38 protein-coding genes are annotated in these 46331 nt (G+C 62.0%); 19 read left to right on the top strand and 19 right to left on the bottom strand.

Features of this window, described 5'->3' with window-relative positions; all coding sequences use genetic code 11:
* Positions 1 to 215 precede the first annotated feature (215 nt).
* The 4 genes from J5M56_RS21170 to gap (J5M56_RS21155) form a co-directional block, all read right to left on the bottom strand.
* On the bottom strand, positions 216 to 2801 hold the full coding sequence (locus J5M56_RS21170) for a TonB-dependent receptor (protein ID WP_207937704.1): 2586 nt from the start codon (positions 2799 to 2801) through the stop codon (positions 216 to 218).
* Positions 2802 to 2924: 123 nt separating this feature from the next.
* Positions 2925 to 3887 carry a FecR domain-containing protein gene (locus tag J5M56_RS21165; protein WP_186477724.1) on the bottom strand — a complete coding sequence of 321 codons (963 nt, stop codon included), beginning with the start codon at positions 3885 to 3887 and terminating at the stop codon, positions 2925 to 2927.
* Positions 3888 to 3956: 69 nt separating this feature from the next.
* Complete coding sequence (locus J5M56_RS21160) at positions 3957 to 4469, bottom strand: RNA polymerase sigma factor (protein ID WP_060480168.1); 513 nt, start codon at positions 4467 to 4469, stop codon at positions 3957 to 3959.
* 153 nt (positions 4470 to 4622) lie between these two features.
* Positions 4623 to 5624 carry a type I glyceraldehyde-3-phosphate dehydrogenase gene (gene gap, locus J5M56_RS21155; protein WP_060480167.1) on the bottom strand — a complete coding sequence of 334 codons (1002 nt, stop codon included), beginning with the start codon at positions 5622 to 5624 and terminating at the stop codon, positions 4623 to 4625.
* A gap of 261 nt (positions 5625 to 5885) precedes the next feature.
* Here gap (J5M56_RS21155) and edd (J5M56_RS21150) point away from each other — a divergent pair, with 261 nt between their 5' ends.
* From edd (J5M56_RS21150) to J5M56_RS21100, 11 genes are all read left to right on the top strand, one after another.
* Positions 5886 to 7712, top strand: a complete 1827-nt coding sequence (gene edd / locus J5M56_RS21150) for a phosphogluconate dehydratase (RefSeq protein WP_060480166.1) — start codon at positions 5886 to 5888, stop codon at positions 7710 to 7712.
* Positions 7709 to 8668, top strand: coding sequence for a glucokinase (locus tag J5M56_RS21145; RefSeq protein ID WP_186477726.1), 960 nt, complete (start codon positions 7709 to 7711; stop codon positions 8666 to 8668). Before edd (J5M56_RS21150) ends, J5M56_RS21145 begins: the two co-directional genes overlap by 4 nt.
* Before the next feature lie 63 nt (positions 8669 to 8731).
* Positions 8732 to 9457, top strand: coding sequence for a two-component system response regulator GltR (gene gltR, locus J5M56_RS21140; protein ID WP_060480164.1), 726 nt, complete (start codon positions 8732 to 8734; stop codon positions 9455 to 9457).
* A complete protein-coding gene (locus tag J5M56_RS21135) occupies positions 9438 to 10892 on the top strand; it encodes an ATP-binding protein (protein WP_243430855.1) in 1455 nt (484 codons plus the stop codon). Before gltR (J5M56_RS21140) ends, J5M56_RS21135 begins: the two co-directional genes overlap by 20 nt.
* 102 nt (positions 10893 to 10994) lie before the next feature.
* Positions 10995 to 12242 (top strand): AGE family epimerase/isomerase, encoded by a 1248-nt coding sequence (locus tag J5M56_RS21130; protein WP_243430856.1) that lies wholly within the window; start codon positions 10995 to 10997, stop codon positions 12240 to 12242.
* Positions 12243 to 12346: 104 nt separating this feature from the next.
* Entirely contained in the window at positions 12347 to 13633 is a 1287-nt protein-coding gene (locus J5M56_RS21125) for an ABC transporter substrate-binding protein (protein WP_207937706.1), read from the top strand.
* Positions 13634 to 13773: 140 nt separating this feature from the next.
* Positions 13774 to 14682 carry a sugar ABC transporter permease gene (locus tag J5M56_RS21120; protein ID WP_060480160.1) on the top strand — a complete coding sequence of 303 codons (909 nt, stop codon included), beginning with the start codon at positions 13774 to 13776 and terminating at the stop codon, positions 14680 to 14682.
* The gene (locus tag J5M56_RS21115; protein ID WP_207937707.1) at positions 14675 to 15520 is read left to right on the top strand and encodes a carbohydrate ABC transporter permease; all 846 of its coding nucleotides are present in this window, start codon (positions 14675 to 14677) and stop codon (positions 15518 to 15520) included. The genes J5M56_RS21120 and J5M56_RS21115 overlap by 8 nt, the downstream gene beginning before the upstream one ends.
* A gap of 3 nt (positions 15521 to 15523) precedes the next feature.
* On the top strand, positions 15524 to 16678 hold the full coding sequence (gene ugpC / locus J5M56_RS21110; RefSeq protein ID WP_207937708.1) for a sn-glycerol-3-phosphate ABC transporter ATP-binding protein UgpC: 1155 nt from the start codon (positions 15524 to 15526) through the stop codon (positions 16676 to 16678).
* A gap of 41 nt (positions 16679 to 16719) precedes the next feature.
* Positions 16720 to 18063, top strand: a complete 1344-nt coding sequence (locus J5M56_RS21105; RefSeq protein WP_207937709.1) for a carbohydrate porin — start codon at positions 16720 to 16722, stop codon at positions 18061 to 18063.
* A gap of 117 nt (positions 18064 to 18180) precedes the next feature.
* Positions 18181 to 19035, top strand: coding sequence for a D-hexose-6-phosphate mutarotase (locus J5M56_RS21100; RefSeq protein WP_060480156.1), 855 nt, complete (start codon positions 18181 to 18183; stop codon positions 19033 to 19035).
* Here the strand turns inward: J5M56_RS21100 and hexR (J5M56_RS21095) are convergent.
* Positions 19028 to 19891, bottom strand: a complete 864-nt coding sequence (gene hexR / locus J5M56_RS21095; protein WP_186477796.1) for a DNA-binding transcriptional regulator HexR — start codon at positions 19889 to 19891, stop codon at positions 19028 to 19030. The two genes, J5M56_RS21100 and hexR (J5M56_RS21095), sit on opposite strands and share 8 nt — an antisense overlap.
* Positions 19892 to 20102: 211 nt before the next feature.
* Here hexR (J5M56_RS21095) and zwf (J5M56_RS21090) point away from each other — a divergent pair, with 211 nt between their 5' ends.
* The 3 genes from zwf (J5M56_RS21090) to J5M56_RS21080 are packed head-to-tail and all read left to right on the top strand — an operon-like array spanning position 20103 to position 22970.
* Entirely contained in the window at positions 20103 to 21572 is a 1470-nt protein-coding gene (zwf, locus tag J5M56_RS21090) for a glucose-6-phosphate dehydrogenase (protein ID WP_186477733.1), read from the top strand.
* Positions 21559 to 22272: a 6-phosphogluconolactonase gene (gene pgl, locus J5M56_RS21085; protein ID WP_060480153.1), complete on the top strand. Its 714-nt coding sequence runs from the start codon at positions 21559 to 21561 to the stop codon at positions 22270 to 22272. Before zwf (J5M56_RS21090) ends, pgl (J5M56_RS21085) begins: the two co-directional genes overlap by 14 nt.
* 17 nt (positions 22273 to 22289) lie before the next feature.
* Complete coding sequence (locus J5M56_RS21080; protein ID WP_060480152.1) at positions 22290 to 22970, top strand: bifunctional 4-hydroxy-2-oxoglutarate aldolase/2-dehydro-3-deoxy-phosphogluconate aldolase; 681 nt, start codon at positions 22290 to 22292, stop codon at positions 22968 to 22970.
* Between the two features lie 391 nt (positions 22971 to 23361).
* Here the strand turns inward: J5M56_RS21080 and J5M56_RS21075 are convergent, their stop codons facing one another.
* From J5M56_RS21075 to zwf (J5M56_RS21065), 3 genes are read right to left on the bottom strand one after another with little or no spacing between them, the layout of a single operon-like run.
* Positions 23362 to 24042, bottom strand: coding sequence for a bifunctional 4-hydroxy-2-oxoglutarate aldolase/2-dehydro-3-deoxy-phosphogluconate aldolase (locus J5M56_RS21075; RefSeq protein WP_207937711.1), 681 nt, complete (start codon positions 24040 to 24042; stop codon positions 23362 to 23364).
* 17 nt (positions 24043 to 24059) lie between these two features.
* Complete coding sequence (pgl, locus tag J5M56_RS21070) at positions 24060 to 24773, bottom strand: 6-phosphogluconolactonase (RefSeq protein WP_207937710.1); 714 nt, start codon at positions 24771 to 24773, stop codon at positions 24060 to 24062.
* Complete coding sequence (gene zwf, locus J5M56_RS21065) at positions 24760 to 26229, bottom strand: glucose-6-phosphate dehydrogenase (protein ID WP_186477733.1); 1470 nt, start codon at positions 26227 to 26229, stop codon at positions 24760 to 24762. Before zwf (J5M56_RS21065) ends, pgl (J5M56_RS21070) begins: the two co-directional genes overlap by 14 nt.
* A 202-nt stretch (positions 26230 to 26431) precedes the next feature.
* Here zwf (J5M56_RS21065) and hexR (J5M56_RS21060) point away from each other — a divergent pair, with 202 nt between their 5' ends.
* Positions 26432 to 27304: a DNA-binding transcriptional regulator HexR gene (gene hexR, locus J5M56_RS21060; RefSeq protein WP_060480155.1), complete on the top strand. Its 873-nt coding sequence runs from the start codon at positions 26432 to 26434 to the stop codon at positions 27302 to 27304.
* Here hexR (J5M56_RS21060) and J5M56_RS21055 read toward each other — a convergent pair.
* The 11 genes from J5M56_RS21055 to edd (J5M56_RS21005) all read right to left on the bottom strand — a co-directional run bounded on the left by J5M56_RS21055 (position 27297) and on the right by edd (J5M56_RS21005) (position 40446).
* The gene (locus J5M56_RS21055; protein WP_060480156.1) at positions 27297 to 28151 is read right to left on the bottom strand and encodes a D-hexose-6-phosphate mutarotase; all 855 of its coding nucleotides are present in this window, start codon (positions 28149 to 28151) and stop codon (positions 27297 to 27299) included. The two genes, hexR (J5M56_RS21060) and J5M56_RS21055, sit on opposite strands and share 8 nt — an antisense overlap.
* A gap of 117 nt (positions 28152 to 28268) precedes the next feature.
* On the bottom strand, positions 28269 to 29612 hold the full coding sequence (locus tag J5M56_RS21050) for a carbohydrate porin (RefSeq protein ID WP_207937709.1): 1344 nt from the start codon (positions 29610 to 29612) through the stop codon (positions 28269 to 28271).
* 41 nt (positions 29613 to 29653) lie between these two features.
* Entirely contained in the window at positions 29654 to 30808 is a 1155-nt protein-coding gene (ugpC, locus tag J5M56_RS21045) for a sn-glycerol-3-phosphate ABC transporter ATP-binding protein UgpC (protein WP_207937708.1), read from the bottom strand.
* Between the two features lie 3 nt (positions 30809 to 30811).
* Positions 30812 to 31657, bottom strand: coding sequence for a carbohydrate ABC transporter permease (locus J5M56_RS21040; protein WP_207937707.1), 846 nt, complete (start codon positions 31655 to 31657; stop codon positions 30812 to 30814).
* Positions 31650 to 32558, bottom strand: a complete 909-nt coding sequence (locus J5M56_RS21035) for a sugar ABC transporter permease (RefSeq protein ID WP_060480160.1) — start codon at positions 32556 to 32558, stop codon at positions 31650 to 31652. Before J5M56_RS21035 ends, J5M56_RS21040 begins: the two co-directional genes overlap by 8 nt.
* A gap of 140 nt (positions 32559 to 32698) precedes the next feature.
* Positions 32699 to 33985 (bottom strand): ABC transporter substrate-binding protein, encoded by a 1287-nt coding sequence (locus tag J5M56_RS21030; protein ID WP_207937706.1) that lies wholly within the window; start codon positions 33983 to 33985, stop codon positions 32699 to 32701.
* 104 nt (positions 33986 to 34089) lie between these two features.
* Positions 34090 to 35337 carry an AGE family epimerase/isomerase gene (locus J5M56_RS21025; RefSeq protein WP_243430856.1) on the bottom strand — a complete coding sequence of 416 codons (1248 nt, stop codon included), beginning with the start codon at positions 35335 to 35337 and terminating at the stop codon, positions 34090 to 34092.
* A 102-nt stretch (positions 35338 to 35439) separates the two neighbouring features.
* A complete protein-coding gene (locus J5M56_RS21020; RefSeq protein ID WP_243430855.1) occupies positions 35440 to 36894 on the bottom strand; it encodes an ATP-binding protein in 1455 nt (484 codons plus the stop codon).
* Positions 36875 to 37600, bottom strand: coding sequence for a two-component system response regulator GltR (gene gltR / locus J5M56_RS21015; protein ID WP_060480164.1), 726 nt, complete (start codon positions 37598 to 37600; stop codon positions 36875 to 36877). Before gltR (J5M56_RS21015) ends, J5M56_RS21020 begins: the two co-directional genes overlap by 20 nt.
* A 63-nt stretch (positions 37601 to 37663) precedes the next feature.
* The gene (locus J5M56_RS21010) at positions 37664 to 38623 is read right to left on the bottom strand and encodes a glucokinase (RefSeq protein ID WP_186477726.1); all 960 of its coding nucleotides are present in this window, start codon (positions 38621 to 38623) and stop codon (positions 37664 to 37666) included.
* Positions 38620 to 40446 carry a phosphogluconate dehydratase gene (gene edd, locus J5M56_RS21005; RefSeq protein ID WP_060480166.1) on the bottom strand — a complete coding sequence of 609 codons (1827 nt, stop codon included), beginning with the start codon at positions 40444 to 40446 and terminating at the stop codon, positions 38620 to 38622. The genes J5M56_RS21010 and edd (J5M56_RS21005) overlap by 4 nt, the downstream gene beginning before the upstream one ends.
* Positions 40447 to 40707: 261 nt before the next feature.
* Between edd (J5M56_RS21005) and gap (J5M56_RS21000) the strand changes: the two genes are divergently transcribed.
* From gap (J5M56_RS21000) to J5M56_RS20985, 4 genes are all read left to right on the top strand, one after another.
* Positions 40708 to 41709, top strand: coding sequence for a type I glyceraldehyde-3-phosphate dehydrogenase (gap, locus tag J5M56_RS21000; RefSeq protein WP_060480167.1), 1002 nt, complete (start codon positions 40708 to 40710; stop codon positions 41707 to 41709).
* A gap of 153 nt (positions 41710 to 41862) precedes the next feature.
* On the top strand, positions 41863 to 42375 hold the full coding sequence (locus tag J5M56_RS20995) for an RNA polymerase sigma factor (protein ID WP_060480168.1): 513 nt from the start codon (positions 41863 to 41865) through the stop codon (positions 42373 to 42375).
* A 69-nt stretch (positions 42376 to 42444) separates the two neighbouring features.
* Positions 42445 to 43407, top strand: a complete 963-nt coding sequence (locus J5M56_RS20990) for a FecR domain-containing protein (protein ID WP_186477724.1) — start codon at positions 42445 to 42447, stop codon at positions 43405 to 43407.
* A 123-nt stretch (positions 43408 to 43530) separates the two neighbouring features.
* A complete protein-coding gene (locus J5M56_RS20985) occupies positions 43531 to 46116 on the top strand; it encodes a TonB-dependent receptor (RefSeq protein WP_207937704.1) in 2586 nt (861 codons plus the stop codon).
* The last annotated feature ends 215 nt before the right edge of the window (positions 46117 to 46331 follow it).

The following is a 46331-nucleotide window of genomic DNA, read 5'->3' as shown; positions in this document are numbered from 1 at the left end:
GCGGCGCTCGATCTGCGCTCCACCGAAGAGCTCAAGCCGAGCCTCTAGGCGTAAGTGAACAGCATTAGGATGTTTGCGAGATTTCAATGCCCTGCTCTTGATGGGTGGGCCTGCGTCGCGAAAGGGCCGCAAAGCGGCCCCCGGAATTCAGCATTGCTGAGTCGATTCCTGGGGCTGCTGGGCAATCTGTTCGCAACGCAAGGCCGCTTCTTGAGTCAGATATCCCACACCACGTTGATGGCGAAGTTGCGCCCTGGCATGGTCAGGCGGTCGAGGTTGGCCGGTTGGGTCACGCCAGCTTCACCCTGGCCGTCGTAGCCGCGCACCGAGTCCCACTGCCAGTATTTCTTGTCGGTCAGGTTGTACAGCCCGGCGTTGACGGTGACATCGTCGGTGACTTTGTAGAAGCCGCTCAGGTCCAGGACACCGTAGCCAGGTGTGCGGAACTGCGAGCTCTGGCCATCTGGCGCGAAGAAGGTGGTGTCGTCGACGCGGGTCTTGCGCTTGACCAGGGTCCAGCTCAGCAGGCCGCCGTAGTTCGCCTGTTCGTAACCCAGGCCGAACACGCCGGTCAGCGGGTTGACGCTGTTCAGCGGCTGGCCGTTGTCGTCGTTGCGACCATGGGCGTAGGCGATCGATCCCTGGGTATACAGACCTTGCGGTGCACCGAAGTGGTCCAGGTTCACCCGGCCCTTGACCTCGGCGCCCTTGATGGTGGCGCGCTTGATGTTGTTGGCCTGGAAGGTGGTTTCCAAGTTGGCCGACTGCACGGCATCTTCGTCGATGAAGTCGCGGTACTTGTTGTAGAACACCGCCACGTCGAAGTTGCCGGCGTCGAAGTTGCCGCGCAGGCCGGTTTCGTAGCTTTTGCTCTTTTCCGGTTCTAGGCCGGGATTGCCCTGCACGCTGTAACCCAGTGTCGGGTTTTCAAAGCGCCCGTACATCGATTTGGCCGTCGGGGTGCGGAAGCCTTCGGCGTACTGGCCATACCAGGTGTAATGGTCGTTGAAAGCGTAGGTCATGCCGAACTTGGGCGACACGCGGTGCCACTTCTTGTCAGCGTCGTCGAGGCTGGCAGGGGCGGTGCCCGAGCCTTGGATGCCCCTCAGGAACTGTTCGGTGAACTTGGGCTGCATGCGCGTGTAGTCGTAGCGTGCGCCGGGCAGGAAGGTCCAGTCGTTCCAGCGGATCTCATCCTGTACGAACAGGCTGTAGGTGTTAACGGTGGGGTCCGGGAAGTCACTGACCAGCGCCTGGGCATCGCTGGTGCTGACCTGGCCGATGCTGCGGCAGGCGCCGCCGACCGCCAGGCAGGTGCCGGTACCGCTGCGCGCGCCAGTGACCTGCTCGTGCTTGAGGGTGGTGCCGTAGGTCAGCAGGTGATCGCTGGCGCCGATACTGAAAGCCTTGTCCACCTGGGCATCGAACACCCACTGGCGGTCCTTGTAGGTGGTATCGCGGGTTCGCAGCACCGTGCGGCTGAACGGGAAGTACACCTCCTCGGTGCGCTGGTCGGTTTTGGCGACTTGGTAGTTCAGGCTCCACTTGAGGTGGTCGGCGAGCACGGAATCGAGGCTGAACGCGTGGTTGATACCAAAGCGTTCGCGGGTGATGGTGTCGTTGCCTTGGCGGCTTTTGTACATGCCAAGGCCAGTACCGTTGGTGAATGGGCCGCCGACGGCGCTAAGAATGTTCTGGTCGCGATCGTCCTTGTAGCGTTCATAAGTCAAGCCCAGGCGGGCATCGTCGGCATAGTTCCAGCCCAGTTTGGCCAGTACGTTGGTAGTGCGCACATCCTCCGGGTTCGCCTGGGTGCGGCCCAACCCGGTGCCGCCATGGCTGCCGTAGGATTCGCTTTCGTGGCCGTTGCGCTGGCTCAGGTGCAGCAGGCCGTCGAAATCCCCCGAGCGGCCAGCCACGGTGGCCGAGGTCAGCCAACTGTCATCGGTCGAGCTATAGCCGGTTTTCAGTCGCGCGCCGAGGTCCTTGCCGGGCTTGATGATGTCTTGCGGGTCGAGGGTGAAGTAGCTGACCGCACCACCGATGGCGTTGCTGCCATACAGCACCGAAGCTGGTCCACGAAGGATTTCCACGCGCTTGACGATCTCGGGGTCGACGTAGTTGCGCTGGGTCTGGGCGTAGGGGCCATAGAAGAAGCTGTCGGGGATCGATACACCGTCGACCTGGGTGAGGATGCGCTCGCCGTCGATACCTCGGATGTTGTAGCCGTTCAGGCCGCTGCGCTGTCCGGTGCCGGCCACCGACACACCCGGTTCATAGCGGACCAGCTCCTGGATGGTGTTGACGTTCTGCCGGTCCAATTGCTCGCGGCTCTGGACGGTGACAGTGCTCGGTACTCGGGTCACGTCCTGGGCGCTTCGGGTGGCGCTGACAGTCATCTGCTGCAAAGCGATCACGTTGTTCCCTGGCAGGCGTTCGAGTACCACATTGCCTTGGCCAATGCTGCGAAAGCTCAACCCGGTGCCTTGGAGTAGGCGCTGTAGCGCCGCTTGGGCTGGCAGCGACCCCTGTACACCCGGCGAGGCAACGCCTTGGGCCAGGTCAGCGCTGAAGCCGATCTGCCACCCGGTGACTTGGGTGAATGCGTTTATGGCTTCGACCAGCGGCTGCTGGGCAATGTTGAAGCGGTAGTCGCCCATGCGCGAGCTGCTGGCCTGGGCCGGTTCTACAGCCAGCGCCGGCAGGCTACAGGCACCGCTTGCAAGCAGTGCCAGCGTCAGCAGCGACAGTTGGCCGGTACGGCGGGGACGGGTGGACGGGCGGTTTGGACCTGTGGACATCGAAAGCGCTCCCAGACGCGCGAGTTGTTATAGGGACGACTGTTCTCTTTGTTGAACAAGAATCAGTTGCATTGGCTATAACGAGACGGGCCAGCGGGGAAATCGCGTAAAAATGTTTTTTACTCAGTTGATGATGACCACCGCAGGGAATTCGTGCAGCTGCGCGGAGGTGATGTGAGCCAGCGCGCGCAAGGTTTCGAGCGGCTGGTCGAGGCGGTAATTGCCGGTCACTGTCAGCGTGTCGAGGTGGCTATTGCGGTTGATGATCCAGCCTGGGTAATAACGTCGCACTTCTGCCAGCACCTGGCTAAGAGGGCAGTTTTCGAATATCAAACGGCCGTCGACCCAAGCCAGGTCTTTGCGCATGTCTGGGCGTTGCCGCTGGCCGAAGCCGTTGGGGCCGACACTGATACTGTCGCCAGCACGCAGGCGGATGCGCTGATCGCTGCGACCCTGCAGGTCGACATCGCCGCGCTGAACGCGTACCTGGGCCTCGCCATCGAGGTAGCGCACTGCAAAATCGGTGTCGTGCACCTGGGCGCGCAGAGGCCCGGCCTGAACGTCCAGGGGCGCCTGAGTACCACCGGGCACTTGGAAGTACGCCTCACCTTGCAACAGCCGCGCTACCTCGTGGCCGCCCCGCAGGTCGCTGGCGAATGCGGAGTCGGTGTTGAGCAGCACCTTGGTGCCGTCGACCAGCTCCAGACGCTGACGCTCACCCACTACGGTCAGGTGATCGGCTTGTAGGCGCACTGGCAGGTTGCCAAAGGTGAAGAGCCCGACCAGCAGCACTGCGGCACTGGCCAGAGGCTTGTAGTGCGCGCGCAGGCGGCCGCGTAGCGAGCGGCGTTGACGCTGATTCAACTGCATCGCGGCTTGGCGCATTGGCGTGCCGTTCCACAAGGCTTCGGCTTCGACATAGGCTTGCGCGTTCAGCGGACCCGCGCTGAGCCACTGCTCGAAAGCGGCGGTGTCTTCGGCGCTGGCGCATTGCAGGCGCACGAGCCAGTCCAGCGCCTCGTCCTGCGCACGGGCGCGGGCTTCGGGCCCGTTGGCTGGTGGGCGAGTGGCGGGGCTGTCGGTCACGGTGGGTCCTTGCTGAGGGTTTTGCGGATGATCAAGGCTTGGGCCAGGCATGGCAAGGGCACGGCACGTTCATTTGTGGCGCTCGGCCACGCCCATGCAGATGGCCATGATCAGCTTCAGCTCTTTCTGAACTGTGCTGGCCGAGATCTGCAGTTGCTCGGCAATTTCCAGATAACTGGCCCCTTGCAGGCGGCTGAGGATGAAAATGCGCTGCTGGCGTTGGCTCAACTGATTGAGGCTGACGCTCAGATGCTCAAGCAGTTGGGCTGCATGGGCGGCATCTTCGCTGCTACTCACTGGCGAGGCGACATTGTGCAGCACCTGCTCGGGTACATCGTCGACCAGCATGCGCGACTGCACGCGACGTGCTCGCAGATGGTCCAGCGCCAGGTTGCGGGCAGTCTGGAACACGAACGGTTCGAGGTGCGCGATGGGGCGCTCACCCAGCGCGCGGGAAACTCGCAGGTAAGTTTCCTGCAACAGATCTTCGGCGGTGCTGGGGTTACCTACCATGCGTTGCAACGTGCGCAACAGGGAGAGGCGCTGGATGAGGAAGACGGAGTGGAACCGAGACTGACTCACAGGGGGACCTGGTCGACCAAAAGATAATGATAATGCTTATCATGTAGTCTTCAGGTCAAGACCGGGATTGTCAGCGCATGTCCAGCCCGCGCTCTACCGAGCGTCGCAGGCGCGGCGCTCGGTCTGCAAACTACCCATGTTGCCCAATCGCCCTTAGCGGGCGTTGGCCAATGCCAGGCAGTTGTCCAGCATACGGTTGGAGAACCCCCACTCATTGTCGTACCAGGCCAGCACCTTGAGCATGCGCCCGTTGGCGCGGGTATGGTTGGCATCGAAAATCGACGAAAGCGGATTGTGATTGAAGTCGCACGATACCAATGGCAAGGCGTTGTAGCCGAGCACCTTGGAATGGCGGCTGGCTTCGAGGAACAGCTGGTTGACCTGCTCGGCTGTGGCCTCGCGCTTGAGGTTGACGGTCAGGTCGACCAGCGACACGTTGATCACCGGTACCCGCACGGCCATGCCGGTGAGTTTGCCGGCCAGCTCCGGTAGCACCAGGCCGACGGCCTCGGCAGCGCCGGTCTTGCTCGGGATCATCGACTGGGTAGCCGAGCGAGCGCGGTAGGGGTCGCTGTGATAGACGTCAGTCAGCACCTGATCGTTGGTGTAGGCGTGGATGGTGGTCATGAGCCCTTGTTCGATGCCGAACTCGCGGTGCAGCACCTGGGCGATGGGGGCCAGGCAATTGGTGGTGCACGAGGCATTGGAGATCACCTGGTGCGAAGCGCGCAGGATATCGTGGTTAACCCCGTATACCACGGTGGCATCCACCCCCTTTCCTGGGGCCGAGACGATCACTTTGCCTGCGCCTGCCGTGAGGTGCGCAGCCGCCTTGGCGCGGTCGGTGAACAGCCCGGTGCACTCGAACACCACATCGATCGCCTCGGCCTTCCACGGCAGCTCCGCCGGGTTGCGGATGGCGCTGACCGCGATGCGATCGCCGTTGACCGTGATGCTCTCATGGTCAGCCTGCACGTGTGCATCGAACGCACCATGCACGCTGTCATACTTGAGCAGGTGGGCATTCATGGCGCTGTCACCCAAATCGTTGATGGCGACGACCTGCAGGTCCTGGCGGTAGCCTTGGGTATACAGTGCGCGCAGCACATTGCGCCCGATGCGGCCGAATCCATTGATGGCGATACGTAAAGTCATGGCAGTACCTCTGGCGGTTCGAGTGGAAGCTATGGCAAAAATGACGCTTCACTGAAACGGTTTTGTTGTTGGAATTACAAGATTATTCACTCCGAGATAGAAAACAAGCCTTTTTGATGGCAGTATTTTGGTTAAACCTACAACGAGTGGTTGGGCATGTGCCTCACCGATGCTGCGGGCCGCTCTACCTTGAGCCTAGGCCGTAATCGTCGCCAGCACTGCCCGGTAAACCGCCCTTACAATTAGCCTGGAGTCCAGTACATGCATCCGCGCATCCTTGAGGTCACCCAACGGCTGATCGAACGCAGCCGTGCCACCCGCGAACGCTACCTTGAGCTGATTCGTGGTGCGGCCAGTGACGGCCCCATGCGCGCCAGCCTGCAATGCGCCAACTTCGCCCACGGCGTGGCCGGTTGCGGCGCCGATGACAAGCAGACCCTGCGCTTGATGAATGCCGCCAACGTCGCCATCGTTTCGGCCTACAACGATATGCTTTCGGCGCACCAGCCCTATCTGCATTTTCCCGAGCAGATCAAACAGGCGCTGCGTGAGGTGGGTTCGGTAGGCCAGTTTGCCGGAGGCGTGCCGGCCATGTGCGATGGTGTGACCCAGGGCGAACCGGGCATGGAGTTGGCCATCGCCAGCCGCGAAGTGATCGCCATGTCCACGGCGGTGGCGTTGTCGCACAACATGTTCGATGCCGCCCTGATGCTCGGCATCTGCGACAAGATCGTCCCCGGTCTGATGATGGGGGCCTTGCGCTTTGGCCACTTGCCGACCATTTTCGTCCCAGGCGGGCCGATGGTTTCCGGCATTTCCAACAAGCAGAAGGCCGATGTGCGCCAGCGCTATGCCGAGGGCAAAGCCACCCGTGAAGAGCTGCTGGAGTCGGAGATGAACTCCTACCACAGCCCCGGTACCTGCACCTTCTACGGCACCGCCAACACCAATCAGCTGGTGATGGAAGTCATGGGCCTGCACCTGCCAGGCGCCTCGTTCGTGAACCCGTACACGCCGCTGCGCGATGCCTTGACCGCCGAAGCCGCGCAGCAGGTGACGCGCATGACCAAGGCCAGCGGCAGCTTCATGCCACTGGGCGAAATCGTCGACGAGAAGGCGCTGGTCAATGCCATCGTGGCCTTGCACGCCACGGGAGGTTCGACCAACCATACCCTGCACATCCCGGCGATCGCCCAGGCAGCAGGGATCCAGCTGACCTGGCAAGACATGGCCGACCTGTCCGAGGTAGTGCCGACCCTGTCCCACGTGTACCCGAACGGCAAGGCTGACATCAATCATTTCCAGGCCGCTGGCGGCATGGCCTTCCTGATCCGCGAACTGCTCGATGCCGGCTTGATGCACGAGGACGTCAACACCGTGGCCGGCCATGGCCTGCGCCGCTACACCCAGGAGCCGTTCCTGGACGACGGTAAACTGGTGTGGCGCGAAGGGCCCGCGCAAAGCCTTGACGAAAGTATCCTGCGCCCGGTGGCCAGGCCATTCTCCGCAGAGGGCGGCCTGCGGGTGATGGAAGGCAACCTGGGCCGCGGCGTGATGAAGGTTTCGGCAGTGGCCCTAGAGCATCAGGTCGTCGAGGCGCCAGCCAAGGTGTTCCATGACCAGCAGTCGCTGGCCGAGGCGTTCAAGGCTGGCGAGCTGGAGCGCGATTTCGTGGCCGTGGTGCGCTTCCAGGGGCCGCGCTGCAATGGCATGCCCGAGCTGCACAAGCTGACGCCGTTTTTGGGGGTGCTGCAAGACCGTGGCTACAAAGTGGCGCTGGTGACCGACGGGCGCATGTCAGGTGCCTCGGGCAAAATCCCGGCAGCCATTCATGTTTGCCCTGAGGCATTCGATGGTGGCCCGCTGGCACGGGTGCAAGATGGTGATATCGTGCGGGTCGATGGCGTCGAAGGCACGCTGCGGGTGATGGTGTCGGCCGAGGAACTGGCCAGCCGTGATCTGCCGCCGGCACCCCAAGGCAACGACCTGGGCTGCGGCCGTGAGTTGTTCGGCTTCATGCGTATGGCGTTCAGCCCGGCAGAGCAGGGCGCGAGCGCCTTCACTTCGGCTCTGGAGAACCTCAAATGAAGGACCTGCTGGTTGGCGACATCGGTGGCACCAATGCCCGTTTTGCGTTGTGGCGTGACAACCAGCTGTACCAGGTCCAGGTGTTCGCGACGGCGGATTACACCAGCCCTGAGCAAGCCATCCAGGCCTACCTGAACAGCCACGGCATTGCCCGTGGCGGTTTGGCGGCGGTGTGCCTGGCGGTAGCCGGGCCAGTGGATGGCGATGAATTTCGCTTTACCAACAACCACTGGCGGCTCAGCCGCAAGGCGTTCTGCCAGACCTTGCAGGTCGAGCGGCTACTGTTGACCAACGATTTTTCGGCCCAGGCCCTGGGCATGACCCGCTTACAACCCGGTGAGTATCGTGAAGTATGCCCAGGCCAGGCGGACCCAGCACGGCCGGCATTGGTGATCGGCCCGGGCACTGGCCTTGGCGTCGGCAGCCTGCTGCGCCATGGCGAGCAGCGCTGGCAGGCGCTGCCGGGGGAGGGCGGGCATGTCGACCTGCCGGTGGGCAATGCCCGCGAAGCTGCGATCCATCAGCAGATCCAAAGCCAGATCGGCCACGTCAGCGCCGAGACGGTGCTGAGCGGCGGCGGCCTGGTGCGGTTGTATCAGGCCATGTGCGCGCTGGACGGCGATATGCCCCGCCATACATCCCCGGCTCAGATCACCGATGCAGCGCTGGGCGGCGAGCCACGGGCGCTGGCGGTGATCGAGCAGTTCTGCCGTTTTCTCGGGCGCGTGGCGGGCAACAATGTACTGACCCTGGGGGCCCGCGGCGGGGTTTATATTGTCGGCGGCGTGATCCCGCGTTTTGCCGACCTGTTCCTGCGCAGCGGGTTTGCCGAGAGTTTCGCCGACAAAGGCTGCATGAGCGGCTATTTCGCCGGGGTGCCGGTATGGCTGGTGACGGCGGAATTCTCTGGACTGTTGGGGGCAGGGGTGGCATTACAGCAAGCATTGGATCACTGACGGGCGCTAAGCGCCCCCAACAGCAGGCGACGAAGACCTGCGATGAAAAGAGGGCGGGATACCTTGAGCACTGCCGGAAAATCGATCCTGATGGTCGACGACGATCAGGAAATACGCGAGTTGTTGCAAACCTACCTGAGCCGCGCCGGCTTCCAGGTGCATGCCGAAGCCGATGGCCAGGGTTTTCGCCGCGCGCTGGAAACCACCCCATGTGAGTTGGTGATCCTCGACGTCATGCTGCCCGACGAAGATGGCTTCAGCCTGTGCCGCTGGGTGCGTCAGCACCCACGCCTGTCGCGGGTGCCGATCATCATGCTGACGGCCAGCTCCGATGAGGCAGACCGGGTCATCGGCCTGGAGTTGGGGGCCGACGATTACTTGGGCAAACCGTTCAGCCCGCGTGAACTGCAGGCGCGCATCAAGGCCCTGCTGCGGCGCAGCGAATTCGGGCAGGCAGCGCCTGGCAACACCGTACTGGCCTTCGATGACTGGCGCCTGGATACCATCAGCCACCGCCTGTTCCACCGCGATGGTGAAGAGGTGATCCTGTCCGGGGCCGACTTCGCCCTGCTGAAGCTGTTTCTCGACCACCCTCAACAGATTCTCGACCGCGACACCATCGGCAACGCCACCCGTGGCCGCGAGCCGATGCCGCTGGACCGCATCGTCGACATGGCGGTCAGCCGCCTGCGTCAGCGCCTGCGCGATACCGACAAGCCGCCACGGCTGATCCGCACCGTGCGTGGCAGTGGCTACCTGCTGGCTGCCCATGTCTGCTGCGCGTCCTGAGCGGCGCTGGCGCCTGCTGCCGCGCTCATTGCTGGGGCGCATGCTGCTGCTGACCTTGTTGGTGGTGCTACTGGCCCAGGGCTTGTCGAGCGTGATCTGGGTTGCGCAGTTGCGCGCGAGCCAATTGCAAGGTCTGCGCGCCAGCGCTGGCAGCCTGGCTCACTCGATGAGCGCCAGCGTCAGTTACTTTCGCTCACTGCCGGTGGCCTATCGGCCGATGGTTCTTGATCAATTGCGCAGCATGGGCGGTACGCGCTTTTTCGTGTCACTCAACGACAAGCCGCTGGACATGCCGGTGTTGCCCAACACCCCGCGCAAGCAGGCGGTGATCGAGGTGTTTGAACAAGTACTGCATGAGCGTCTGGGCGAGGGCATGCAAATCTCCGTGGAGTTCGTCAGCCCTGATGACCTGCGCATTTTCAACAGCGGCCTGAAACTCGACGAGCTGCCGCGTTCGTGGGCGCATTACTCTTTGACCCTGGAGCCACTCAACCCACCGGTGTTGGTCACCCAAATTCGTCTTGGCGAAGGGGAGTGGCTGTATATCGCCTCGTTGTTGCCCGAGCCTTACACGGGCCTTGAAGCCGAACGTCTGCCCCGCCAGCAGATCGGCTTCATCGTGCTGACCACGGCTTTGCTGTTGCTGTTCATCGGCTTGCTGGTGCACTGGCAGAGCTGGCCGCTCAAGCGCTTGGCGCGTGCCGCCCGTGAGCTTTCCCTCGGCGCCGATGTGGCCCCGGTGGCCGAAGGCGGTGGCAGCGAGGTGGTGGAAGTGGGGCGGGCGTTCAACAGCATGCGTGAGCGTATCAGCCGTTACCTGACCGAACGCTCCCAGTTGTTCAGTGCCATTTCCCACGACCTGCGTACCCCGATCACCCGCTTGCGCCTGCGTGTGGAGCTACTTGAAGACGAGCGCTTGCAGGCCAAGTTCAGCCAGGACCTCGATGAGCTGGAGCTACTGGTCAAAGGGGCGCTGCAATGCGTGAAGGACACCGATATCCACGAGAACATCGAGCCGGTCGACCTCAATCAGGTGCTGGAAATTCTGGCCGAGCCATATCTGCAGGATGGGCGGGTCACCGTCGAAGGTCGGGCTTTGGCCCCGTATCCGGGCAAACCTCTGGCCCTGCGCCGTTGCATCGGCAACCTGATCGACAACGCCATCAAGTACGGCGAGCGAGCCCACCTGCGCATCATCGATAGCCCCCAGGGGTTCGTGCTGCAGGTGGAAGACCAAGGCCCAGGCGTGCCGCAACAGCAGATGGAACAGGTGTTCGAGCCGCACTTTCGTCTGGTCGCCAGCCAGCAGGGCTACGGCCTGGGCTTGGGCATCGCGCGCAACATCGCTCACAGCCACGGCGGTGAGGTCAGCCTGCTCAATTTGCGCGAGGGCGGCCTGCGCGTCACGCTGCACTTGCCCCGAAGCGCGGAGTGACGAATGTCACGGCTTGGTGACATAACCGCAGTCCTTCGTGACATGCCGGCCGGGTCGGCTGGTTAGACTTCGCAGCACCACTGGCAAGGAATGCGCCGGCTCATGAATCTTGATTTCCCTGTTGGCAGCTGCCTGGATTCGCCTGCCCATGCAGCCTGGCTGCGGCAAGAAGGGCGGCGGCTGCTCGACTTCGCCAAGGCCTCCCGGTTGCCCGAGGGCTTTGGTAGCCTCGATGCCGAAGGGCGTCTTGCCCCAGGCGCCAGCGCTCAAACCCTGAACACAGCGCGCATGACCCATTGTTTCGCGATCGCTCACATGCAGGGCGAGCCGGGCTGCCTTGCCTATGCCGAGCACGGTGTCGCGGCCCTGCTGGGGCCACTGCGCGATCATGAACATGATGGCTGGTTCGGCCATCCTTATGGCCACAACGATGATGCCAAGCTTGCCTACCTGCATGCATTCGTGGCGCTGGCAGCCAGCTCTGCGGCAGTGGCTGGGGTTGCCGGGGCCATGCAGTTGTTAGGGGATGTGGTGCGGGTGATCGAAGGGCATTTCTGGTGCGAGGCGCAGGGTGCCCTGGATGAGAGCTTCTCCCGTACCTGGCAATTGCCTGAGCCCTACCGTGGCGCCAACAGCAACATGCACGCCACCGAAGCATTCCTGGCCCTGGCCGATGCCACTGGCGACCCGCTGTGGTTGCAGCGTGCCTTGCGCATTGCCGAGCGCATCATTCACGTCCATGCCACTGCCAGTGGCTACCGGGTCATCGAGCACTTCGACGCCAGCTGGCAGCCACTGCTGCACTATAACCAGGCTCAGCAAGCCGATCTGTTCCGGCCCTATGGCACAACGCCTGGGCATGCCTTGGAGTGGGCGCGGCTGCTGCTGCATCTGGAGGCCAGCTTGCGCCTGGCCGGGCAGGGCGCACCGGATTGGCTGCTGGAATGCGCCTGCGGCTTGTTCGACAGCGCCTGTCGCCAGGCCTGGGGCGTCGATGGTGAGCCAGGCTTTGTCTACACGCTGGACTGGGACAACCGCCCAGTGGTCAGGCAACGCCTGCACTGGGTCCACGCCGAAGCTTGCGCCACGGCGGCCGCCTTGTGGCGCAGAACCGCAGAAGCACGCTATCAGCAGTGGTACCAGTGTTTCTGGGCGTTCATCGACAAGCATTTCATAGACCGCGATCGCGGTAGCTGGCATCACGAACTCGATGCCAGCAACAACCCAGCCGGTACGCTATGGCCAGGCAAGCCTGACCTCTACCACGCCTATCAAGCACTACTGCTGCCCAACCTGCCATTGGCCCCGAGCCTGGCAACTGCCGTTTCGCACTATGTAACCAAACGATGACATTCGCGCATCGCTTCGTTACCTGGCGAAGCGGGCGCGCTGATTAGACTCCATGCAATGCAAGCGATCGACTTGCCCTGCATAACAACAAGAAAGGTATTGCGATGAATTCTACCCTCCGCCTCGCCGCCGCGATCTCCCTTGCCTCGCTCCTGCCCCTCAGTGTGTCGGCTGCCGATTCCAAAGGCACTGTCGAAGTGGTGCACTGGTGGACCTCCGGTGGTGAAAAAGCTGCTGTCGATGTGCTCAAATCGAACGTCGAGAAAGATGGCTTCGTCTGGAAGGACGGCGCTGTTGCCGGTGGTGGCGGTGCCACTGCCATGACGGTGCTCAAAAGCCGCGCCGTCGCAGGCAATCCGCCTGGAGTCGCCCAGATCAAAGGCCCGGACATCCAGGAATGGGCGACCACCGGGCTGCTGGACCCAGAGGTACTCGAAAGCGTCGCCAAAGAAGAAAAATGGGATGCTTTGCTCGATCAAAAGGTCGCCAACACCGTGAAATACGAAGGCGCCTACGTTGCGGTGCCGGTCAACATCCACCGCATCAACTGGCTGTGGATCAACCCGGACGTCTTCAAGAAGGCCGGCATCGACAAGGCGCCAACCACACTCGATGAATTCTACGCCGCTGCCGACAAGCTCAAGGCGGCTGGTTTCATCCCGCTCGCCCATGGCGGCCAACCTTGGCAGGACAGCACCGTATTCGAAAGCGTGGTGCTGGCGGTGATGGGAGCAGATGGCTACAAGAAGGCTCTGGTCGACCTGGATCCGGCGGCGCTGACTGGCCCGCAGATGGTCCAGGCATTGACCGATCTGAAGAAAATCGCCACCTACATGGACCCTGATGGCAAAGGCCAGGATTGGAACCTGGAAGCGGCCAAGGTCATCAATGGCAAGGCCGGCATGCAGATCATGGGCGATTGGGCCAAGAGCGAGTGGACCCTTGCCAAGAAGACCGCTGGCAAGGACTACCAGTGCGTACCGTTCCCTGGCACCGACAAAGCATTCCTCTACAACATCGACTCGCTGGTCGTGTTCAAGCAGAACGACAAAGGTACCGCTGCCGGTCAGGAGGACATCGCCCGCAACGTCATGGGTCAGGACTTCCAAAAGGTCTTCAGCATCAACAAGGGCTCGATCCCGGTGCGTAACGACATGCTCGCCGACATGGGCAAGTACGGCTTCGACGAGTGTGCCCAGACCTCGGCCAAGGACTTCCTCGCCGACGCCAAGACTGGCGGCCTGCAGCCGAGCATGGCGCACAACATGGCCACTTCGCTGGCTGTCCAGGGTGCCTTCTTCGATGTGGTGACCAACTACATCAACGACCCCAAGGCCGACCCGGCCGATGCGGCGAAGAAGCTGGCTGCGGCGGTCAAGGCTGCCAAATAGCCCGTTCGAGCTTGGCCAAATCCCTGCTGGAGCGGGTTAAACCGCGAACACCTGCGTAGCCACCGCCTGGCACCGCAGTGTCTTGTTCGCGGGCAGCCCACTCCTGCAGGTGATCTGTTGACCTTACCCTGGTGGCTAACATGACGACACTGACCGCCCAACTGCGGGCTTCCCCCCTGGACGCGCTGCAGCGCTGGCTGCCGAAACTGGTGCTGGCGCCGAGTATGTTCATCGTTCTGGTGGGCTTTTACGGCTACATCCTGTGGACCTTCGTGCTGTCCTTCACCACTTCGACTTTTCTGCCGACCTACAAATGGGCGGGCCTGGCGCAGTACGCCCGTTTGTTCGACAACGACCGCTGGTGGGTAGCGAGCAAGAACCTTGCGCTCTTCGGTGGGCTGTTCATCGCCATTAGCCTGGCTATTGGTGTGCTGCTGGCGGTGTTGCTGGACCAGCGTATCCGCCGCGAGGGTTTCATCCGCACGATCTACCTGTACCCCATGGCGCTGTCGATGATCGTCACCGGTACCGCCTGGAAGTGGCTGCTCAACCCCGGGATGGGGCTGGACAAGCTGCTGCGCGATTGGGGCTGGGAGGGTTTTCGCCTGGACTGGCTGATCGACCCTGACCGGGTGGTGTACTGCTTGGTGATCGCCGCCGTATGGCAGGCCTCGGGCTTCATCATGGCGATGTTCCTTGCCGGCTTGCGCGGGGTCGACCAGTCGATCATTCGCGCTGCGCAAATCGACGGTGCCAGCCTGCCACGTATCTATTGGACCGTGGTACTGCCTAGCCTGCGCCCGGTGTTTTTCAGCTCGCTGATGATCCTCTCGCATATCGCGATCAAAAGTTTCGACCTGGTAGCGGCAATGACGGCCGGTGGGCCTGGTTATTCCTCTGACCTGCCGGCGATGTTCATGTACTCCTTCACCTTCAGCCGTGGCCAGATGGGCATGGGTTCGGCCAGCGCCATCCTGATGCTCGGGGCGATCCTGGCGATCCTCGTGCCGTACCTGTATTCGGAACTCAGGAGCAAGCGCCATGCGTGACGCGTCGATCAAATCGCCGGTCAGCCTCAGCCGTATCGCCATCCATGCGGTACTGCTGATCGCCGTGCTGCTGTACCTGGTGCCGCTGGTGGTGATGCTGTTGACCAGCTTCAAGTCCCCGGAAGACATCAGTACCGGCAACCTGCTGAGCTGGCCTGCGGTAATTACCGGCATCGGCTGGGTCAAGGCCTGGGAAACGGTCAGTGGCTACTTCTGGAACTCGATCATGATCACCGTGCCGGCGGTACTGATCTCTACAGCCATCGGCGCACTGAATGGCTATGTGCTGGCGATGTGGCGCTTTCGCGGCTCGCAGCTGTTCTTCGGGCTATTGCTGTTCGGCTGCTTCCTGCCGTTCCAGACAGTGCTGCTGCCGGCTTCGTTCACCCTCGGCAAGCTGGGGCTGGCCAGCACCACCAGCGGCCTGGTGTTGGTGCACGTGGTCTACGGCCTGGCCTTTACCACGCTGTTCTTTCGCAACTTCTACGTGAGCATCCCCGATGCCCTGGTCAAGGCTGCACGCCTGGACGGCGCGGGTTTCTTCACCATTTTCCGCCGCATCATCCTGCCGATGTCGACGCCGATCATCATGGTCTGCCTGATCTGGCAGTTCACCCAGATCTGGAACGACTTCCTGTTCGGCGTGGTGTTTTCCAGCGGTGATTCGCAGCCGATCACCGTGGCTCTGAATAACCTGGTCAACACCAGCACTGGGGCCAAGGAATACAACGTCGACATGGCGGCGGCAATGATCGCCGGTCTGCCAACCCTGCTGGTTTATGTGGTGGCAGGCAAATATTTCGTCCGCGGGCTCACCGCCGGCGCGGTCAAGGGGTAAGTCATGGCAACACTCGAACTTCGCAATGTGAACAAGACCTACGGTACCGGCCTCCCGGACACCCTCAAGGACATCCAGTTGGCGATCAAGGATGGCGAGTTCCTGATCCTGGTGGGCCCTTCCGGCTGTGGCAAGTCGACCTTGATGAACTGCATCGCCGGCCTTGAGCAAATCACCGGTGGCGCAATCCTCATCGACGGGCAGGATGTCAGCGGCATGAGCCCCAAGGATCGCGATATCGCCATGGTGTTCCAGAGCTACGCGCTGTACCCGACCATGAGCGTGCGCGAAAACATCGAGTTCGGCCTGAAGATCCGCAAGATGCCCCAGGCTGCCATCGATGAGGAGGTGGCGCGGGTGGCCAAGCTGTTGCAGATCGAGCACCTGCTGGCGCGCAAGCCGGCACAGCTTTCCGGTGGCCAGCAGCAGCGTGTGGCCATGGGCCGGGCGCTGGCGCGGCGGCCGAAGATCTACCTGTTCGACGAGCCGCTGTCCAACCTGGACGCCAAGTTGCGGGTGGAGATGCGCACGGAAATGAAACTGATGCACCAGCGCCTGAAAACCACCACGGTGTATGTCACCCACGACCAGATCGAGGCCATGACCCTGGGCGACAAAGTGGCGGTGATGAAGGATGGCATCATTCAGCAGTTCGGCACGCCCCAGCAGATCTACAACGACCCGGCCAACCAATTCGTTGCCAGCTTCATCGGCTCGCCGCCGATGAACTTCATTGCGGTACGCCTGGCCAATCAGGATGGGCGCCTGATGGCAGTGCTCGACAGTGGGCAAGCCCGCTGCGAACTGCCACTGGGGCAGTCCAAAGATGACCTCGACGGCCGCCAGGTCATTCTCGGTATCCGCCCTGAGCAGATCAGCTTGGGTGCAAACCAGGGCAATGGCCTGCCGGGGATTCGCGCCGAAGTGCAGGTGACCGAGCCCACCGGGCCGGACCTTTTGGTGTTCGTCACCCTCAACCAGACCAAGGTCTGCTGCCGCTTGGCGCCCGATATCGACTGCCGGGTCGGCGACAGCCTGAACCTGCAATTCGACCCGGCCAAGGTGCTGCTGTTCGACGCTGACAGCGGCGAACGCCTGCACCTGGCCAGCAGTGAAACTGTCGTAAAGGACAACGTGGCTCAGATCAAGAGCCGTTAAACCGTCTACATCACCAATAAGAAAAAAGAGGACGCAAAGGGATGGAACAGCGCAAACGCATCACAACCCTGGGTTCATTGGCCCTGCTCGCCGTGGTCGGCAGCAGTGGCGCGCAAGCTGCCGAGGCATTTTCCAGCGAGTCGAAATGGATGACCGGCGATTGGGGCGGTACCCGCACCGAGCTGCTGAACAAGGGTTACGACTTCACCCTGGACTACGTGGGCGAGGTAGCCGGGAATTTGCACGGCGGGTACAACCACGACAAAACCGCGCGCTACAGCGACCAGTTTGCCTTGGGCGCGCACCTGGATCTGCAAAAGATCCTCGGTTGGCACGACGCCGAGTTCAAGCTGGCGATCACCGAGCGCAGCGGTCGCAACCTGTCCAACGATCGTATCAGCGACCCGCGTGCCGGCCAGTTCAGTTCGGTGCAGGAGGTGTGGGGCCGTGGCCAGACTTGGCGTCTGACGCAGATGTGGGTCAAGCAGAAATATTTCGATGGCGCGCTGGATGTGAAGGTAGGCCGCTTCGGTGAGGGCGAAGACTTCAACAGCTTCCCCTGCGACTTCCAGAACCTGGCCTTCTGCGGATCGCAAGTGGGCAACTGGGTGGGCGGCATCTGGTACAACTGGCCGGTCAGCCAGTGGGCGTTGCGGGTCAAGTACAACATCACGCCGGAGTTCTTCGTTCAGGTCGGCGCCTATGAACAAAACCCGTCGAACCTGGAGACTGGCAACGGCTTCAAACTCAGTGGCAGTGGCACCAAGGGTGCGATCTTGCCGGTAGAGATGGTCTGGCAGCCCAAGCTCAATGACCTGCCGGGGGAATACCGCCTGGGTTATTACTACAGCACCGCCAAAGCCGATGACGTGTACGACGACATTAATGGCAACCCGCAGGCCCTCACTGGCGAGGCCTTCAAGTCGCACTCGAGCAAGCATGGCTGGTGGGTGGTGGCGCAGCAGCAGGTCACCGCCCATGGCGGCGATGCCAACCGAGGCCTGAGCCTGTTCGCCAACTTCACCGTGCATGACAAAGCCACCAACGTGGTCGACAACTACCAACAGGTGGGCCTGGTCTATAAAGGCGCCTTCGACGCCCGGCCCAAGGACGACATAGGCTTTGGCGTGGCGCGCATTCATGTCAACGATGATGTGAAGAAACGCGCTCAGTTGCTCAATGCCCAGAGCGGTATCGACGATTACGACAACCCAGGGTTCGTGCCGGTACAGCGTGCTGAGTACAACGCAGAGCTTTATTACGGCTTCCATGTCACCAACTGGCTGACCGTGCGGCCCAACCTTCAATACATCAAGCACCCAGGTGGCGTCGACGATGTGGACAGCGCACTGGTCGCGGGGTTGAAGATTCAGTCGTCATTCTAAGGCCAATTGTTGTAAATTTACGCCAATCCAACTTCGGCTCCCGGCACCCACTGGCTTGCAGTGGGTGCCGGGGATGGGCTGAGGTAGCGCTATCTCAAACAACAAGAGCTTGGAACCATGCCTGAACATCCGCTCCATCGCTTCTTTTCCTCGCAGCGGCCCCGGCCGACTTTCGAGTGGGAGCGTTATCAGCAGCGCGATGTGCTGATCATCGATCACCCCCGTTGCCAGGCAGTGTTCAGCCGCCAGGGCGCCCAACTGCTGCATTTTCAGCCGGCCGGCGAGCGGCCGTGGTTGTGGTGCGCCGAGCAGTGGCCGCAAGTGGGTGCCATTCGCGGTGGGGTGCCAGTGTGTTGGCCCTGGTATGGCCGCCACCCCAGCGAGGACCTGTGGCCCGCCCACGGCTGGGCGCGCTTGCTGGACTGGAAGCTGGTAGACAGCCGGGAGGACGAGCAGGGCGTCAGCCTTAAGTGGCGGCTGGACTTGTGCGATTGGCAGGTCGACCTGCATGCCAAGCTTGGCAGCCGCATGGAACTGAGCCTGAGCACCGAGCATCAGGACAGCGAACCTTGCCAGTTGAGCCATGCGCTGTTGGCTTACTGGCGTATCAGTGACGTTTCCGAGATAGCGCTATCTGGCCTGGAAGACATCGAAGGTTACGACCGCCTGAGCCGTCAGGCCTGCCGTGAAGAAGGCGCCTTGAAGCTCAAGGGCGGCTGCCAGAAAGTCTACCCAGGCACGCCGCGCGTGCAGTTGCAGGACCCGGCATGGCAGCGCGAGCTGTGCATCGATACCGGTGACAGCCACGATACCGTGGTCTGGCACCCAGGTAATCGGCCATTGATGGGCGTCACTGGCCGTGAGTGTCAGGGTTTCGTCTGTGTCGAGGCCGCCAGCGGCAGTGGCGAGGGCCTGAGCCTGGCGCCAGGGCAGCGAGCGCATCTGCGGCTGCAGGCGCACAGGCTCAGTTGAGTTCGTCGTCCTCTACCGGGTAGCGGCTAGCGTTGAGGCTCTCTTTGATCTTGCGCAGGTGCGGCTGGAAGTCCACACCGCGGCGCAGGGTCATGCCAGTGGCCAGTACGTCGAGCACGGTCAGCTGGATGATTCGCGAGGTCATCGGCATGTAGATGTCGGTGTCCTCAGGCAGCGGAATATGCAGGCTCAGGCTGCAGGCCTGGGCAAGGGGCGAGCCGGCAGCAGTCAGGCCCAGTACCGAAGCGCCGTTTTCCCGTGCCAGGCGCGCCACGTCGACCAGCTCGCGGGTGCGCCCGGTGTAAGAAATGATCACGAACAGGTCGCCGGTATGGGCCACCGAAGCCAACATGCGTTGCATCAGCACATCGGCGTGGGCCGATACCGCCAGGTTGAAGCGGAAAAACTTGTGCTGGGCGTCCAGGGCCACCGGTGCCGAGGCGCCGAGGCCGAAGAAGTGAATCTGCCGGGCCTGGATCATCATGTCCACGGCGCGGCTGACTTGTTGCGGGTCCAGTTGCTGGCAGGCACTGTCGAGCGAGGCGATGGCGCTGCCGAAAATTTTCTGGGTATAGGCGGCCGGATCATCGTCGGCTTCAACTGCCCGGCTTACGTAAGCTGCACCACTGGCCAGGCTCTGCGCCAGTTGCAGCTTGAGCTCCGGGTAGCCGCTGACACCAAATGAGCGGCAAAAGCGGTTGACGGTCGGTTCGCTGACCTTGGCCGCCTGGGCCAGCGCGGCGATGCTGAAACGGGTGGCTTGTTGCGGGTTGAGCAGGATGACTTCGGCGACTTTGCGTTCGGCCTTGTTCAGCTCGTCGAGGCGGCCCTGGATTTGTTCCAGGAGGTTTCGCACGCGGTCCATGGGTGTGTCCTTGGGTCGGGAAGACAGCCGGCTGAGGGAGCAGCAGGCTTTTTGCACGGTCGTCTATCGTACTGTCGGTGCGGTTGACGTACCACTTGTCTGTAGAGTTTGTGTTTAATGTTGTGGTTTTTACTACATTATCCCTTGAAAACCGTGTTTGAAAGCGGTATTCCTAGACCAACTTTAGGAAAGAACCAACATCATGGCTGCGATCAGTGTCGAACCTTGCACCTTTGCCCTGTTTGGCGCCCTTGGCGACCTGGCATTGCGCAAGCTGTTTCCTGCGCTCTATCAGCTTGACCGTGCCAACCTCCTGCATGCGGACACCCGCTTGCTGGCGCTGGCACGAGAGGCGGGCAGCGTCGAGGAGCACCTCAATACCATCGAAGCGCATCTACGCCGGCATGTAGCCGAGGCCGATATCGAGCCGGCGGCGATGGGGCGTTTCCTCGGCCGTTTGCATTATGTGCACCTGGACTTCCTGCAACCTGAGGGCTACCAGGCGCTGGCCGAGCAACTGAACGCCGAGCAACCATTGATTGCCTACTTCGCCACGGCGGCGGCGGTTTACGGGGCAATCTGCGAGAACCTCGACAAAGCAGGCCTTGCTGCTCGCACCAGGGTCGTGCTGGAAAAGCCCATTGGCCATGACCTTGAATCGTCGCGGCGGGTCAACGACGCTGTAGCGCGCTTCTTCCCGGAAAACCGGGTATATCGCATCGACCACTACCTGGGCAAAGAGACGGTGCAAAACCTGATCGCGCTGCGCTTTGCCAACAGCCTGTTCGAAACCCAGTGGAATCAGAATTCCATTTCCCACGTGGAAATCACCGTTGCAGAGAAGGTCGGCATCGAGGGCCGTTGGGGCTACTTCGACAAAGCCGGTCAGTTGCGCGACATGATTCAGAACCACTTGCTGCAACTGCTCTGCCTGATCGCCATGGACCCACCGAGCGAGCTGTCGGCCGACAGTATTCGTGACGAGAAGGTCAAGGTGCTCAAGGCACTGGCTCCGATCACTGGCGAGGGTTTGAGCACCAGCGTGGTGCGTGGCCAATACATCGCAGGCTACAGCGACGGCAAGCCCGTGCCGGGCTACCTGGAGGAAGACAACGCAAACGCCCAGAGCGACACCGAAACCTTCGTCGCCCTGCGCGCGGACATTCGCAACTGGCGTTGGTCCGGTGTGCCGTTCTACCTGCGTACTGGCAAGCGTATGCCGCAAAAACTGTCGCAGATCGTCATTCATTTCAAGGAGACGCCGCACTACATCTTCGCCCCGGAACAGCGTTTGCAGGTTGGCAACAAGCTGATCATCCGCCTGCAACCGGACGAAGGTATCTCTTTGCGCGTGATGACCAAGGAGCAGGGGCTGGACAAGGGCATGCAACTGCGCAGTGGCCCGTTGCAGCTGAATTTTTCCGACGCCTGGCGCAGTACGCGGATTCCCGATGCCTACGAACGCTTGCTGTTGGAAGTGATGCGCGGCAATCAGAACCTGTTCGTGCGCAAGGACGAAATCGAGTACGCCTGGAAGTGGTGTGACCAACTGATCGCCGGCTGGCGTAACGCGGGCGATGCGCCCAAGCCCTACGCAGCAGGTTCCTGGGGGCCGATGAGCTCGATTGCATTGATTACCCGAGACGGGAGGTCGTGGTATGGCGATATCTGAATTGAAGCTGCCGGCAGCGGTGCAGGTGCACGAGCTGGCAGAAGCCAAGTTACTGGCCGCTACCCTGGCCCACGATGTGGCCGAGCGACTGCGCGCAGCCATCGCCAGCAAAGGCCAAGCCTGCGTGGTGCTGTCCGGTGGCCGTAGCCCGGTACCATTTTTGGAACAACTGGCCGGTGAACAACTGGACTGGGCCAAGGTTACCGTCAGCTTGGCTGATGAGCGTTGGGTGCCGGTTGAGCATGCTGACAGCAACGCAGGGCTATTGGCACGTCACCTGTTCCAGGGGGCAGCGGCCAAGGCTCGCTTCATTGGCCTGTACCAGCAGGCCGAACATCTCGATGCGGCGGCCTTGAGCGCTGACCAGGCCTTGGCAGATCTGCCGCCCATCGACGTTCTGGTGCTGGGCATGGGCGACGATGGCCATACCGCCTCACTGTTTCCCAACAGCCCGAATCTGGCCGAAGGCCTAGACCTGAACAGCAAGCGCCGATGCCTGCCGATGCTCGCCCCGAGCGTGCCGCACCAGCGGCTATCGCTTACCCGCGCCATGCTTGCCAGTGCAGCGTTCACTGCGCTGTCTGTGCAAGGGCCGGGCAAACTCGCTACCCTGCGCGCCGCGCTGGCGGGCAACGACCTTGCGCAAATGCCGATTCGCGCCTTTCTTCACGACCCCCTGAGCATCTACTGGTGCCCATGAGCCAAGGATCCACTGTCATGACCACCCTTGAACGCCCACAGCCAAAGCTTTCGATGGCAGATAAAGCCGCCAGGATCGATGCCATCTGCGAGCAGGCGCGTATCCTGCCGGTAATCACCATCGCCCGTGAGCAAGACATTCTGCCGCTGGCCGATGCCCTGGCTGCTGGTGGTATCCGCACCCTGGAGGTGACCTTGCGCTCCCAGCATGGCCTGAAGGCCATCCAGGTGCTGCGCGAGCAACGCCCGGAACTGTGCATCGGTGCCGGCACCGTGCTCGATCGCAGTATGTTCGCTGCTGTAGAGGCTGCGGGTGCGCAATTCGTCGTTACCCCAGGCATCACCCAGGACATCCTTGAAGCGGGCGTGGACAGCGAAATTCCGCTGTTGCCAGGCATCAGCACGCCATCGGAAATCATGATGGGCTACGCCCTGGGTTATCGCCGCTTCAAGCTGTTCCCAGCGGAAATCAGCGGCGGGGTGGCCGCGATCAAGGCCTTCGCCGGCCCATTCGGCGATATACGCTTCTGCCCAACCGGCGGCGTTAACCCAGCCAACGTGCGCAATTACATGGCGTTGCCCAATGTGATGTGCGTGGGCGGCACCTGGATGCTCGATAGCAGCTGGATCAAGAATGGTGACTGGGCACGGATCCAGGCCTGCAGCGCCGAGGCGATTGGGTTGCTGGACGCCAACTGAATTTGATTTGTTGTGTGCTTTACGGCTTATGGGGCGCTTGGTCGGCGCCTCTTTTTTTTGCCTGCAGATTTTTGGCGCCTGGGAGACCGAGCGCCGCCCGCGCGGCGCATCGCGAGCTGCGCTCGCTCCTACGTTTGTTTCGGGCCAATTATGCCTGCGGGATTTGCGCGCGAACGCCTTGGCGCATGACGCAATATCGCGTCGTACAAACAAGGCGGTCGCGCGCGCCTGTCACAGGCGTTACTGGCCCGAAACAGACGTAGGAGCGAGCGCAGCTCGCGATGCGCCGCGCGGGCGGCGCTCGGTCTCCCAGGCGCCAAAAATCTGCAGGCAAAAAAAAGAGGCGCCGACCAAGCGCCCCATAAGCCGTAAAGCACACAACAAATCAAATTCAGTTGGCGTCCAGCAACCCAATCGCCTCGGCGCTGCAGGCCTGGATCCGTGCCCAGTCACCATTCTTGATCCAGCTGCTATCGAGCATCCAGGTGCCGCCCACGCACATCACATTGGGCAACGCCATGTAATTGCGCACGTTGGCTGGGTTAACGCCGCCGGTTGGGCAGAAGCGTATATCGCCGAATGGGCCGGCGAAGGCCTTGATCGCGGCCACCCCGCCGCTGATTTCCGCTGGGAACAGCTTGAAGCGGCGATAACCCAGGGCGTAGCCCATCATGATTTCCGATGGCGTGCTGATGCCTGGCAACAGCGGAATTTCGCTGTCCACGCCCGCTTCAAGGATGTCCTGGGTGATGCCTGGGGTAACGACGAATTGCGCACCCGCAGCCTCTACAGCAGCGAACATACTGCGATCGAGCACGGTGCCGGCACCGATGCACAGTTCCGGGCGTTGCTCGCGCAGCACCTGGATGGCCTTCAGGCCATGCTGGGAGCGCAAGGTCACCTCCAGGGTGCGGATACCACCAGCAGCCAGGGCATCGGCCAGCGGCAGAATGTCTTGCTCACGGGCGATGGTGATTACCGGCAGGATACGCGCCTGCTCGCAGATGGCATCGATCCTGGCGGCTTTATCTGCCATCGAAAGCTTTGGCTGTGGGCGTGCAAGGGTGGTCATGACAGTGGATCCTTGGCTCATGGGCACCAGTAGATGCTCAGGGGGGCGTGAAGAAAGGCGCGAATCGGCATTTGCGCAAGGTCGTTGCCCGCCAGCGCGGCGCGCAGGGTAGCGAGTTTGCCCGGCCCTTGCACAGACAGCGCAGTGAACGCTGCACTGGCAAGCATGGCGCGGGTAAGCGATAGCCGCTGGTGCGGCACGCTCGGGGCGAGCATCGGCAGGCATCGGCGCTTGCTGTTCAGGTCTAGGCCTTCGGCCAGATTCGGGCTGTTGGGAAACAGTGAGGCGGTATGGCCATCGTCGCCCATGCCCAGCACCAGAACGTCGATGGGCGGCAGATCTGCCAAGGCCTGGTCAGCGCTCAAGGCCGCCGCATCGAGATGTTCGGCCTGCTGGTACAGGCCAATGAAGCGAGCCTTGGCCGCTGCCCCCTGGAACAGGTGACGTGCCAATAGCCCTGCGTTGCTGTCAGCATGCTCAACCGGCACCCAACGCTCATCAGCCAAGCTGACGGTAACCTTGGCCCAGTCCAGTTGTTCACCGGCCAGTTGTTCCAAAAATGGTACCGGGCTACGGCCACCGGACAGCACCACGCAGGCTTGGCCTTTGCTGGCGATGGCTGCGCGCAGTCGCTCGGCCACATCGTGGGCCAGGGTAGCGGCCAGTAACTTGGCTTCTGCCAGCTCGTGCACCTGCACCGCTGCCGGCAGCTTCAATTCAGATATCGCCATACCACGACCTCCCGTCTCGGGTAATCAATGCAATCGAGCTCATCGGCCCCCAGGAACCTGCTGCGTAGGGCTTGGGCGCATCGCCCGCGTTACGCCAGCCGGCGATCAGTTGGTCACACCACTTCCAGGCGTACTCGATTTCGTCCTTGCGCACGAACAGGTTCTGATTGCCGCGCATCACTTCCAACAGCAAGCGTTCGTAGGCATCGGGAATCCGCGTACTGCGCCAGGCGTCGGAAAAATTCAGCTGCAACGGGCCACTGCGCAGTTGCATGCCCTTGTCCAGCCCCTGCTCCTTGGTCATCACGCGCAAAGAGATACCTTCGTCCGGTTGCAGGCGGATGATCAGCTTGTTGCCAACCTGCAAACGCTGTTCCGGGGCGAAGATGTAGTGCGGCGTCTCCTTGAAATGAATGACGATCTGCGACAGTTTTTGCGGCATACGCTTGCCAGTACGCAGGTAGAACGGCACACCGGACCAACGCCAGTTGCGAATGTCCGCGCGCAGGGCGACGAAGGTTTCGGTGTCGCTCTGGGCGTTTGCGTTGTCTTCCTCCAGGTAGCCCGGCACGGGCTTGCCGTCGCTGTAGCCTGCGATGTATTGGCCACGCACCACGCTGGTGCTCAAACCCTCGCCAGTGATCGGAGCCAGTGCCTTGAGCACCTTGACCTTCTCGTCACGAATACTGTCGGCCGACAGCTCGCTCGGTGGGTCCATGGCGATCAGGCAGAGCAGTTGCAGCAAGTGGTTCTGAATCATGTCGCGCAACTGACCGGCTTTGTCGAAGTAGCCCCAACGGCCCTCGATGCCGACCTTCTCTGCAACGGTGATTTCCACGTGGGAAATGGAATTCTGATTCCACTGGGTTTCGAACAGGCTGTTGGCAAAGCGCAGCGCGATCAGGTTTTGCACCGTCTCTTTGCCCAGGTAGTGGTCGATGCGATATACCCGGTTTTCCGGGAAGAAGCGCGCTACAGCGTCGTTGACCCGCCGCGACGATTCAAGGTCATGGCCAATGGGCTTTTCCAGCACGACCCTGGTGCGAGCAGCAAGGCCTGCTTTGTCGAGGTTCTCGCAGATTGCCCCGTAAACCGCCGCCGCCGTGGCGAAGTAGGCAATCAATGGTTGCTCGGCGTTCAGTTGCTCGGCCAGCGCCTGGTAGCCCTCAGGTTGCAGGAAGTCCAGGTGCACATAATGCAAACGGCCGAGGAAACGCCCCATCGCCGCCGGCTCGATATCGGCCTCGGCTACATGCCGGCGTAGATGCGCTTCGATGGTATTGAGGTGCTCCTCGACGCTGCCCGCCTCTCGTGCCAGCGCCAGCAAGCGGGTGTCCGCATGCAGGAGGTTGGCACGGTCAAGCTGATAGAGCGCAGGAAACAGCTTGCGCAATGCCAGGTCGCCAAGGGCGCCAAACAGGGCAAAGGTGCAAGGTTCGACACTGATCGCAGCCATGATGTTGGTTCTTTCCTAAAGTTGGTCTAGGAATACCGCTTTCAAACACGGTTTTCAAGGGATAATGTAGTAAAAACCACAACATTAAACACAAACTCTACAGACAAGTGGTACGTCAACCGCACCGACAGTACGATAGACGACCGTGCAAAAAGCCTGCTGCTCCCTCAGCCGGCTGTCTTCCCGACCCAAGGACACACCCATGGACCGCGTGCGAAACCTCCTGGAACAAATCCAGGGCCGCCTCGACGAGCTGAACAAGGCCGAACGCAAAGTCGCCGAAGTCATCCTGCTCAACCCGCAACAAGCCACCCGTTTCAGCATCGCCGCGCTGGCCCAGGCGGCCAAGGTCAGCGAACCGACCGTCAACCGCTTTTGCCGCTCATTTGGTGTCAGCGGCTACCCGGAGCTCAAGCTGCAACTGGCGCAGAGCCTGGCCAGTGGTGCAGCTTACGTAAGCCGGGCAGTTGAAGCCGACGATGATCCGGCCGCCTATACCCAGAAAATTTTCGGCAGCGCCATCGCCTCGCTCGACAGTGCCTGCCAGCAACTGGACCCGCAACAAGTCAGCCGCGCCGTGGACATGATGATCCAGGCCCGGCAGATTCACTTCTTCGGCCTCGGCGCCTCGGCACCGGTGGCCCTGGACGCCCAGCACAAGTTTTTCCGCTTCAACCTGGCGGTATCGGCCCACGCCGATGTGCTGATGCAACGCATGTTGGCTTCGGTGGCCCATACCGGCGACCTGTTCGTGATCATTTCTTACACCGGGCGCACCCGCGAGCTGGTCGACGTGGCGCGCCTGGCACGGGAAAACGGCGCTTCGGTACTGGGCCTGACTGCTGCCGGCTCGCCCCTTGCCCAGGCCTGCAGCCTGAGCCTGCATATTCCGCTGCCTGAGGACACCGACATCTACATGCCGATGACCTCGCGAATCATCCAGCTGACCGTGCTCGACGTACTGGCCACTGGCATGACCCTGCGCCGCGGTGTGGACTTCCAGCCGCACCTGCGCAAGATCAAAGAGAGCCTCAACGCTAGCCGCTACCCGGTAGAGGACGACGAACTCAACTGAGCCTGTGCGCCTGCAGCCGCAGATGCGCTCGCTGCCCTGGCGCCAGGCTCAGGCCCTCGCCACTGCCGCTGGCGGCCTCGACACAGACGAAACCCTGACACTCACGGCCAGTGACGCCCATCAATGGCCGATTACCTGGGTGCCAGACCACGGTATCGTGGCTGTCACCGGTATCGATGCACAGCTCGCGCTGCCATGCCGGGTCCTGCAACTGCACGCGCGGCGTGCCTGGGTAGACTTTCTGGCAGCCGCCCTTGAGCTTCAAGGCGCCTTCTTCACGGCAGGCCTGACGGCTCAGGCGGTCGTAACCTTCGATGTCTTCCAGGCCAGATAGCGCTATCTCGGAAACGTCACTGATACGCCAGTAAGCCAACAGCGCATGGCTCAACTGGCAAGGTTCGCTGTCCTGATGCTCGGTGCTCAGGCTCAGTTCCATGCGGCTGCCAAGCTTGGCATGCAGGTCGACCTGCCAATCGCACAAGTCCAGCCGCCACTTAAGGCTGACGCCCTGCTCGTCCTCCCGGCTGTCTACCAGCTTCCAGTCCAGCAAGCGCGCCCAGCCGTGGGCGGGCCACAGGTCCTCGCTGGGGTGGCGGCCATACCAGGGCCAACACACTGGCACCCCACCGCGAATGGCACCCACTTGCGGCCACTGCTCGGCGCACCACAACCACGGCCGCTCGCCGGCCGGCTGAAAATGCAGCAGTTGGGCGCCCTGGCGGCTGAACACTGCCTGGCAACGGGGGTGATCGATGATCAGCACATCGCGCTGCTGATAACGCTCCCACTCGAAAGTCGGCCGGGGCCGCTGCGAGGAAAAGAAGCGATGGAGCGGATGTTCAGGCATGGTTCCAAGCTCTTGTTGTTTGAGATAGCGCTACCTCAGCCCATCCCCGGCACCCACTGCAAGCCAGTGGGTGCCGGGAGCCGAAGTTGGATTGGCGTAAATTTACAACAATTGGCCTTAGAATGACGACTGAATCTTCAACCCCGCGACCAGTGCGCTGTCCACATCGTCGACGCCACCTGGGTGCTTGATGTATTGAAGGTTGGGCCGCACGGTCAGCCAGTTGGTGACATGGAAGCCGTAATAAAGCTCTGCGTTGTACTCAGCACGCTGTACCGGCACGAACCCTGGGTTGTCGTAATCGTCGATACCGCTCTGGGCATTGAGCAACTGAGCGCGTTTCTTCACATCATCGTTGACATGAATGCGCGCCACGCCAAAGCCTATGTCGTCCTTGGGCCGGGCGTCGAAGGCGCCTTTATAGACCAGGCCCACCTGTTGGTAGTTGTCGACCACGTTGGTGGCTTTGTCATGCACGGTGAAGTTGGCGAACAGGCTCAGGCCTCGGTTGGCATCGCCGCCATGGGCGGTGACCTGCTGCTGCGCCACCACCCACCAGCCATGCTTGCTCGAGTGCGACTTGAAGGCCTCGCCAGTGAGGGCCTGCGGGTTGCCATTAATGTCGTCGTACACGTCATCGGCTTTGGCGGTGCTGTAGTAATAACCCAGGCGGTATTCCCCCGGCAGGTCATTGAGCTTGGGCTGCCAGACCATCTCTACCGGCAAGATCGCACCCTTGGTGCCACTGCCACTGAGTTTGAAGCCGTTGCCAGTCTCCAGGTTCGACGGGTTTTGTTCATAGGCGCCGACCTGAACGAAGAACTCCGGCGTGATGTTGTACTTGACCCGCAACGCCCACTGGCTGACCGGCCAGTTGTACCAGATGCCGCCCACCCAGTTGCCCACTTGCGATCCGCAGAAGGCCAGGTTCTGGAAGTCGCAGGGGAAGCTGTTGAAGTCTTCGCCCTCACCGAAGCGGCCTACCTTCACATCCAGCGCGCCATCGAAATATTTCTGCTTGACCCACATCTGCGTCAGACGCCAAGTCTGGCCACGGCCCCACACCTCCTGCACCGAACTGAACTGGCCGGCACGCGGGTCGCTGATACGATCGTTGGACAGGTTGCGACCGCTGCGCTCGGTGATCGCCAGCTTGAACTCGGCGTCGTGCCAACCGAGGATCTTTTGCAGATCCAGGTGCGCGCCCAAGGCAAACTGGTCGCTGTAGCGCGCGGTTTTGTCGTGGTTGTACCCGCCGTGCAAATTCCCGGCTACCTCGCCCACGTAGTCCAGGGTGAAGTCGTAACCCTTGTTCAGCAGCTCGGTGCGGGTACCGCCCCAATCGCCGGTCATCCATTTCGACTCGCTGGAAAATGCCTCGGCAGCTTGCGCGCCACTGCTGCCGACCACGGCGAGCAGGGCCAATGAACCCAGGGTTGTGATGCGTTTGCGCTGTTCCATCCCTTTGCGTCCTCTTTTTTCTTATTGGTGATGTAGACGGTTTAACGGCTCTTGATCTGAGCCACGTTGTCCTTTACGACAGTTTCACTGCTGGCCAGGTGCAGGCGTTCGCCGCTGTCAGCGTCGAACAGCAGCACCTTGGCCGGGTCGAATTGCAGGTTCAGGCTGTCGCCGACCCGGCAGTCGATATCGGGCGCCAAGCGGCAGCAGACCTTGGTCTGGTTGAGGGTGACGAACACCAAAAGGTCCGGCCCGGTGGGCTCGGTCACCTGCACTTCGGCGCGAATCCCCGGCAGGCCATTGCCCTGGTTTGCACCCAAGCTGATCTGCTCAGGGCGGATACCGAGAATGACCTGGCGGCCGTCGAGGTCATCTTTGGACTGCCCCAGTGGCAGTTCGCAGCGGGCTTGCCCACTGTCGAGCACTGCCATCAGGCGCCCATCCTGATTGGCCAGGCGTACCGCAATGAAGTTCATCGGCGGCGAGCCGATGAAGCTGGCAACGAATTGGTTGGCCGGGTCGTTGTAGATCTGCTGGGGCGTGCCGAACTGCTGAATGATGCCATCCTTCATCACCGCCACTTTGTCGCCCAGGGTCATGGCCTCGATCTGGTCGTGGGTGACATACACCGTGGTGGTTTTCAGGCGCTGGTGCATCAGTTTCATTTCCGTGCGCATCTCCACCCGCAACTTGGCGTCCAGGTTGGACAGCGGCTCGTCGAACAGGTAGATCTTCGGCCGCCGCGCCAGCGCCCGGCCCATGGCCACACGCTGCTGCTGGCCACCGGAAAGCTGTGCCGGCTTGCGCGCCAGCAGGTGCTCGATCTGCAACAGCTTGGCCACCCGCGCCACCTCCTCATCGATGGCAGCCTGGGGCATCTTGCGGATCTTCAGGCCGAACTCGATGTTTTCGCGCACGCTCATGGTCGGGTACAGCGCGTAGCTCTGGAACACCATGGCGATATCGCGATCCTTGGGGCTCATGCCGCTGACATCCTGCCCGTCGATGAGGATTGCGCCACCGGTGATTTGCTCAAGGCCGGCGATGCAGTTCATCAAGGTCGACTTGCCACAGCCGGAAGGGCCCACCAGGATCAGGAACTCGCCATCCTTGATCGCCAACTGGATGTCCTTGAGGGTGTCCGGGAGGCCGGTACCGTAGGTCTTGTTCACATTGCGAAGTTCGAGTGTTGCCATGACTTACCCCTTGACCGCGCCGGCGGTGAGCCCGCGGACGAAATATTTGCCTGCCACCACATAAACCAGCAGGGTTGGCAGACCGGCGATCATTGCCGCCGCCATGTCGACGTTGTATTCCTTGGCCCCAGTGCTGGTGTTGACCAGGTTATTCAGAGCCACGGTGATCGGCTGCGAATCACCGCTGGAAAACACCACGCCGAACAGGAAGTCGTTCCAGATCTGGGTGAACTGCCAGATCAGGCAGACCATGATGATCGGCGTCGACATCGGCAGGATGATGCGGCGGAAAATGGTGAAGAAACCCGCGCCGTCCAGGCGTGCAGCCTTGACCAGGGCATCGGGGATGCTCACGTAGAAGTTGCGAAAGAACAGCGTGGTAAAGGCCAGGCCGTAGACCACGTGCACCAACACCAGGCCGCTGGTGGTGCTGGCCAGCCCCAGCTTGCCGAGGGTGAACGAAGCCGGCAGCAGCACTGTCTGGAACGGCAGGAAGCAGCCGAACAGCAATAGCCCGAAGAACAGCTGCGAGCCGCGAAAGCGCCACATCGCCAGCACATAGCCATTCAGTGCGCCGATGGCTGTAGAGATCAGTACCGCCGGCACGGTGATCATGATCGAGTTCCAGAAGTAGCCACTGACCGTTTCCCAGGCCTTGACCCAGCCGATGCCGGTAATTACCGCAGGCCAGCTCAGCAGGTTGCCGGTACTGATGTCTTCCGGGGACTTGAAGCTGGTCAACAGCATCACCACCAGCGGCACCAGGTACAGCAGCACGGCGATCAGCAGTACCGCATGGATGGCGATACGGCTGAGGCTGACCGGCGATTTGATCGACGCGTCACGCATGGCGCTTGCTCCTGAGTTCCGAATACAGGTACGGCACGAGGATCGCCAGGATCGCCCCGAGCATCAGGATGGCGCTGGCCGAACCCATGCCCATCTGGCCACGGCTGAAGGTGAAGGAGTACATGAACATCGCCGGCAGGTCAGAGGAATAACCAGGCCCACCGGCCGTCATTGCCGCTACCAGGTCGAAACTTTTGATCGCGATATGCGAGAGGATCATCAGCGAGCTGAAAAACACCGGGCGCAGGCTAGGCAGTACCACGGTCCAATAGATACGTGGCAGGCTGGCACCGTCGATTTGCGCAGCGCGAATGATCGACTGGTCGACCCCGCGCAAGCCGGCAAGGAACATCGCCATGATGAAGCCCGAGGCCTGCCATACGGCGGCGATCACCAAGCAGTACACCACCCGGTCAGGGTCGATCAGCCAGTCCAGGCGAAAACCCTCCCAGCCCCAATCGCGCAGCAGCTTGTCCAGCCCCATCCCGGGGTTGAGCAGCCACTTCCAGGCGGTACCGGTGACGATCATCGACAGCGCCATGGGGTACAGGTAGATCGTGCGGATGAAACCCTCGCGGCGGATACGCTGGTCCAGCAACACCGCCAGCAGCACACCAATAGCCAGGCTAATGGCGATGAACAGCCCACCGAAGAGCGCAAGGTTCTTGCTCGCTACCCACCAGCGGTCGTTGTCGAACAAACGGGCGTACTGCGCCAGGCCCGCCCATTTGTAGGTCGGCAGAAAAGTCGAAGTGGTGAAGGACAGCACGAAGGTCCACAGGATGTAGCCGTAAAAGCCCACCAGAACGATGAACATACTCGGCGCCAGCACCAGTTTCGGCAGCCAGCGCTGCAGCGCGTCCAGGGGGGAAGCCCGCAGTTGGGCGGTCAGTGTCGTCATGTTAGCCACCAGGGTAAGGTCAACAGATCACCTGCAGGAGTGGGCTGCCCGCGAACAAGACACTGCGGTGCCAGGCGGTGGCTACGCAGGTGTTCGCGGTTTAACCCGCTCCAGCAGGGATTTGGCCAAGCTCGAACGGGCTATTTGGCAGCCTTGACCGCCGCAGCCAGCTTCTTCGCCGCATCGGCCGGGTCGGCCTTGGGGTCGTTGATGTAGTTGGTCACCACATCGAAGAAGGCACCCTGGACAGCCAGCGAAGTGGCCATGTTGTGCGCCATGCTCGGCTGCAGGCCGCCAGTCTTGGCGTCGGCGAGGAAGTCCTTGGCCGAGGTCTGGGCACACTCGTCGAAGCCGTACTTGCCCATGTCGGCGAGCATGTCGTTACGCACCGGGATCGAGCCCTTGTTGATGCTGAAGACCTTTTGGAAGTCCTGACCCATGACGTTGCGGGCGATGTCCTCCTGACCGGCAGCGGTACCTTTGTCGTTCTGCTTGAACACGACCAGCGAGTCGATGTTGTAGAGGAATGCTTTGTCGGTGCCAGGGAACGGTACGCACTGGTAGTCCTTGCCAGCGGTCTTCTTGGCAAGGGTCCACTCGCTCTTGGCCCAATCGCCCATGATCTGCATGCCGGCCTTGCCATTGATGACCTTGGCCGCTTCCAGGTTCCAATCCTGGCCTTTGCCATCAGGGTCCATGTAGGTGGCGATTTTCTTCAGATCGGTCAATGCCTGGACCATCTGCGGGCCAGTCAGCGCCGCCGGATCCAGGTCGACCAGAGCCTTCTTGTAGCCATCTGCTCCCATCACCGCCAGCACCACGCTTTCGAATACGGTGCTGTCCTGCCAAGGTTGGCCGCCATGGGCGAGCGGGATGAAACCAGCCGCCTTGAGCTTGTCGGCAGCGGCGTAGAATTCATCGAGTGTGGTTGGCGCCTTGTCGATGCCGGCCTTCTTGAAGACGTCCGGGTTGATCCACAGCCAGTTGATGCGGTGGATGTTGACCGGCACCGCAACGTAGGCGCCTTCGTATTTCACGGTGTTGGCGACCTTTTGATCGAGCAAAGCATCCCATTTTTCTTCTTTGGCGACGCTTTCGAGTACCTCTGGGTCCAGCAGCCCGGTGGTCGCCCATTCCTGGATGTCCGGGCCTTTGATCTGGGCGACTCCAGGCGGATTGCCTGCGACGGCGCGGCTTTTGAGCACCGTCATGGCAGTGGCACCGCCACCACCGGCAACAGCGCCGTCCTTCCAGACGAAGCCATCTTTCTCGACGTTCGATTTGAGCACATCGACAGCAGCTTTTTCACCACCGGAGGTCCACCAGTGCACCACTTCGACAGTGCCTTTGGAATCGGCAGCCGACACACTGAGGGGCAGGAGCGAGGCAAGGGAGATCGCGGCGGCGAGGCGGAGGGTAGAATTCATCGCAATACCTTTCTTGTTGTTATGCAGGGCAAGTCGATCGCTTGCATTGCATGGAGTCTAATCAGCGCGCCCGCTTCGCCAGGTAACGAAGCGATGCGCGAATGTCATCGTTTGGTTACATAGTGCGAAACGGCAGTTGCCAGGCTCGGGGCCAATGGCAGGTTGGGCAGCAGTAGTGCTTGATAGGCGTGGTAGAGGTCAGGCTTGCCTGGCCATAGCGTACCGGCTGGGTTGTTGCTGGCATCGAGTTCGTGATGCCAGCTACCGCGATCGCGGTCTATGAAATGCTTGTCGATGAACGCCCAGAAACACTGGTACCACTGCTGATAGCGTGCTTCTGCGGTTCTGCGCCACAAGGCGGCCGCCGTGGCGCAAGCTTCGGCGTGGACCCAGTGCAGGCGTTGCCTGACCACTGGGCGGTTGTCCCAGTCCAGCGTGTAGACAAAGCCTGGCTCACCATCGACGCCCCAGGCCTGGCGACAGGCGCTGTCGAACAAGCCGCAGGCGCATTCCAGCAGCCAATCCGGTGCGCCCTGCCCGGCCAGGCGCAAGCTGGCCTCCAGATGCAGCAGCAGCCGCGCCCACTCCAAGGCATGCCCAGGCGTTGTGCCATAGGGCCGGAACAGATCGGCTTGCTGAGCCTGGTTATAGTGCAGCAGTGGCTGCCAGCTGGCGTCGAAGTGCTCGATGACCCGGTAGCCACTGGCAGTGGCATGGACGTGAATGATGCGCTCGGCAATGCGCAAGGCACGCTGCAACCACAGCGGGTCGCCAGTGGCATCGGCCAGGGCCAGGAATGCTTCGGTGGCGTGCATGTTGCTGTTGGCGCCACGGTAGGGCTCAGGCAATTGCCAGGTACGGGAGAAGCTCTCATCCAGGGCACCCTGCGCCTCGCACCAGAAATGCCCTTCGATCACCCGCACCACATCCCCTAACAACTGCATGGCCCCGGCAACCCCAGCCACTGCCGCAGAGCTGGCTGCCAGCGCCACGAATGCATGCAGGTAGGCAAGCTTGGCATCATCGTTGTGGCCATAAGGATGGCCGAACCAGCCATCATGTTCATGATCGCGCAGTGGCCCCAGCAGGGCCGCGACACCGTGCTCGGCATAGGCAAGGCAGCCCGGCTCGCCCTGCATGTGAGCGATCGCGAAACAATGGGTCATGCGCGCTGTGTTCAGGGTTTGAGCGCTGGCGCCTGGGGCAAGACGCCCTTCGGCATCGAGGCTACCAAAGCCCTCGGGCAACCGGGAGGCCTTGGCGAAGTCGAGCAGCCGCCGCCCTTCTTGCCGCAGCCAGGCTGCATGGGCAGGCGAATCCAGGCAGCTGCCAACAGGGAAATCAAGATTCATGAGCCGGCGCATTCCTTGCCAGTGGTGCTGCGAAGTCTAACCAGCCGACCCGGCCGGCATGTCACGAAGGACTGCGGTTATGTCACCAAGCCGTGACATTCGTCACTCCGCGCTTCGGGGCAAGTGCAGCGTGACGCGCAGGCCGCCCTCGCGCAAATTGAGCAGGCTGACCTCACCGCCGTGGCTGTGAGCGATGTTGCGCGCGATGCCCAAGCCCAGGCCGTAGCCCTGCTGGCTGGCGACCAGACGAAAGTGCGGCTCGAACACCTGTTCCATCTGCTGTTGCGGCACGCCTGGGCCTTGGTCTTCCACCTGCAGCACGAACCCCTGGGGGCTATCGATGATGCGCAGGTGGGCTCGCTCGCCGTACTTGATGGCGTTGTCGATCAGGTTGCCGATGCAACGGCGCAGGGCCAGAGGTTTGCCCGGATACGGGGCCAAAGCCCGACCTTCGACGGTGACCCGCCCATCCTGCAGATATGGCTCGGCCAGAATTTCCAGCACCTGATTGAGGTCGACCGGCTCGATGTTCTCGTGGATATCGGTGTCCTTCACGCATTGCAGCGCCCCTTTGACCAGTAGCTCCAGCTCATCGAGGTCCTGGCTGAACTTGGCCTGCAAGCGCTCGTCTTCAAGTAGCTCCACACGCAGGCGCAAGCGGGTGATCGGGGTACGCAGGTCGTGGGAAATGGCACTGAACAACTGGGAGCGTTCGGTCAGGTAACGGCTGATACGCTCACGCATGCTGTTGAACGCCCGCCCCACTTCCACCACCTCGCTGCCACCGCCTTCGGCCACCGGGGCCACATCGGCGCCGAGGGAAAGCTCACGGGCGGCACGCGCCAAGCGCTTGAGCGGCCAGCTCTGCCAGTGCACCAGCAAGCCGATGAACAGCAACAGCAAAGCCGTGGTCAGCACGATGAAGCCGATCTGCTGGCGGGGCAGACGTTCGGCTTCAAGGCCCGTGTAAGGCTCGGGCAACAACGAGGCGATATACAGCCACTCCCCTTCGCCAAGACGAATTTGGGTGACCAACACCGGTGGGTTGAGTGGCTCCAGGGTCAAAGAGTAATGCGCCCACGAACGCGGCAGCTCGTCGAGTTTCAGGCCGCTGTTGAAAATGCGCAGGTCATCAGGGCTGACGAACTCCACGGAGATTTGCATGCCCTCGCCCAGACGCTCATGCAGTACTTGTTCAAACACCTCGATCACCGCCTGCTTGCGCGGGGTGTTGGGCAACACCGGCATGTCCAGCGGCTTGTCGTTGAGTGACACGAAAAAGCGCGTACCGCCCATGCTGCGCAATTGATCAAGAACCATCGGCCGATAGGCCACCGGCAGTGAGCGAAAGTAACTGACGCTGGCGCTCATCGAGTGAGCCAGGCTGCCAGCGCTGGCGCGCAGACCTTGCAATTGGCTCGCGCGCAACTGCGCAACCCAGATCACGCTCGACAAGCCCTGGGCCAGTAGCACCACCAACAAGGTCAGCAGCAGCATGCGCCCCAGCAATGAGCGCGGCAGCAGGCGCCAGCGCCGCTCAGGACGCGCAGCAGACATGGGCAGCCAGCAGGTAGCCACTGCCACGCACGGTGCGGATCAGCCGTGGCGGCTTGTCGGTATCGCGCAGGCGCTGACGCAGGCGGCTGACCGCCATGTCGACGATGCGGTCCAGCGGCATCGGCTCGCGGCCACGGGTGGCGTTGCCGATGGTGTCGCGGTCGAGAATCTGTTGAGGGTGGTCGAGAAACAGCTTCAGCAGGGCGAAGTCGGCCCCGGACAGGATCACCTCTTCACCATCGCGGTGGAACAGGCGGTGGCTGATGGTATCCAGGCGCCAGTCATCGAAGGCCAGTACGGTGTTGCCAGGCGCTGCCTGCCCGAATTCGCTGCGCCGCAGCAGGGCCTTGATGCGCGCCTGCAGTTCACGCGGGCTGAACGGTTTGCCCAAGTAATCGTCGGCCCCCAACTCCAGGCCGATGACCCGGTCTGCCTCATCGGAGCTGGCCGTCAGCATGATGATCGGCACCCGCGACAGGCGTGGGTGCTGACGCACCCAGCGGCACAGGCTGAAGCCATCTTCGTCGGGCAGCATGACGTCGAGGATCACCAACTCACATGGGGTGGTTTCCAGCGCGCGGCGAAAACCCTGGCCATCGGCTTCGGCATGCACCTGGAAGCCGGCGCGGCTCAGGTAGGTTTGCAACAACTCGCGTATTTCCTGATCGTCGTCGACCATCAGGATCGATTTTCCGGCAGTGCTCAAGGTATCCCGCCCTCTTTTCATCGCAGGTCTTCGTCGCCTGCTGTTGGGGGCGCTTAGCGCCCGTCAGTGATCCAATGCTTGCTGTAATGCCACCCCTGCCCCCAACAGTCCAGAGAATTCCGCCGTCACCAGCCATACCGGCACCCCGGCGAAATAGCCGCTCATGCAGCCTTTGTCGGCGAAACTCTCGGCAAACCCGCTGCGCAGGAACAGGTCGGCAAAACGCGGGATCACGCCGCCGACAATATAAACCCCGCCGCGGGCCCCCAGGGTCAGTACATTGTTGCCCGCCACGCGCCCGAGAAAACGGCAGAACTGCTCGATCACCGCCAGCGCCCGTGGCTCGCCGCCCAGCGCTGCATCGGTGATCTGAGCCGGGGATGTATGGCGGGGCATATCGCCGTCCAGCGCGCACATGGCCTGATACAACCGCACCAGGCCGCCGCCGCTCAGCACCGTCTCGGCGCTGACGTGGCCGATCTGGCTTTGGATCTGCTGATGGATCGCAGCTTCGCGGGCATTGCCCACCGGCAGGTCGACATGCCCGCCCTCCCCCGGCAGCGCCTGCCAGCGCTGCTCGCCATGGCGCAGCAGGCTGCCGACGCCAAGGCCAGTGCCCGGGCCGATCACCAATGCCGGCCGTGCTGGGTCCGCCTGGCCTGGGCATACTTCACGATACTCACCGGGTTGTAAGCGGGTCATGCCCAGGGCCTGGGCCGAAAAATCGTTGGTCAACAGTAGCCGCTCGACCTGCAAGGTCTGGCAGAACGCCTTGCGGCTGAGCCGCCAGTGGTTGTTGGTAAAGCGAAATTCATCGCCATCCACTGGCCCGGCTACCGCCAGGCACACCGCCGCCAAACCGCCACGGGCAATGCCGTGGCTGTTCAGGTAGGCCTGGATGGCTTGCTCAGGGCTGGTGTAATCCGCCGTCGCGAACACCTGGACCTGGTACAGCTGGTTGTCACGCCACAACGCAAAACGGGCATTGGTGCCACCGATGTCGCCAACCAGCAGGTCCTTCATTTGAGGTTCTCCAGAGCCGAAGTGAAGGCGCTCGCGCCCTGCTCTGCCGGGCTGAACGCCATACGCATGAAGCCGAACAACTCACGGCCGCAGCCCAGGTCGTTGCCTTGGGGTGCCGGCGGCAGATCACGGCTGGCCAGTTCCTCGGCCGACACCATCACCCGCAGCGTGCCTTCGACGCCATCGACCCGCACGATATCACCATCTTGCACCCGTGCCAGCGGGCCACCATCGAATGCCTCAGGGCAAACATGAATGGCTGCCGGGATTTTGCCCGAGGCACCTGACATGCGCCCGTCGGTCACCAGCGCCACTTTGTAGCCACGGTCTTGCAGCACCCCCAAAAACGGCGTCAGCTTGTGCAGCTCGGGCATGCCATTGCAGCGCGGCCCCTGGAAGCGCACCACGGCCACGAAATCGCGCTCCAGCTCGCCAGCCTTGAACGCCTCGGCCAGCGACTGCTGGTCATGGAACACCTTGGCTGGCGCCTCGACGACCTGATGCTCTAGGGCCACTGCCGAAACCTTCATCACGCCGCGGCCCAGGTTGCCTTCCATCACCCGCAGGCCGCCCTCTGCGGAGAATGGCCTGGCCACCGGGCGCAGGATACTTTCGTCAAGGCTTTGCGCGGGCCCTTCGCGCCACACCAGTTTACCGTCGTCCAGGAACGGCTCCTGGGTGTAGCGGCGCAGGCCATGGCCGGCCACGGTGTTGACGTCCTCGTGCATCAAGCCGGCATCGAGCAGTTCGCGGATCAGGAAGGCCATGCCGCCAGCGGCCTGGAAATGATTGATGTCAGCCTTGCCGTTCGGGTACACGTGGGACAGGGTCGGCACTACCTCGGACAGGTCGGCCATGTCTTGCCAGGTCAGCTGGATCCCTGCTGCCTGGGCGATCGCCGGGATGTGCAGGGTATGGTTGGTCGAACCTCCCGTGGCGTGCAAGGCCACGATGGCATTGACCAGCGCCTTCTCGTCGACGATTTCGCCCAGTGGCATGAAGCTGCCGCTGGCCTTGGTCATGCGCGTCACCTGCTGCGCGGCTTCGGCGGTCAAGGCATCGCGCAGCGGCGTGTACGGGTTCACGAACGAGGCGCCTGGCAGGTGCAGGCCCATGACTTCCATCACCAGCTGATTGGTGTTGGCGGTGCCGTAGAAGGTGCAGGTACCGGGGCTGTGGTAGGAGTTCATCTCCGACTCCAGCAGCTCTTCACGGGTGGCTTTGCCCTCGGCATAGCGCTGGCGCACATCGGCCTTCTGCTTGTTGGAAATGCCGGAAACCATCGGCCCGCCTGGGACGAAAATGGTCGGCAAGTGGCCAAAGCGCAAGGCCCCCATCATCAGACCGGGGACGATCTTGTCGCAGATGCCGAGCATCAGGGCGGCATCGAACATGTTGTGCGACAACGCCACCGCCGTGGACATGGCGATCACTTCGCGGCTGGCGATGGCCAACTCCATGCCCGGTTCGCCCTGGGTCACACCATCGCACATGGCCGGCACGCCTCCGGCAAACTGGCCTACCGAACCCACCTCACGCAGCGCCTGTTTGATCTGCTCGGGAAAATGCAGATAGGGCTGGTGCGCCGAAAGCATATCGTTGTAGGCCGAAACGATGGCGACGTTGGCGGCATTCATCAAGCGCAGGGTCTGCTTGTCATCGGCGCCGCAACCGGCCACGCCGTGGGCGAAGTTGGCGCATTGCAGGCTGGCGCGCATGGGGCCGTCACTGGCCGCACCACGAATCAGCTCAAGGTAGCGTTCGCGGGTGGCACGGCTGCGTTCGATCAGCCGTTGGGTGACCTCAAGGATGCGCGGATGCATGTACTGGACTCCAGGCTAATTGTAAGGGCGGTTTACCGGGCAGTGCTGGCGACGATTACGGCCTAGGCTCAAGGTAGAGCGGCCCGCAGCATCGGTGAGGCACATGCCCAACCACTCGTTGTAGGTTTAACCAAAATACTGCCATCAAAAAGGCTTGTTTTCTATCTCGGAGTGAATAATCTTGTAATTCCAACAACAAAACCGTTTCAGTGAAGCGTCATTTTTGCCATAGCTTCCACTCGAACCGCCAGAGGTACTGCCATGACTTTACGTATCGCCATCAATGGATTCGGCCGCATCGGGCGCAATGTGCTGCGCGCACTGTATACCCAAGGCTACCGCCAGGACCTGCAGGTCGTCGCCATCAACGATTTGGGTGACAGCGCCATGAATGCCCACCTGCTCAAGTATGACAGCGTGCATGGTGCGTTCGATGCACACGTGCAGGCTGACCATGAGAGCATCACGGTCAACGGCGATCGCATCGCGGTCAGCGCCATCCGCAACCCGGCGGAGCTGCCGTGGAAGGCCGAGGCGATCGATGTGGTGTTCGAGTGCACCGGGCTGTTCACCGACCGCGCCAAGGCGGCTGCGCACCTCACGGCAGGCGCAGGCAAAGTGATCGTCTCGGCCCCAGGAAAGGGGGTGGATGCCACCGTGGTATACGGGGTTAACCACGATATCCTGCGCGCTTCGCACCAGGTGATCTCCAATGCCTCGTGCACCACCAATTGCCTGGCCCCCATCGCCCAGGTGCTGCACCGCGAGTTCGGCATCGAACAAGGGCTCATGACCACCATCCACGCCTACACCAACGATCAGGTGCTGACTGACGTCTATCACAGCGACCCCTACCGCGCTCGCTCGGCTACCCAGTCGATGATCCCGAGCAAGACCGGCGCTGCCGAGGCCGTCGGCCTGGTGCTACCGGAGCTGGCCGGCAAACTCACCGGCATGGCCGTGCGGGTACCGGTGATCAACGTGTCGCTGGTCGACCTGACCGTCAACCTCAAGCGCGAGGCCACAGCCGAGCAGGTCAACCAGCTGTTCCTCGAAGCCAGCCGCCATTCCAAGGTGCTCGGCTACAACGCCTTGCCATTGGTATCGTGCGACTTCAATCACAATCCGCTTTCGTCGATTTTCGATGCCAACCATACCCGCGCCAACGGGCGCATGCTCAAGGTGCTGGCCTGGTACGACAATGAGTGGGGGTTCTCCAACCGTATGCTGGACAACTGCCTGGCATTGGCCAACGCCCGCTAAGGGCGATTGGGCAACATGGGTAGTTTGCAGACCGAGCGCCGCGCCTGCGACGCTCGGTAGAGCGCGGGCTGGACATGCGCTGACAATCCCGGTCTTGACCTGAAGACTACATGATAAGCATTATCATTATCTTTTGGTCGACCAGGTCCCCCTGTGAGTCAGTCTCGGTTCCACTCCGTCTTCCTCATCCAGCGCCTCTCCCTGTTGCGCACGTTGCAACGCATGGTAGGTAACCCCAGCACCGCCGAAGATCTGTTGCAGGAAACTTACCTGCGAGTTTCCCGCGCGCTGGGTGAGCGCCCCATCGCGCACCTCGAACCGTTCGTGTTCCAGACTGCCCGCAACCTGGCGCTGGACCATCTGCGAGCACGTCGCGTGCAGTCGCGCATGCTGGTCGACGATGTACCCGAGCAGGTGCTGCACAATGTCGCCTCGCCAGTGAGTAGCAGCGAAGATGCCGCCCATGCAGCCCAACTGCTTGAGCATCTGAGCGTCAGCCTCAATCAGTTGAGCCAACGCCAGCAGCGCATTTTCATCCTCAGCCGCCTGCAAGGGGCCAGTTATCTGGAAATTGCCGAGCAACTGCAGATCTCGGCCAGCACAGTTCAGAAAGAGCTGAAGCTGATCATGGCCATCTGCATGGGCGTGGCCGAGCGCCACAAATGAACGTGCCGTGCCCTTGCCATGCCTGGCCCAAGCCTTGATCATCCGCAAAACCCTCAGCAAGGACCCACCGTGACCGACAGCCCCGCCACTCGCCCACCAGCCAACGGGCCCGAAGCCCGCGCCCGTGCGCAGGACGAGGCGCTGGACTGGCTCGTGCGCCTGCAATGCGCCAGCGCCGAAGACACCGCCGCTTTCGAGCAGTGGCTCAGCGCGGGTCCGCTGAACGCGCAAGCCTATGTCGAAGCCGAAGCCTTGTGGAACGGCACGCCAATGCGCCAAGCCGCGATGCAGTTGAATCAGCGTCAACGCCGCTCGCTACGCGGCCGCCTGCGCGCGCACTACAAGCCTCTGGCCAGTGCCGCAGTGCTGCTGGTCGGGCTCTTCACCTTTGGCAACCTGCCAGTGCGCCTACAAGCCGATCACCTGACCGTAGTGGGTGAGCGTCAGCGTCTGGAGCTGGTCGACGGCACCAAGGTGCTGCTCAACACCGACTCCGCATTCGCCAGCGACCTGCGGGGCGGCCACGAGGTAGCGCGGCTGTTGCAAGGTGAGGCGTACTTCCAAGTGCCCGGTGGTACTCAGGCGCCCCTGGACGTTCAGGCCGGGCCTCTGCGCGCCCAGGTGCACGACACCGATTTTGCAGTGCGCTACCTCGATGGCGAGGCCCAGGTACGCGTTCAGCGCGGCGATGTCGACCTGCAGGGTCGCAGCGATCAGCGCATCCGCCTGCGTGCTGGCGACAGTATCAGTGTCGGCCCCAACGGCTTCGGCCAGCGGCAACGCCCAGACATGCGCAAAGACCTGGCTTGGGTCGACGGCCGTTTGATATTCGAAAACTGCCCTCTTAGCCAGGTGCTGGCAGAAGTGCGACGTTATTACCCAGGCTGGATCATCAACCGCAATAGCCACCTCGACACGCTGACAGTGACCGGCAATTACCGCCTCGACCAGCCGCTCGAAACCTTGCGCGCGCTGGCTCACATCACCTCCGCGCAGCTGCACGAATTCCCTGCGGTGGTCATCATCAACTGAGTAAAAAACATTTTTACGCGATTTCCCCGCTGGCCCGTCTCGTTATAGCCAATGCAACTGATTCTTGTTCAACAAAGAGAACAGTCGTCCCTATAACAACTCGCGCGTCTGGGAGCGCTTTCGATGTCCACAGGTCCAAACCGCCCGTCCACCCGTCCCCGCCGTACCGGCCAACTGTCGCTGCTGACGCTGGCACTGCTTGCAAGCGGTGCCTGTAGCCTGCCGGCGCTGGCTGTAGAACCGGCCCAGGCCAGCAGCTCGCGCATGGGCGACTACCGCTTCAACATTGCCCAGCAGCCGCTGGTCGAAGCCATAAACGCATTCACCCAAGTCACCGGGTGGCAGATCGGCTTCAGCGCTGACCTGGCCCAAGGCGTTGCCTCGCCGGGTGTACAGGGGTCGCTGCCAGCCCAAGCGGCGCTACAGCGCCTACTCCAAGGCACCGGGTTGAGCTTTCGCAGCATTGGCCAAGGCAATGTGGTACTCGAACGCCTGCCAGGGAACAACGTGATCGCTTTGCAGCAGATGACTGTCAGCGCCACCCGAAGCGCCCAGGACGTGACCCGAGTACCGAGCACTGTCACCGTCCAGAGCCGCGAGCAATTGGACCGGCAGAACGTCAACACCATCCAGGAGCTGGTCCGCTATGAACCGGGTGTGTCGGTGGCCGGCACCGGACAGCGCAGCGGCCTGAACGGCTACAACATCCGAGGTATCGACGGCGAGCGCATCCTCACCCAGGTCGACGGTGTATCGATCCCCGACAGCTTCTTCTATGGCCCCTACGCCCAGACCCAGCGCAACTACGTCGACCCCGAGATCGTCAAGCGCGTGGAAATCCTTCGTGGACCAGCTTCGGTGCTGTATGGCAGCAACGCCATCGGTGGTGCGGTCAGCTACTTCACCCTCGACCCGCAAGACATCATCAAGCCCGGCAAGGACCTCGGCGCGCGACTGAAAACCGGCTATAGCTCGACCGATGACAGTTGGCTGACCTCGGCCACCGTGGCTGGCCGCTCGGGGGATTTCGACGGCCTGCTGCACCTGAGCCAGCGCAACGGCCACGAAAGCGAATCCTACGGCAGCCATGGCGGCACCGGGTTGGGCCGCACCCAGGCGAACCCGGAGGATGTGCGCACTACCAACGTACTGGCCAAACTGGGCTGGAACTATGCCGACGATGCCCGCCTGGGCTTGACTTATGAACGCTACAAGGACGATCGCGACCAGAACATTCTTAGCGCCGTCGGCGGCCCATTCACCAACGGTACTGGCCTTGGCATGTACAAAAGCCGCCAAGGCAACGACACCATCACCCGCGAACGCTTTGGTATCAACCACGCGTTCAGCCTCGATTCCGTGCTCGCCGACCACCTCAAGTGGAGCCTGAACTACCAAGTCGCCAAAACCGACCAGCGCACCGAGGAGGTGTACTTCCCGTTCAGCCGCACGGTGCTGCGAACCCGCGATACCACCTACAAGGACCGCCAGTGGGTGTTCGATGCCCAGGTGGACAAGGCTTTCAGTATCGGCGCCAGCGATCACCTGCTGACCTACGGCACCACCCTCAAGCACGAGCAGGTCACTGGCGCGCGCAGCGGTACCGGCACCTGCCTGGCGGTCGGCGGCGCCTGCCGCAGCATCGGCCAGGTCAGCACCAGCGATGCCCAGGCGCTGGTCAGTGACTTCCCGGACCCCACCGTTAACACCTACAGCCTGTTCGTACAGGATGAGATCCGCTGGAACGACTGGACCTTCCTGCCCGGCGCACGCTACGACTACACGCGCATGCAGCCCAAGTTCACCGAACAGTTCCTGAGGGGCATCCAAGGCTCGGGCACCGCCCCTGCCAGCCTCGACGACGCTGACAAGAAGTGGCACCGCGTGTCGCCCAAGTTCGGCATGACCTACGCTTTCAACGACCATTACACCTGGTATGGCCAGTACGCCGAAGGCTTCCGCACCCCGACGGCCAAATCGATGTACGGGCGCTTTGAAAACCCGACACTGGGTTACAGCGTGCAGGGCAATCCCGGCCTAGAACCGGAAAAGAGCAAAAGCTACGAAACCGGCCTGCGCGGCAACTTCGACGCCGGCAACTTCGACGTGGCGGTGTTCTACAACAAGTACCGCGACTTCATCGACGAAGATGCCGTGCAGTCGGCCAACTTGGAAACCACCTTCCAGGCCAACAACATCAAGCGCGCCACCATCAAGGGCGCCGAGGTCAAGGGCCGGGTGAACCTGGACCACTTCGGTGCACCGCAAGGTCTGTATACCCAGGGATCGATCGCCTACGCCCATGGTCGCAACGACGACAACGGCCAGCCGCTGAACAGCGTCAACCCGCTGACCGGCGTGTTCGGCCTGGGTTACGAACAGGCGAACTACGGCGGCCTGCTGAGCTGGACCCTGGTCAAGCGCAAGACCCGCGTCGACGACACCACCTTCTTCGCGCCAGATGGCCAGAGCTCGCAGTTCCGCACACCTGGCTACGGTGTCCTGGACCTGAGCGGCTTCTACAAAGTCACCGACGATGTCACCGTCAACGCCGGGCTGTACAACCTGACCGACAAGAAATACTGGCAGTGGGACTCGGTGCGCGGCTACGACGGCCAGGGTGAAGCTGGCGTGACCCAACCGGCCAACCTCGACCGCCTGACCATGCCAGGGCGCAACTTCGCCATCAACGTGGTGTGGGATATCTGACTCAAGAAGCGGCCTTGCGTTGCGAACAGATTGCCCAGCAGCCCCAGGAATCGACTCAGCAATGCTGAATTCCGGGGGCCGCTTTGCGGCCCTTTCGCGACGCAGGCCCACCCATCAAGAGCAGGGCATTGAAATCTCGCAAACATCCTAATGCTGTTCACTTACGCCTAGAGGCTCGGCTTGAGCTCTTCGGTGGAGCGCAGATCGAGCGCCGC

It is taken from the genome of Pseudomonas sp. 51_B (genome assembly GCF_017491595.1).
Lineage (GTDB): Bacteria > Pseudomonadota > Gammaproteobacteria > Pseudomonadales > Pseudomonadaceae > Aquipseudomonas > Aquipseudomonas promysalinigenes.
The sequence above is the reverse complement of the archived record's forward strand: the minus strand, read 5'-3'. Positions and strand labels throughout refer to the sequence as shown.

Coding starts and splice junctions, on each gene's coding strand:
- J5M56_RS21170 (WP_207937704.1), bottom strand. CDS start 2,801: ATGTCCACAGGTCCAAACCGCCCGTCCACCCGTCCCCGCCGTACCGGC.
- gap (WP_060480167.1), bottom strand. CDS start 5,624: ATGACTTTACGTATCGCCATCAATGGATTCGGCCGCATCGGGCGCAAT.
- edd (WP_060480166.1), top strand. CDS start 5,886: ATGCATCCGCGCATCCTTGAGGTCACCCAACGGCTGATCGAACGCAGC.
- J5M56_RS21145 (WP_186477726.1), top strand. CDS start 7,709: ATGAAGGACCTGCTGGTTGGCGACATCGGTGGCACCAATGCCCGTTTT.
- J5M56_RS21135 (WP_243430855.1), top strand. CDS start 9,438: ATGTCTGCTGCGCGTCCTGAGCGGCGCTGGCGCCTGCTGCCGCGCTCA.
- J5M56_RS21130 (WP_243430856.1), top strand. CDS start 10,995: ATGAATCTTGATTTCCCTGTTGGCAGCTGCCTGGATTCGCCTGCCCAT.
- J5M56_RS21125 (WP_207937706.1), top strand. CDS start 12,347: ATGAATTCTACCCTCCGCCTCGCCGCCGCGATCTCCCTTGCCTCGCTC.
- J5M56_RS21120 (WP_060480160.1), top strand. CDS start 13,774: ATGACGACACTGACCGCCCAACTGCGGGCTTCCCCCCTGGACGCGCTG.
- J5M56_RS21115 (WP_207937707.1), top strand. CDS start 14,675: ATGCGTGACGCGTCGATCAAATCGCCGGTCAGCCTCAGCCGTATCGCC.
- ugpC (WP_207937708.1), top strand. CDS start 15,524: ATGGCAACACTCGAACTTCGCAATGTGAACAAGACCTACGGTACCGGC.
- J5M56_RS21105 (WP_207937709.1), top strand. CDS start 16,720: ATGGAACAGCGCAAACGCATCACAACCCTGGGTTCATTGGCCCTGCTC.
- J5M56_RS21100 (WP_060480156.1), top strand. CDS start 18,181: ATGCCTGAACATCCGCTCCATCGCTTCTTTTCCTCGCAGCGGCCCCGG.
- zwf (WP_186477733.1), top strand. CDS start 20,103: ATGGCTGCGATCAGTGTCGAACCTTGCACCTTTGCCCTGTTTGGCGCC.
- pgl (WP_060480153.1), top strand. CDS start 21,559: ATGGCGATATCTGAATTGAAGCTGCCGGCAGCGGTGCAGGTGCACGAG.
- J5M56_RS21080 (WP_060480152.1), top strand. CDS start 22,290: ATGACCACCCTTGAACGCCCACAGCCAAAGCTTTCGATGGCAGATAAA.
- J5M56_RS21075 (WP_207937711.1), bottom strand. CDS start 24,042: ATGACCACCCTTGCACGCCCACAGCCAAAGCTTTCGATGGCAGATAAA.
- pgl (WP_207937710.1), bottom strand. CDS start 24,773: ATGGCGATATCTGAATTGAAGCTGCCGGCAGCGGTGCAGGTGCACGAG.
- zwf (WP_186477733.1), bottom strand. CDS start 26,229: ATGGCTGCGATCAGTGTCGAACCTTGCACCTTTGCCCTGTTTGGCGCC.
- hexR (WP_060480155.1), top strand. CDS start 26,432: ATGGACCGCGTGCGAAACCTCCTGGAACAAATCCAGGGCCGCCTCGAC.
- J5M56_RS21055 (WP_060480156.1), bottom strand. CDS start 28,151: ATGCCTGAACATCCGCTCCATCGCTTCTTTTCCTCGCAGCGGCCCCGG.
- J5M56_RS21050 (WP_207937709.1), bottom strand. CDS start 29,612: ATGGAACAGCGCAAACGCATCACAACCCTGGGTTCATTGGCCCTGCTC.
- ugpC (WP_207937708.1), bottom strand. CDS start 30,808: ATGGCAACACTCGAACTTCGCAATGTGAACAAGACCTACGGTACCGGC.
- J5M56_RS21040 (WP_207937707.1), bottom strand. CDS start 31,657: ATGCGTGACGCGTCGATCAAATCGCCGGTCAGCCTCAGCCGTATCGCC.
- J5M56_RS21035 (WP_060480160.1), bottom strand. CDS start 32,558: ATGACGACACTGACCGCCCAACTGCGGGCTTCCCCCCTGGACGCGCTG.
- J5M56_RS21030 (WP_207937706.1), bottom strand. CDS start 33,985: ATGAATTCTACCCTCCGCCTCGCCGCCGCGATCTCCCTTGCCTCGCTC.
- J5M56_RS21025 (WP_243430856.1), bottom strand. CDS start 35,337: ATGAATCTTGATTTCCCTGTTGGCAGCTGCCTGGATTCGCCTGCCCAT.
- J5M56_RS21020 (WP_243430855.1), bottom strand. CDS start 36,894: ATGTCTGCTGCGCGTCCTGAGCGGCGCTGGCGCCTGCTGCCGCGCTCA.
- J5M56_RS21010 (WP_186477726.1), bottom strand. CDS start 38,623: ATGAAGGACCTGCTGGTTGGCGACATCGGTGGCACCAATGCCCGTTTT.
- edd (WP_060480166.1), bottom strand. CDS start 40,446: ATGCATCCGCGCATCCTTGAGGTCACCCAACGGCTGATCGAACGCAGC.
- gap (WP_060480167.1), top strand. CDS start 40,708: ATGACTTTACGTATCGCCATCAATGGATTCGGCCGCATCGGGCGCAAT.
- J5M56_RS20985 (WP_207937704.1), top strand. CDS start 43,531: ATGTCCACAGGTCCAAACCGCCCGTCCACCCGTCCCCGCCGTACCGGC.